The organism is Thermosulfuriphilus sp., from assembly GCF_054026695.1.
In genome coordinates, this window is sequence record NZ_JBPMLP010000053.1 from 1 (window position 1) to 56,722 (window position 56,722).

At 51.3% G+C, this 56,722-nt stretch carries 53 protein-coding genes (1 of these 53 cut by a window edge); 42 read left to right on the top strand and 11 right to left on the bottom strand.

The window, feature by feature from the left end:
• The 20 genes from ACXJJX_RS09245 to ACXJJX_RS09340 all read left to right on the top strand — a co-directional run.
• A partial coding sequence (locus ACXJJX_RS09245) for a glycosyltransferase (RefSeq protein ID WP_456434307.1) occupies window positions 1–1,032 on the top strand: 1,032 nt, incomplete at its 5' end.
• A gap of 129 nt (window positions 1,033–1,161) precedes the next feature.
• Window positions 1,162–2,502 carry an electron transport complex subunit RsxC gene (gene rsxC / locus ACXJJX_RS09250; protein WP_456434308.1) on the top strand — a complete coding sequence of 447 codons (1,341 nt, stop codon included), beginning with the start codon at window positions 1,162–1,164 and terminating at the stop codon, window positions 2,500–2,502.
• A 2-nt stretch (window positions 2,503–2,504) separates the two neighbouring features.
• On the top strand, window positions 2,505–3,500 hold the full coding sequence (locus ACXJJX_RS09255) for an RnfABCDGE type electron transport complex subunit D (protein ID WP_456434309.1): 996 nt from the start codon (window positions 2,505–2,507) through the stop codon (window positions 3,498–3,500).
• On the top strand, window positions 3,500–4,396 hold the full coding sequence (locus ACXJJX_RS09260) for an FMN-binding protein (RefSeq protein WP_456434310.1): 897 nt from the start codon (window positions 3,500–3,502) through the stop codon (window positions 4,394–4,396). Before ACXJJX_RS09255 ends, ACXJJX_RS09260 begins: the two co-directional genes overlap by 1 nt.
• A gap of 9 nt (window positions 4,397–4,405) precedes the next feature.
• Window positions 4,406–5,029, top strand: a complete 624-nt coding sequence (gene rsxE, locus ACXJJX_RS09265; RefSeq protein ID WP_456434311.1) for an electron transport complex subunit RsxE — start codon at window positions 4,406–4,408, stop codon at window positions 5,027–5,029.
• Complete coding sequence (locus tag ACXJJX_RS09270) at window positions 5,026–5,976, top strand: electron transport complex protein RnfA (RefSeq protein ID WP_456434312.1); 951 nt, start codon at window positions 5,026–5,028, stop codon at window positions 5,974–5,976. Before rsxE ends, ACXJJX_RS09270 begins: the two co-directional genes overlap by 4 nt.
• 11 nt (window positions 5,977–5,987) lie before the next feature.
• Window positions 5,988–6,560 carry a nitroreductase family protein gene (locus tag ACXJJX_RS09275; RefSeq protein WP_456434313.1) on the top strand — a complete coding sequence of 191 codons (573 nt, stop codon included), beginning with the start codon at window positions 5,988–5,990 and terminating at the stop codon, window positions 6,558–6,560.
• A gap of 7 nt (window positions 6,561–6,567) precedes the next feature.
• Window positions 6,568–7,413 (top strand): RnfABCDGE type electron transport complex subunit B, encoded by an 846-nt coding sequence (gene rnfB / locus ACXJJX_RS09280; protein WP_456434314.1) that lies wholly within the window; start codon window positions 6,568–6,570, stop codon window positions 7,411–7,413.
• A gap of 12 nt (window positions 7,414–7,425) precedes the next feature.
• Window positions 7,426–8,412, top strand: a complete 987-nt coding sequence (locus tag ACXJJX_RS09285; RefSeq protein WP_456434315.1) for an FAD:protein FMN transferase — start codon at window positions 7,426–7,428, stop codon at window positions 8,410–8,412.
• A 367-nt stretch (window positions 8,413–8,779) separates the two neighbouring features.
• Window positions 8,780–9,145, top strand: coding sequence for an NADH-quinone oxidoreductase subunit A (locus ACXJJX_RS09290; RefSeq protein ID WP_456434316.1), 366 nt, complete (start codon window positions 8,780–8,782; stop codon window positions 9,143–9,145).
• A gap of 2 nt (window positions 9,146–9,147) precedes the next feature.
• Window positions 9,148–9,642 (top strand): NADH-quinone oxidoreductase subunit B, encoded by a 495-nt coding sequence (locus ACXJJX_RS09295; protein WP_456434317.1) that lies wholly within the window; start codon window positions 9,148–9,150, stop codon window positions 9,640–9,642.
• Window positions 9,643–9,646: 4 nt separating this feature from the next.
• Entirely contained in the window at window positions 9,647–10,132 is a 486-nt protein-coding gene (locus ACXJJX_RS09300; protein WP_456434318.1) for an NADH-quinone oxidoreductase subunit C, read from the top strand.
• Between the two features lie 11 nt (window positions 10,133–10,143).
• Complete coding sequence (locus ACXJJX_RS09305) at window positions 10,144–11,283, top strand: NADH-quinone oxidoreductase subunit D (RefSeq protein WP_456434319.1); 1,140 nt, start codon at window positions 10,144–10,146, stop codon at window positions 11,281–11,283.
• Window positions 11,280–12,323, top strand: a complete 1,044-nt coding sequence (nuoH, locus tag ACXJJX_RS09310; protein WP_456434320.1) for an NADH-quinone oxidoreductase subunit NuoH — start codon at window positions 11,280–11,282, stop codon at window positions 12,321–12,323. Before ACXJJX_RS09305 ends, nuoH begins: the two co-directional genes overlap by 4 nt.
• A 13-nt stretch (window positions 12,324–12,336) precedes the next feature.
• Complete coding sequence (locus ACXJJX_RS09315) at window positions 12,337–13,110, top strand: NuoI/complex I 23 kDa subunit family protein (RefSeq protein WP_456434321.1); 774 nt, start codon at window positions 12,337–12,339, stop codon at window positions 13,108–13,110.
• 8 nt (window positions 13,111–13,118) lie between these two features.
• Window positions 13,119–13,610: an NADH-quinone oxidoreductase subunit J family protein gene (locus ACXJJX_RS09320; protein WP_456434322.1), complete on the top strand. Its 492-nt coding sequence runs from the start codon at window positions 13,119–13,121 to the stop codon at window positions 13,608–13,610.
• A 10-nt stretch (window positions 13,611–13,620) separates the two neighbouring features.
• The gene (gene nuoK / locus ACXJJX_RS09325) at window positions 13,621–13,932 is read left to right on the top strand and encodes an NADH-quinone oxidoreductase subunit NuoK (protein ID WP_166031013.1); all 312 of its coding nucleotides are present in this window, start codon (window positions 13,621–13,623) and stop codon (window positions 13,930–13,932) included.
• A 10-nt stretch (window positions 13,933–13,942) separates the two neighbouring features.
• Entirely contained in the window at window positions 13,943–15,943 is a 2,001-nt protein-coding gene (nuoL, locus tag ACXJJX_RS09330; RefSeq protein ID WP_456434323.1) for an NADH-quinone oxidoreductase subunit L, read from the top strand.
• Between the two features lie 15 nt (window positions 15,944–15,958).
• Entirely contained in the window at window positions 15,959–17,533 is a 1,575-nt protein-coding gene (locus ACXJJX_RS09335; protein WP_456434324.1) for an NADH-quinone oxidoreductase subunit M, read from the top strand.
• Window positions 17,534–17,537: 4 nt separating this feature from the next.
• Window positions 17,538–19,082, top strand: coding sequence for an NADH-quinone oxidoreductase subunit N (locus ACXJJX_RS09340; protein ID WP_456434325.1), 1,545 nt, complete (start codon window positions 17,538–17,540; stop codon window positions 19,080–19,082).
• A gap of 81 nt (window positions 19,083–19,163) precedes the next feature.
• On the opposite strand, the gene ACXJJX_RS09345 is transcribed toward ACXJJX_RS09340, so the two are convergent.
• Window positions 19,164–19,730, bottom strand: a complete 567-nt coding sequence (locus ACXJJX_RS09345) for a DUF2628 domain-containing protein (protein WP_456434326.1) — start codon at window positions 19,728–19,730, stop codon at window positions 19,164–19,166.
• A gap of 177 nt (window positions 19,731–19,907) precedes the next feature.
• On the opposite strand from ACXJJX_RS09345, the gene ACXJJX_RS09350 reads away from it, so the two are divergent.
• From ACXJJX_RS09350 to ACXJJX_RS09370, 5 genes are all read left to right on the top strand, one after another.
• Entirely contained in the window at window positions 19,908–20,612 is a 705-nt protein-coding gene (locus ACXJJX_RS09350; RefSeq protein ID WP_456434327.1) for a metal-dependent hydrolase, read from the top strand.
• 2 nt (window positions 20,613–20,614) lie between these two features.
• Window positions 20,615–21,064 carry a D-aminoacyl-tRNA deacylase gene (gene dtd, locus ACXJJX_RS09355; protein WP_456434328.1) on the top strand — a complete coding sequence of 150 codons (450 nt, stop codon included), beginning with the start codon at window positions 20,615–20,617 and terminating at the stop codon, window positions 21,062–21,064.
• A 67-nt stretch (window positions 21,065–21,131) separates the two neighbouring features.
• Complete coding sequence (locus ACXJJX_RS09360) at window positions 21,132–22,076, top strand: ABC transporter ATP-binding protein (protein WP_456434329.1); 945 nt, start codon at window positions 21,132–21,134, stop codon at window positions 22,074–22,076.
• Entirely contained in the window at window positions 22,051–24,462 is a 2,412-nt protein-coding gene (locus ACXJJX_RS09365; RefSeq protein WP_456434330.1) for a Gldg family protein, read from the top strand. Before ACXJJX_RS09360 ends, ACXJJX_RS09365 begins: the two co-directional genes overlap by 26 nt.
• Complete coding sequence (locus tag ACXJJX_RS09370) at window positions 24,449–25,372, top strand: DUF4340 domain-containing protein (protein ID WP_456434331.1); 924 nt, start codon at window positions 24,449–24,451, stop codon at window positions 25,370–25,372. The genes ACXJJX_RS09365 and ACXJJX_RS09370 overlap by 14 nt, the downstream gene beginning before the upstream one ends.
• A gap of 3 nt (window positions 25,373–25,375) precedes the next feature.
• Here ACXJJX_RS09370 and ACXJJX_RS09375 read toward each other — a convergent pair whose 3' ends face one another.
• A complete protein-coding gene (locus tag ACXJJX_RS09375) occupies window positions 25,376–26,290 on the bottom strand; it encodes a TPM domain-containing protein (RefSeq protein ID WP_456434412.1) in 915 nt (304 codons plus the stop codon).
• Between the two features lie 86 nt (window positions 26,291–26,376).
• On the opposite strand from ACXJJX_RS09375, the gene tgt reads away from it, so the two are divergent.
• Genes tgt through rfaE2 form a run of 5 tightly spaced genes read left to right on the top strand, consistent with a single transcriptional unit; the run spans window position 26,377 to window position 30,918 of the window.
• Window positions 26,377–27,483: a tRNA guanosine(34) transglycosylase Tgt gene (gene tgt, locus ACXJJX_RS09380; protein WP_456434332.1), complete on the top strand. Its 1,107-nt coding sequence runs from the start codon at window positions 26,377–26,379 to the stop codon at window positions 27,481–27,483.
• A complete protein-coding gene (gene yajC / locus ACXJJX_RS09385) occupies window positions 27,480–27,806 on the top strand; it encodes a preprotein translocase subunit YajC (RefSeq protein WP_456434333.1) in 327 nt (108 codons plus the stop codon). The genes tgt and yajC overlap by 4 nt, the downstream gene beginning before the upstream one ends.
• 16 nt (window positions 27,807–27,822) lie before the next feature.
• Window positions 27,823–29,031, top strand: coding sequence for an isocitrate dehydrogenase (NADP(+)) (icd, locus tag ACXJJX_RS09390; RefSeq protein ID WP_456434334.1), 1,209 nt, complete (start codon window positions 27,823–27,825; stop codon window positions 29,029–29,031).
• Window positions 28,949–29,704, top strand: coding sequence for a ComFC family protein (locus ACXJJX_RS09395; protein ID WP_456434335.1), 756 nt, complete (start codon window positions 28,949–28,951; stop codon window positions 29,702–29,704). Before icd ends, ACXJJX_RS09395 begins: the two co-directional genes overlap by 83 nt.
• Entirely contained in the window at window positions 29,701–30,918 is a 1,218-nt protein-coding gene (rfaE2, locus tag ACXJJX_RS09400; RefSeq protein ID WP_456434336.1) for a D-glycero-beta-D-manno-heptose 1-phosphate adenylyltransferase, read from the top strand. Before ACXJJX_RS09395 ends, rfaE2 begins: the two co-directional genes overlap by 4 nt.
• Here the strand turns inward: rfaE2 and ACXJJX_RS09405 are convergent.
• From ACXJJX_RS09405 to ACXJJX_RS09420, 4 genes are all read right to left on the bottom strand, one after another.
• Complete coding sequence (locus tag ACXJJX_RS09405; protein ID WP_456434337.1) at window positions 30,912–32,816, bottom strand: diguanylate cyclase; 1,905 nt, start codon at window positions 32,814–32,816, stop codon at window positions 30,912–30,914. The two genes, rfaE2 and ACXJJX_RS09405, sit on opposite strands and share 7 nt — an antisense overlap.
• Window positions 32,817–33,090: 274 nt before the next feature.
• Window positions 33,091–34,995: a methyl-accepting chemotaxis protein gene (locus ACXJJX_RS09410; protein WP_456434338.1), complete on the bottom strand. Its 1,905-nt coding sequence runs from the start codon at window positions 34,993–34,995 to the stop codon at window positions 33,091–33,093.
• A 237-nt stretch (window positions 34,996–35,232) separates the two neighbouring features.
• A complete protein-coding gene (locus tag ACXJJX_RS09415; protein WP_456434339.1) occupies window positions 35,233–37,053 on the bottom strand; it encodes a M48 family metalloprotease in 1,821 nt (606 codons plus the stop codon).
• A 44-nt stretch (window positions 37,054–37,097) separates the two neighbouring features.
• Window positions 37,098–38,036, bottom strand: a complete 939-nt coding sequence (locus ACXJJX_RS09420) for an HDOD domain-containing protein (RefSeq protein ID WP_456434340.1) — start codon at window positions 38,034–38,036, stop codon at window positions 37,098–37,100.
• 127 nt (window positions 38,037–38,163) lie between these two features.
• On the opposite strand from ACXJJX_RS09420, the gene ACXJJX_RS09425 reads away from it, so the two are divergent.
• Genes ACXJJX_RS09425 through ACXJJX_RS09435 form a run of 3 tightly spaced genes read left to right on the top strand, consistent with a single transcriptional unit; the run spans window position 38,164 to window position 40,328 of the window.
• Complete coding sequence (locus ACXJJX_RS09425) at window positions 38,164–39,258, top strand: hypothetical protein (protein WP_456434341.1); 1,095 nt, start codon at window positions 38,164–38,166, stop codon at window positions 39,256–39,258.
• Window position 39,259: 1 nt separating this feature from the next.
• On the top strand, window positions 39,260–40,018 hold the full coding sequence (locus tag ACXJJX_RS09430) for a hypothetical protein (protein ID WP_456434342.1): 759 nt from the start codon (window positions 39,260–39,262) through the stop codon (window positions 40,016–40,018).
• A complete protein-coding gene (locus ACXJJX_RS09435) occupies window positions 39,939–40,328 on the top strand; it encodes a secondary thiamine-phosphate synthase enzyme YjbQ (RefSeq protein WP_456434343.1) in 390 nt (129 codons plus the stop codon). The genes ACXJJX_RS09430 and ACXJJX_RS09435 overlap by 80 nt, the downstream gene beginning before the upstream one ends.
• On the opposite strand, the gene ACXJJX_RS09440 is transcribed toward ACXJJX_RS09435, so the two are convergent.
• Window positions 40,325–40,741: a hypothetical protein gene (locus ACXJJX_RS09440; RefSeq protein ID WP_456434344.1), complete on the bottom strand. Its 417-nt coding sequence runs from the start codon at window positions 40,739–40,741 to the stop codon at window positions 40,325–40,327. The two genes, ACXJJX_RS09435 and ACXJJX_RS09440, sit on opposite strands and share 4 nt — an antisense overlap.
• Window positions 40,742–40,830: 89 nt before the next feature.
• Here ACXJJX_RS09440 and ACXJJX_RS09445 point away from each other — a divergent pair, with 89 nt between their 5' ends.
• The 8 genes from ACXJJX_RS09445 (at window position 40,831) to ACXJJX_RS09480 (ending at window position 49,649) form a co-directional block, all read left to right on the top strand.
• Window positions 40,831–41,421, top strand: coding sequence for a BON domain-containing protein (locus ACXJJX_RS09445; protein WP_456434345.1), 591 nt, complete (start codon window positions 40,831–40,833; stop codon window positions 41,419–41,421).
• Window positions 41,422–41,427: 6 nt separating this feature from the next.
• Window positions 41,428–43,320 (top strand): tRNA uridine-5-carboxymethylaminomethyl(34) synthesis enzyme MnmG, encoded by a 1,893-nt coding sequence (mnmG, locus tag ACXJJX_RS09450; protein WP_456434346.1) that lies wholly within the window; start codon window positions 41,428–41,430, stop codon window positions 43,318–43,320.
• A complete protein-coding gene (locus tag ACXJJX_RS09455; protein ID WP_456434347.1) occupies window positions 43,317–43,667 on the top strand; it encodes a DUF1462 family protein in 351 nt (116 codons plus the stop codon). Before mnmG ends, ACXJJX_RS09455 begins: the two co-directional genes overlap by 4 nt.
• Window positions 43,668–43,761: 94 nt before the next feature.
• A complete protein-coding gene (locus ACXJJX_RS09460; protein WP_456434348.1) occupies window positions 43,762–44,793 on the top strand; it encodes a sigma-70 family RNA polymerase sigma factor in 1,032 nt (343 codons plus the stop codon).
• Window positions 44,759–46,483 carry a tetratricopeptide repeat protein gene (locus ACXJJX_RS09465; protein WP_456434349.1) on the top strand — a complete coding sequence of 575 codons (1,725 nt, stop codon included), beginning with the start codon at window positions 44,759–44,761 and terminating at the stop codon, window positions 46,481–46,483. Before ACXJJX_RS09460 ends, ACXJJX_RS09465 begins: the two co-directional genes overlap by 35 nt.
• On the top strand, window positions 46,464–47,156 hold the full coding sequence (locus tag ACXJJX_RS09470; protein WP_456434350.1) for a hypothetical protein: 693 nt from the start codon (window positions 46,464–46,466) through the stop codon (window positions 47,154–47,156). The genes ACXJJX_RS09465 and ACXJJX_RS09470 overlap by 20 nt, the downstream gene beginning before the upstream one ends.
• Window positions 47,153–47,761 (top strand): flavodoxin family protein, encoded by a 609-nt coding sequence (locus tag ACXJJX_RS09475; RefSeq protein ID WP_456434351.1) that lies wholly within the window; start codon window positions 47,153–47,155, stop codon window positions 47,759–47,761. Before ACXJJX_RS09470 ends, ACXJJX_RS09475 begins: the two co-directional genes overlap by 4 nt.
• Window positions 47,762–48,017: 256 nt before the next feature.
• Entirely contained in the window at window positions 48,018–49,649 is a 1,632-nt protein-coding gene (locus tag ACXJJX_RS09480; protein WP_456434352.1) for a methyl-accepting chemotaxis protein, read from the top strand.
• Here ACXJJX_RS09480 and ACXJJX_RS09485 read toward each other — a convergent pair.
• The 4 genes from ACXJJX_RS09485 to pabB form a co-directional block, all read right to left on the bottom strand.
• Window positions 49,611–51,233 carry a DHA2 family efflux MFS transporter permease subunit gene (locus ACXJJX_RS09485; RefSeq protein WP_456434353.1) on the bottom strand — a complete coding sequence of 541 codons (1,623 nt, stop codon included), beginning with the start codon at window positions 51,231–51,233 and terminating at the stop codon, window positions 49,611–49,613. The two genes, ACXJJX_RS09480 and ACXJJX_RS09485, sit on opposite strands and share 39 nt — an antisense overlap.
• Window positions 51,230–52,381, bottom strand: coding sequence for an HlyD family secretion protein (locus tag ACXJJX_RS09490; RefSeq protein WP_456434354.1), 1,152 nt, complete (start codon window positions 52,379–52,381; stop codon window positions 51,230–51,232). Before ACXJJX_RS09490 ends, ACXJJX_RS09485 begins: the two co-directional genes overlap by 4 nt.
• Before the next feature lie 77 nt (window positions 52,382–52,458).
• Entirely contained in the window at window positions 52,459–53,391 is a 933-nt protein-coding gene (locus ACXJJX_RS09495; protein WP_456434355.1) for an NAD(P)-dependent oxidoreductase, read from the bottom strand.
• A 31-nt stretch (window positions 53,392–53,422) separates the two neighbouring features.
• Complete coding sequence (gene pabB / locus ACXJJX_RS09500; protein WP_456434356.1) at window positions 53,423–55,198, bottom strand: aminodeoxychorismate synthase component I; 1,776 nt, start codon at window positions 55,196–55,198, stop codon at window positions 53,423–53,425.
• A gap of 179 nt (window positions 55,199–55,377) precedes the next feature.
• Between pabB and ACXJJX_RS09505 the strand changes: the two genes are divergently transcribed.
• On the top strand, window positions 55,378–56,722 hold the 5' portion of the coding sequence (locus ACXJJX_RS09505) for a B12-binding domain-containing radical SAM protein (RefSeq protein WP_456434357.1). 404 nt of this gene lie beyond the right edge of the window; 1,345 of the gene's 1,749 nt are visible here — the first part of the coding sequence; it begins with the start codon at window positions 55,378–55,380; the stop codon falls past the right edge of the window.

The window sequence follows — 56,722 nt, forward strand, 5'->3', positions numbered from 1 at the left end:
TCTAAAATTCTTTATTATCAATTAAGATTTGAACATCCTAATCTTGATTTGCCTTATCCTCCACTTAATACTTACCATCAAATTAAAAAAATAGCAGCTTTAACATCCTATGTAGATGTCTTTGTTACTGGGACTACTTTACTTAATCATCTCCCGTACGGTTATTATATAACGATGCCCTTTGATCCAGATATTTATCATTCTTTTGATACCAATCACTCCTCTGATGTTTTTACCATTCTTCATGCTCCTTCTAATTCCTTTGTAAAGGGTACTAGATTTGTTGAAAAAGCTATCAATCAGTTACGTAATCAGTGTAAAAAAGATTTTAAATATATTCTTATTCAAAATTTACCTCATAAGGAAGCTATCTCTTATTATCCGGGTTATGGTTTGGCTATAGATCAAATAAATTATGATTTTGGATTGGTTGCATTAGAGTACATGTATTACGGCCGTCCAGTTGTTTGTTCTTTTAGATATGAAGAATTTCAACCCTTTGATGCTAAGTGTAAAGCTCCTATCATCTCTGTCTACAGTCAGGAAGAATTAGTTGAAGCTCTCGAACAAGGTCTTATGGGAAAATTTTCTTATACTAAAGATGATTTGCGATCTTATGTTTTGGACAATTTTTCTGCCTCTCTTATAGCTTCTCAATATAAAGAAATTTATGAGGCCCTTTTAGAGGGCGAAAATATTCCTCAATTTATTAATAATAAATGGTTTGAGCAATATCAAAGATTTGTTAACAATAAAACTATAGATACAGAAGGCTATTACTCTAAGGTAACTGACTTCCTCTTGGCCAAAAGAGATCTGTCACTTATGGAGTTTGAAATAAAAAATGGTTTTTATCTAACATCAAACACAGAACTTCTGGCCAAGCTCATTCTTGTTAAGGAACTTAAGGGGGATAAAGCTTCGGCCCTTAAACTCCGAGAACAGAACTCCTCCCTGGTCTCTTCCGATGAGTTTCGGGCCCACTACGAACGGGCCCGAAAGATTTATGAAAAAGAATGTCCAGACCCATAATTTTTGAATCAATAATTTCATTTTCAATGAATTTCTGTCTTTTATCGTTCTTGACTTTTATAGAGCACCAGTTCATAAAGGCAAGAGTCTGGTGAGGTTTTGAACGTTTTGAATCATTATTCCAGGGCAATGGCCACTAATAAATACACCTTTGATAAGGGTGGGATTCATCCTCCGGGGCAGAAAGAGCTCTCTCGGGATCTGGCTGTAGAGTCCATGCCCCTGCCGGATGAACTCTGGGTATCTATGGCCCAGCACTTTGGGGCTCCAGCGACCCCTCTCGTAAAACGAAAGGCTAGGGTAGAGGAGGGGGATCTCATCGGGGCGGTTGAAAAAGGCCTTGGGGCTAATGTTCATGCCCCAGCCGCTGGTGAGGTCAAGGCTGTCGCCTCAGTGCCTCACCCCATCCTGGGGAAAGTGCCGGCAGTGGTTATTAGGGTGGACCATTCCGCCCCTCCAAAAACTTACCAGCCTCAACCCTGGGAACATCTTTCTCGGGAAGAAATCCTGGCCCGCATCAAGGAGGCTGGGATTGTCGGAATGGGAGGGGCCGGTTTCCCTACTCATATAAAACTTAACCCCCCGCCTCAGGCCAAGGTGGATACCCTTCTCGTCAATGGTGCCGAATGCGAGAGTTATCTTACTGCCGATCATCGCCTGATGATCGAACATCCTGATGAGGTCATCAATGGTATCAGAATCATTCTTAAGGTTCTGGGGATCACTCGAGCCTATATTGGGGTTGAACTCAACAAACCAGAGGCTATAGAGGCCCTTGATGAGGCCATCCGAAGGCTATCCCCCTCTGAGGTCCAGATCAACCTTGCTCCCCTCGAGGTTAAATACCCTCAGGGGTCAGAAAAACAGCTCATTCAGGCTATCACTGGCCGGAGGGTTCCTGGAGGGGGATTGCCTGCTGATGTGGGCTGTGTCGTCCAGAATGTGGGTACTACTCGGGCCATATATCAGGCGGTGGCCTTGGGGAAAAACCTCTACGAGCGAATTCTTACGGTTTCTGGCCGAGGGATTAAACGTCCGGCCAATCTACTTTGTCGAGTGGGGGTGATGGTGACCGATATTGTCGACTATCTTGGGGGGCTTTCTGAAAATACGGTCAAGTTTATCTTGGGGGGGCCAATGATGGGCTTTGCCATGGCCGACCTTTCAGTTCCTGTGGGGAAGACCACCTCGGGCCTCATCTTTCTTACCCAAGAAGAGGCTGATCTTTCCGATTATGGCCCTTGTATTCGTTGTGGCCGGTGTCTGGCGGCCTGTCCCATGGGACTTTCACCTAACGAAATTTCCATTTACATGGAAAAAGACCGTTTTGAGGAGACAGTGCGTTTTGGGCTTATGGATTGTTTTGAATGTGGTTGTTGTGCTTATAGTTGTCCCTCCAAAAGGCCCCTGGTCCAGTTCATTCGGACAGCGAAGATGAAACTTCGTCAGAAGGCGGCTCAAAAGGGATAATCATGGAGAGAGCCTTTTTCTACGTCTCTATATCGCCTCACATACGGGATCCCGATACAGTACCCAAGATAATGTGGACGGTCTTTGCCGTCCTTACTCCCCAGCTTCTGCTTTCGGCCTGGATTTTTGGCCCTCGGGTTCTCCTGGTGGCCTTGGTGAGTGTGGCCTCTTGTGTGCTAGTTGAGGCCTTAAGTCAGCGTCTCTTGGGTCGTCCGGTGACTGTTAAAGACGGTAGTGCCGCTCTGACAGGTCTTCTTTTGGCCTATGTTCTCCCCCCGGGAGTCCCCTTGAGTCTTCCCATCTGGGGCTCCGTTATGGCCATCTTTGTGGCCAAGCAACTCATGGGGGGGCTGGGATACAATATCTTTAATCCGGCTTTGGTGGCCCGGGCCTTTCTGGCTGCTGGTTTTCCTGTAGCTATGACCACCACTTGGCTTGAGCCCTTTGCCTGGCGGGCCCACGCCGATGCCGTCTCCGCCGCCACTCCTCTTTACGTCCTCAAGCACTATGGGGCCCAGGCCCTATCAGAGAGATTCGGAGGCTTTGAAACCATCTTCAAAAATTTCTTTCTAGGGCTTCAGCCCGGATCTATAGGTGAAACCTCAGCTGCCTTGCTTTTGGCAGGTGGTCTTTTTCTTATCTACCGAAGGATTATTACCTGGCATATCCCGGTGGCCATTTTAGCCACTGTGGCCCTTCTTACCTGGATCTTTGGAGGGGATGGGTTCTTTAAGGGTAACCCCTTGGTCCATCTTCTATCCGGGGGCTTGATCCTTGGGGCCTTCTTTATGGCTACGGATTACGTGACTTCTCCCTCTCTGCCTGTCTCCAAGATAATCTTCGGGATTGGGGTAGGGGCCTTGACTGTTCTCATCCGGCTGCGAGGAGGTTACCCCGAAGGGGTTTGTTATGCCATCTTACTGATGAACTGTTTTGTCCCGGCCCTAGAAGAATGGATAAGGCCGAGGCGCTTTGCACCACCTAAGGTGAAGGTCTGATGCGGGAGTTTTTAAAGATTACCCTTAATCTGTTTGTTATTTCTTTGGTGGCGGCGGGGATCCTCGGCTTTGTCTTCCTAAAGACGGAGGCCGCCCGTAAGGCCAATGAAAAGGCCCGCAAAGAGGAGGCCATGGTCCGGCTTCTGGGCCTTTCCCCGGAGGAGCGCAGACAGACAGCCTTTTATAATATTTACCGCTATCTTCTTGAGTACCCTGAGGGGACGATGATCGGCTACCTTTTTAAGACCCAAGAGGCCCCTGTTCTCATTGTTTTCACTCCTGAGGGAAGGCTAAAGGAGCTTATCTCTCTTAATACCGCCCCTCAGAGTCTAGAAGATGAGGCCGCCAGAGAAGAGGCTCTCCAGAAGAAACTGGGCTCCGGGGTAAAGATAACCTTTACCGACAATTACATCGTGGCCACTCTGGCTGGAAAGAGACTAGGCTATTTTATCGTCGGACGTACCCAGGGGTTTAAAACCTGGATCAAAATGATGATCGCCCTCTCTCCTGACTACACCCTAAAGGGTCTCGAAATCCTTGAACAAGAAGAAGACCCTGGCCTTGGGGGAGAGATCGAAAGGGAATATTTCAAGAACCAGTTTATTGGTAAGACTCTTAAACGTCTCATGAGCCTTAAGGTAATCAAAAAGCCTTTGCCTGAGGACTATCGACGCTGTTTAGAGCGAAGTCGCTGGCCTAAACTTGGCCTTAGTCCAGAAGAGGCCGAAGGTCTCTGCCAAAAATATATTAATGACGATATCTACGCCATTACCGGTGCCACCATCTCTAGTTCTAGGGTAACCGAAGGAGTCAAACGGCTGGTGCGGGCCTTTGTCCGCCGCATGAATCTTCTTGATCAGGTCATCAAGGAAAAGAATCTTAAGGTTTCTTTTTGAGGTGGGAAGATGACAGGCCAGAAAGCCCCGAGTGTTGGTCGGCTGCTCTTCAATGGTCTCTTCAAGGAGAATCCGGTCTTTCGCTTGGCCCTTTCTATGTGTCCGGCTGTCGGAGTGACCAATACGGTCCGCAATGGTTTTCTCTTGGGCCTGGCGGTTCTCTTTGTTCAGGTGGCCTCAAACGTCACTGTTGCCCTTTTCCGGCGTTTTATCCACCCTCGGATTCGCATCCCGGCCTTCATTATTATTATTGCCACCTGGGTGAGCGTGATTGATATGGTCCTGGCGGCTTACATGCCCTCTTTCTATAAGGAGGTGGCCCTTTATGTGAAGCTGATTGTCGTCTTTGCCATTATAATCTCCCGCCTGGAGGTCTTTGCCAGTAAATATCCGATCTGGCCCTCTCTGTGGGATGGTGTAGGTATGGGGCTAGGCTTTATGTTCGGCCTCATGTTGACAGGCTTTGTGCGGGAGCTTTTTGGAGCTGGTACGGTATGGGGCTACGAGATACTTCCCGGCCGGGTTCTTTTCTTTTTAGCCTTACCTCCCGCGGGCTTCTTTACAATTGGTTTTCTGATGGCCCTCTTCAACTGGGTAGAGAAGCAATGTCTTGGCAGGAGGGCATCACGATGAACTTTAGCAGGGCATTGGCGGCTACTTTCTTGGCCTTTTTTATCATTCTCTGGCCCGCGCTCTCCCCTGGGGCCCAGTTTATCAAGAAAGGTGTCTTTAAAGGGGAAAATGCCCTTCTTCTCACCCTTGCTGGGCCGGTGGACAAGGACTGGTCTCCCCAAGGAAACGTTGTTGTCTATGAGCACTCTAGCCCAGACATCCACCTTGAGGTTGCCCGGGTTGAATTCTCAGCAGACAGGAGAACCATCCTCATCAGTCTCAAGGAGCCCATCTCTACAGCCGAGGCTTACGTTGTCAAATTGTACAACCTCTTCTCTCAAGGGGTTGAGATCAAAGAGACAGACTTTGTCGTCCGTAAGGGTTATCTGAGTATCATTCTGGGGATATTTCTGGCTGCCTCGTTGGTCCAGAATTTTGTTTTTACCCGATATCTTGGGCTTTGCATCTTTTTTGGGACCTCAAAGCGCAAGGAGACAGCCATTGGCATGGGGATCTCTTTCACCATCGTCATGGTCCTTTCGGCTATTATGGCCTGGGCCATATACAACTTTGTCCTCAAACCCTATCATCTATATTTTCTGCAGGTTCTGGTCTTTGTAGGGATCATTGCCATCTTTGTCCAGCTTCTGGATACCATCTTAAGGAAGGTCAATCCCTACCTCTTTAAAAAACTTGGAGTCTATTTGGTCCTCATCACCACCAACTGCATTATTCTGGCTGTTCCCCTTATCTTGGCTGACAATGCCTATGATCTCTGGGAAAGCCTTGCTCTGGCCCTGGGGGCCGGTCTAGGCTTTGCCTTGGCCCTTTTCCTCATGGCTACGGTGAGAGAACGCCTTGAGTTGGCCAATGTGCCTGAAGTTTTCCAAGGGCTCCCTATCGCCTTTATTACTGCCGGGCTCTTTGCCTTGGCCTTTCTAGGCTTCTCTGGCCTTAATCTCTTTTAAGGGAGAAGGCGGTGGTACTAGAGCTTATCAAAAAGTGTCGGAGTTATCGGCGTTTTAGGCCAGAGCCCATCTCGAGAGCCACTGTTCTTGGACTTCTAGATGGGGCTAGGCTTTCGGCCTCAGCCGGCAATCTTCAACCCCTGCGCTATGTCTTGATTCTAGAGCCAGAGGCCAGAGAAAGGGTCTTTTCTTGTCTCAAATGGGCCGCCTACCTCAAAGACTGGCCGGGTCCCTCAGAAAGAGAACGTCCGCAGGCTTATATAGTTGTTTTGGGAGATCGACGGATTTCTAAAAAATTCTCCTTTGATGCCGGAGTAGCCGTTCAGAACACTCTCCTTCTGGCTATAGAACAAGGCTTGGGGGGGTGTGTTCTAGGTTCCATAGATCGAAAAGCCCTGGGGGAGTTCCTGAGGCTTGATGAGAATTATGAAATAATTGTAGTCGTCGCCTTGGGCCGGCCGGCAGAAAAGGTGGTCATAGAGGAGGTCGGCCCAGATGGTGATATTAAGTATTGGCGCGACAGTCATGGGGTCCATCATGTACCCAAGCGCCGTCTGGAGGATCTAATCCTCACAATTATCTGAGGGGGCTATGGACCTTAAAGATCTAGTAATCATCGGCTTGGTTACCTTTGGCACCATTGGGCTTCTTTCGGGTATGGCTTTGGCCTTTGCTGCCATTAAGTACGCAGTAGAGATCAATCCCAAGATCGAGGCCGTAAAAGAGATCCTTGCCGGGGCCAACTGTGGGGGGTGTGGCTATCCGGGGTGTGAGGCCTACGCTGAGGCGGTGGTTACTGATCCCAATGTTCCCCCAGATCTCTGTCGTCCCGGAGGGCCAGAGGTGGCCCAAAAGGTGGCCGAGATTGCCGGAAAGACCTTGGGAGCGGTGGAACCCACTGTTTCCTTTAGGCGTTGTCAACGCAATGAGGGTCGAGTAAAGGAGAGGTTTCGTTATCTGGGGATAGAGACTTGCGCTTCAGCCCAACTGGCCCTCTCTGGCCCCTATGCCTGTCTTTACGCCTGTCTGGGGCTTGGGGATTGTGCTCGGGCCTGTCCTTTTTCAGCCATTACCATCCACGATGGGCTTCCAGAGATAGACCTTTCCCGCTGTACCGGGTGTGGAGTTTGCATGCGGTCTTGCCCTAAAGGTATCCTTGAGCTCATTCCCAGAGAGGCCCGGGTGATGGTTTTTTGCGCTAGCAAAGACAAGGGCAAGGAGGTCATGGCCGTCTGTCAGGTGGGTTGCATCTCCTGTGGGCTTTGTGTCAAAAAATGTCCGGCCTCGGCCATTGTCCTGGACAAAGGACGCATAAGCATAGATCACAGGCTCTGCCTGGATTATGGGGCCGCCTGTGCTCAGGTCTGTGTTGAGGCCTGTCCCCGTAAGATCCTGAGGTCTCTTCCTGTTCCGAGGGCTTCAGCCGAGGCGGCCTAGAGGAGGTTTAGTATGAGGCGGCGTGAATTTATCAGAGGCCTTCTAGCAGCTGGTCTTCTGGGGGTTTCCTATCGGGTAGTCAGGGCTGTGGAGGGCGACTTTCCCTGGAGGAGTTCCCAGAGATTGCTTTCCCGCAGTCTTACAGCTATGGGAACCTTTGTCTCTGTAACCGTGGTAGCTGAATCTAACGACCAGGCCGAGGAGGCTATTGGTTACTGCTTTGAGAAGATGGATTCCTTGGTCAAGCTTCTAAGCCGTCACGACCAGACCTCTCCGGTTTATCTTCTGAATACCAAGGGCCACCTTGACTCACCACCGCCTTCTCTCTTTCAGCTTCTTCGTCTCGCTAAAACCTATTCGGGTTTAACCGAGGGGGCCTTTGATGTTACGGTCTTGCCGGTTCTCTCCCTTTATGAGAGAGATTTTTCTCAAGGGCGGGAACCCTCTGAGGGGGAGATAAAAGAGCTTCTGGACTTAGTCGGGGTGGAAAAACTCCATCTTGATCCTTCTGGGATATATTTTTCCCGTCCGGGGATGGCCATTACCCTAGACGGTCTAGCCAAAGGCTATATCGTTGACGCCATGGTCTCTGAGCTCAAGGCCCGGGGAGTGCGACATGGCTTAGTTAATGCTGGTGGAGATATTCGGGCCTTCGGGGGCCGAGAGGAGGGAAGGCCTTGGCGGATAGCGATCAGGGACCCTAAGGCCAAAGATAGGATTCTGGCCGACTTTGGGTTGGCTGATGGGGCCTGCGCTACCTCTGGGGACTACGAAATTTATTTTGACCAGGAGCGCTTTTTCTATCATATTGTTGACCCCCGAAGCGGCTATTCTCCCCGGTTCCTCTCTTCAGCTACGGTGCTAGCTGATTCGGCTGTGGCTGCTGATGCCTTCTCTACGGCTCTTATGGTTCTAGGGCCCGCGGGCATAGATCTTCTTAAGTCTTTAAGACTTCGGGCTTATTTACTAGACAGAGAGGGCCGTAGCTATAGGGTTTAAAGAACAAAGGTTTCAAACCTTGTGAAAGTTGGAATTTTCCGAGGATTTCGCCCCTAAAAGCCTGGAAGCCCATCTTTTTCCCCTCTAATAGCTGTTGACTATTTTTCCCAACTCATGGTGAATTCTTCCCCGGCAAACGAGGAGAAACGCCCCGGTTTTGAATGAATATTCAGTCATAGTGCAAAAATAGAAGATATAGTTAAGAACATAGCAAAATTTTCGGGGAAATTTGGAGATTTTAGACTATAGAACACATTTATGCGCAAAATTATCTATAAATCTTTTTATTCTTGACATTACTTGGCAATTTCTGTAGAAGAGACTGAGCCATGTTGCCGATGCAATTGTTTGGAGAGCAGGGGGTGTAATGGGGGGATTTGAATATATTGCCGCCTACTTGGCCATTGCTGCTGTGGTGGCCGTGGCTATGATCTTTTTTTCCTATCTTTTGGGCCCTAAAAGGTGGGATCCGGACAAGCTGGATACCTATGAATGTGGAGTTCCCCTGCTGGATCCCTCCCGAAAGCGTTATGACGTCAAGTATTATCTGGTGGCCGTGCTCTTTCTTATATTTGACCTGGAAACCGTTCTTATCTATCCATTGGCGGCCAAGTTTAGGGTGTACGCCCAATACGGCTGGGCCATTTTTATAGAGGTCTTCATCTTTGTCTTTATTCTTCTGGTCGGTCTTATCTATGCCCTCAAGAAAGGGGCCATAGAATGGGAGCGTTAGCCATGGGTGTAGAAGGGTATGCTGGAGAGGGCTGGTTTTTAACTAAACTGAACAAGCTGGTCAATTGGGGGCGAAAGAATTCTCTCTGGCCCCTGCCTTTTGGGACTGCCTGTTGTGGCATAGAGCTTATGGCCACCCTGGCTTCCTCTTATGATATGGCCCGGTTTGGAGCTGAAAGGGTCTCTTTTGCCCCCCGTCAGGCCGATCTTCTTATCGTTGCCGGGACAATTACCAAAAAGATGGCCCCAGTGCTTCGCAAAATCTATCTTCAAATGGCCGAGCCCAAATGGGTAATCGCTATGGGGGCCTGTGCCTGTAGTGGTGGAGTCTTTCGGACTTATTCTACCTTGCAAGGCATTGATCTCGTCATCCCGGTAGATGTCTATATTCCCGGGTGTCCCCCACGCCCGGAGGCCCTTCTGCAGGCCCTGATTATGATCCAGAAGAAGATCGAAAAGGAAAAGCCCCTCTCTAGGGCGGCTCAGGCTGGAGGCTAGGTCTATGGAGCTTAAGGCCCGTTTGAAGGATCGATTTGGCGAAGATATCCTGGAGTTTGTTGAATTCCGGGGGGATCTTACGATTGAGATCTCCAGGGAAAAACAATTCGAGATCCTCAAGGCCCTTAAGGAAGATCCGGCCTTTGGCTTTGATATGCTCATTGATGTCATCGGGTTGGATAATTTCCCCCCTCCGGAAGGAGGTCTTCGTTTTGAGGTCCTTTATCTTTTGCTCTCCACCAAGACCAACGAGCGTCTCCGGGTCAAGGTGAGGGTTCCAGAGGATGATCCTCGGCTCCGCTCTGTCACCTCCATATGGAAGGCGGCGGATTGGCCGGAGCGGGAGACCTACGACATGTTTGGGGTGGTTTTCGAGGGCCATCCCAATTTGAAGCGTCTTCTCATGTGGGATGAGTTCCCAGCCTACCCTCTAAGGAAAGACTATGCCTTAGAGGGGGAGGGTGAAGAGCGGGTTCTCAGGTATCGGTAGGAAGGAAGGATATGGCCGTTAGGGAAAAGATCGTCGAGTTCTCGCCAGAACATATTGTCAAAATCAATATTGGTCCTTCTCACCCGGCCATGCACGGAACACTCCGGGTGATTACTAAGATTGATGGGGAGCTGATCATCGATGCTCAGCCAGAGATTGGCTATCTCCACCGGGGCTTGGAGAAGCTTTGTGAAAACCTCAATTACCACCAGATAATTCCCCTTACCGACCGTCTGAACTATGTCTCGGCCATCTGTAACAATGTTGCCTACCAGATGGCTGTGGAAAAGCTCCTTGATGTCGAAGTTCCGGAGAGGGCCCAGTGGTTAAGGGTCCTCTTTATGGAGTTGGCCCGGATTGCTGATCACATTGTTTGTTTGGGGATTCTTGGGGTGGACATCGGGGCCTTTACCCCATTTCTCTACGTCTTTATTGAAAGAGAGAAGATCTACGACATCTTTGAGGCCTACAATGGAGCCCGCTTGACTAATACCTTTGGCCGCATTGGTGGTCTTGATCGGGAGCCTCCAGATAACCTTGAAGAGATGATCCGAGACCTCTTCAAGACCCTACCCCGGGCCATTGATGAGATGGACAAGCTTCTTACTCGCAATCGGATCTGGATGGATCGTACCATAGGGGTCTCTGCCTTTACCCCGGAGCAGGCTATAAGTTGGGGCTTTACTGGGCCGTGTCTCCGGGCCTGTGGAGTGAAGAGGGATCTGCGCAAGGATGAACCCTATCTTACTTATCCGGCCCTTGATTTCGAGATCCCGGTGGGCAGTCACGGGGATATCTATGATCGCTATATTGTCCGTCTGGAAGAGATGCGGCAATCAATCCGCATCATTGAGCAGTGTCTCCAGAAGATGCCTAAAGAAGGCCCTATCAAGGCAACTACTCCCATTAAGCCAGCGGCCAAGACCAAAGTCCCTGAGGGGGATGTTTACTTTGCCCTTGAGTCTCCTAACGGGGAGTTAGGCTTTTTCATCAGGAGCAACGGGACGGAGCGTCCGGCCAGGCTCCACGTCCGGGCGCCGTGTTACATGATCTATCAGGCCTTTCCTGAGCTTACCCGAGGGGGGATGGTGGCCGATTTGATTGCCGTCCTCTCCAGTCTCAACGTGATCGCCGGAGAGCTTGATCGATGAAGGTCGATATCATCATTGCTGCCGTCAAGATGGTCTTTATTTTTGCCTGGACTTTGACCATTGCTGCCCTTATGACTTGGGTGGAAAGAAGGGGCTCTGGGTTGATCCAGAATCGTTTGGGGCCCAACCGGGTAGGTCCTTTTGGTCTTTTCCAGCCTTTGGCCGATGCGATCAAGTTTTTCTTCAAGGAGGATCTCATCCCCCTGGCCGCTGATAAGATCCTCTTCTTGGCGGCTCCTTTTATTTTTGGTCTTACGGCCTTTGCCGCCTATGCTGTAATCCCCTTTGGGGACAAAATTGTCGTGGGGGGCAGGGAGATCTTTCTCCAGGTGGCCGACGTCAATATTGGTTTTCTTTACGTCCTTGGTCTTTCCTCGCTGGCTGTCTATGGTTTGGTGATCGGAGGCTGGGCCTCGAACAACAAGTATTCCACCTTGGGGGCCCTGCGATCAACAGCTCAGATGGTCTCCTATGAGGTTCCTATCGGGCTCTCTCTTCTGGCAGCAGTTATGGTCTATTCTACTTTTTCTCTGCGGGAGATTGCTGAGGCCCAGACGGGAACCATCCTAGGGTTTCTCCCTAAGTGGGGCATCTTTCTCCAGCCTTTGGGTTTTCTGGTCTATCTGGTGGCCGCTTTTGCCGAGGCCAACCGGCTCCCCTTTGATCTTCCAGAGACCGAAAGCGAGATCGTGGCCGGCTATCACACGGAGTATGGTTCTATGAAGCTTGGCCTTTATCTCTTTGGCGAATACGTCAACATGTATGTTCTCTCGGCTATAATTACCACGGTTTATTTGGGTTCCTGGCATCTTCCATGGATAGATCTTTCCCAGTATCTGCCGCCTATTCTCTACGGGATTGTCTCTTTCTTTATCTTTTTTGCCAAAGTGGCCTTTTTTCTTTGGTTATTTGTCTGGGTCCGCTGGACGCTTCCCAGGTTCCGGTGGGATCAGGTTGTGGGGCTGGGTTGGAAGGCTTTGATCCCTCTGGCCCTTTTGAACATCCTGATCACTGCCCTGGTGATACAGCTGACCAGCTAGGAGGCAGGGTTTTATGCCTGAGGAATATCAGCAAGACGGCATCATCAAGGTCCTCGATGTCCCCCGGAGATATCGTTTCCCGGAGAGGATCTATCTGCTGGAGATCCTTAAGGGGATGGCTTTAACCATTGCCCATTTTTGGGAGAACTTTCGGGCTGCTCTCCGGGGGCGGGGACGTCCACGTTATTTTACTGCCAAAGAAGGTGATCCCAGCTATCCCTGGACTTGGCAATATCCAGAAGAGAAAAGATTTGTCCATCCTCGCTGGCGGGGGCTTCATATATTCAAGCTGGATAACAAGGGGATGGAGGCCTGTATTGCCTGCGGGATGTGCGAGAAGGTTTGTCCGGCCAAAGCCATCAAGATCAAAGCTGCCAAAAGCGGGGAAGAGCAGGGTAAAAGGTACTCCGGCCCCCGTTATGCGGCCACTTATGAGATAGACCTTCTGCGGTGCATATTTTGCGGTTTTTGCGAAGAAGTCTGTCCCAAAAAGGCTATTGAGCTCAATCAGGAATACGAACTGGCGGCTTATAGCCGAGCGGAGACTGTCTATAGCAAAGAGAGGCTTCTGGCCAACTTTGAGCGGGCCAAGGCCCGGGGGACGGTAAAGGTTATTCCCAAGGCCCCACCGCCCAAAAAGCCGGCGCCGGCCAAGGCTGGGGCCAAGCCTGGAGCCAAGGCTGCCCCGGCAAAAGGCGGCCAGGCCCAAGGGGCGGCCCCCAAGGAAGGGGCGAAGACTTCTCCACCTCAGGGCCAGGGGACAGCCTCTCAGGATAAGAAGGAGTAGGGGAGACTATGGACTGGACGTTTCTCATCTTTGCTAACTTGGCTATTGTGGCCGCTTTTTTAATGGTGGTGGCCAAGGATCCCATATTTGCGGCCCTTTCCCTCCTGGTGGTTCTGATCAGTTTGGCCGTCCAGTATATCCATCTCCATGCCCCATTGATTGCCATCTTTCAGATAACTATTTATGCCGGGGCCATTCTGGTTCTTATCTCCTACGTGATCATGCTCCTTTCTCCTGCTGATAAATACAAAACGTCCCCTAAGAATCTTTTCTTCAGGGGCCTGGGAGGGGTACTGGGCTTTATCTCTATTGCTGTCCTGGGGTTTACGGCCAAAGGGGCTTCTGATGTCATCGTTCACATCCGAGACCACGAGTTTGGCTCTCCCGGTCTGATCGGACAGATGCTCTTTACTCGGTACCTACTTCACTTTGAGGTGGTTTCTGTCCTTCTGCTGGTAGCCCTGATTGGGGCTATCTATCTGGCCAAAAAACGACTTTAGCGAGGGGAAGATGGAATACACTGCCAGCCTCCATGATTACATTGTTCTTTCTTGTATCCTTTTTGGAATAGGTTGTGTTGGCTTTCTTACCCGCCGAAATGCCCTTTTTCTCTTTATGTTTTTAGAACTTATGCTTAATGATACTAACCTTCTCTTTGTGGCCTTTTCTCATTTTCGGGGGGAGATGGACGGCCAAGTGGTCGTCTTTTTTATCTACGCCTTGGCAGCGGCAGAGGTGGCTGTCGGGTTGGCCATTATGATTTCCCTTTTCCGCCACTTAAAAGATGTTGATCTAGATAAAATCCGTCTCATGAAATGGTGAGGGCTCTGTTATGGAGAAGTATATCTTCCTTATTCCGATATTTCCTCTCTTGGGCTTTCTGATTAATGGGGCCTCGGGTCTTATTGCTGGTCGTTGCCAAAAGGGCGTCTCTAAGACTTTTACCTCATTTTTTGGGGTAGTTTCGGTCTTTCTCTCTTTTCTTACGGCCTGTCTGGTCTTCTGGGATCTTCTTTCTCGTCCGGCCCATGATCGTTTTCTCTATCAGAGTCTTTTTTCCTGGATGGCTGTAAATGGCTTCTCGGTGAATTTTGCCTTCCAGGTTGATCAGCTCTCTGGTCTGATGATGATGATTGTCACCGGAGTGGGCTTTCTTATTCATGTCTATTCGATTGGCTACATGCATCATGATCGGGCCTATTGGCGTTACTTTGCTTATCTCAATATGTTTGTCTTTTTCATGCTTATTCTTGTCTTGGCCGACAACTATCTTCTTATGTTTGTCGGTTGGGAGGGAGTAGGTTTGGCCTCCTATCTTCTTATTGGCTTCTGGTATGAGGGTAAAGAGAACGCCGACGCTGGCAAGAAGGCCTTTGTGGTCAACCGGGTGGGGGACTTTGGCTTCGCCCTGGGAATGTTTCTGATGTTTGTAACTTTTGGCAGTCTCACCTACCAAGATGTCTTTAATAAGGCCTATCATCTCTATGAGGCTGGCCACTTAGCCCTCAACGCCCCGGTATTAGTAGCCATCTGTCTTCTTCTCTTTGTGGGAGCCACCGGTAAAAGCGCCCAGATACCTCTCTACGTGTGGTTGCCAGATGCCATGGCCGGTCCTACTCCAGTCTCGGCTCTCATCCACGCCGCCACCATGGTTACTGCTGGTGTCTATATGGTCGCCCGGACAAATATTCTCTACACCTTAGCCCCTACAGCCCTTGAGGTTGTGGCCTTGATCGCCATGCTTACAGCCGTTTTTGCGGCCACCATCGGAATCCTCCAGAATGATATCAAACGTGTTCTGGCTTATTCTACTGTGAGTCAGCTGGGATACATGTTTATCGGGGTTGGGGTTGCTGCCTATTGGGCGGGAATGTTTCATCTAATGACCCATGCCTTCTTCAAGGCCTGTCTCTTTCTCTGTTCGGGTGCGGTTATCCATGCCCTTCATGAAATCCAGGATATGCGGCTCATGGGTGGTTTGAGAAAGCGGATGCCTGTTACCCATCTGACTATGTTTATCGCCACCTTGGCCATTGCCGGTCTGCCTCCCTTCGCCGGTTTCTTCAGTAAAGATGAGATCCTCTGGAAGGCCTTTAACTTTCCCTTTAATCCCTCTTTGGGGCGGATCATTTGGGCCTTTGGTACCCTGGGGGCCGGGATTACCGCCTTTTATATGTTCCGCCTCATCTTTATGACCTTCTATGGTAAGGAACGTATCCCTGAGGACGTTAAACCCCATGTTCACGAGGCTCCGCCATCTATGCGCTATGTTCTGATTATCCTCGCCCTTCTCTCTATTGTCGGAGGCTGGATCGGGATAGCTCCTCTCATTGGCCAGAAGATTGGAGTCCCCAACTATCTGGAGCATTTTCTTGATCCAGTCTTTGAGCGCTCCTTGGAGATCATTCAGCATGAGGTTGGCTTCCCGTCCAGCATTCACGACCATCACCTGGAATCTATCCTCATGAAGACCTCGGTCTTGGTGGCCATTGGTGGGGCCTTTTTGGCCTGGTTAATCTACATCGCCTTTCCGGCTATCGCTGACTCAGCCAAACAAAGCCTGCCCATTTTGTATAAAATTGTCTACAACAAGTACTATGTTGATGAAATATATGAGTTCATCTTTGTTAGAGGCGGTCTCTGGCTTGGCAACTTCTTTTGGAAGATCTGCGATGCTCTTCTAATAGATGGTTTTGGTGTGAATGGTACTGCTTTTGTTGTTCGTTGGTCTTCTAATAAGGTTAAGTATGTCCAGAATGGTTATGTCCAGACGTATGGTGCTGTAATGATCCTTGGTTTGGTTATCCTATTAACGTACTATATGTTCTATTAGTTTGAGGTGATTTATATGGATGTACCTATTCTTAGTTTGGTAACATACTTGCCGCTGGTTGGTATTCTGCCTATATTATTTATCTCTCAACGTTCAGAGGCCGGTAAAAATTTAATTAGAATTGTTTCTTTGTTGACTAGTATTCTAGTCTTTCTTGTTTCACTTAAGCTTTATTTTGATTTCGATCCCCACATGACCGGCTTTCAATTTGTAGAACGCCATGATTGGATCAAACCTCTTGGTATTCGCTATCTTATGGGGCTTGATGGGATCAGTCTCTGGCTGGTCTTGCTGACTACATTCATCATGCCCATCACTATTCTTTCCACTTGGTCAGCCATAGAAAAACACGTCAAGGAATTTCAGGTCTCCATGCTTCTGCTGGAGACGGCCATGGTAGGAACCTTTTTGGCTCTGGATCTTTTCCTCTTCTATATCTTCTGGGAGCTGATGCTCATCCCCATGTATCTCATCATTGGAGTCTGGGGAGGGGAGAGGAGGATATATGCTGCGGTTAAGTTCTTCCTCTACACCATGTTTGGTTCCCTCCTGATGCTCGTTTGTATTATTGGGTTGGTCTATCTTCATTGGCAACAGACCGGGGAGATTACCTTTACCCTTATGGAACTCTACGGGACCAATATTCCCCGGACTCTGGAGATCCTCTTTTTTGCCGCCTTTGCCCTGGCCTTTGCCATCAAGGTTCCCATGTTTCCCTTCCACACCTGGTTGCCCGATGCCCACGTTGAAGCCCCGACAGCAGGTTCGGTCATTCTGGCCGGCATCCTCCTTAAGATGGGGACTTATGGTTTTATACGTTTTGCCATGCCCCTTTTCCCGGAGGGATCAGCGGCTCTGGCCCCGTTGATTATGGCCTTGGCTGTCATCGGAGTAATCTACGGGGCCCTGGTGGCAATGGTCCAGCCAGATATTAAAAAGCTTGTGGCCTACTCTTCCGTCTCTCATTTGGGTTTTGTAATGCTGGGAATGTATGCCCTTACGCCAGAAGGGGTAGAGGGGGCTCTCCTACAGATGATCAACCACGGGGTATCCACCGGGGCCCTCTTCTTGTTGGTGGGGATTATTTACGAGAGACGACACACCAGGCTTATTGCCGAATATGGCGGTATTGCTCGGGTGATGCCCCTTTATGCCACCATATTCTTGATTGTGGCCCTTTCTTCTATCGGCCTCCCCTTAACTAATGGATTTGTTGGCGAATTTCTCATCCTCCTGGGCACCTTTAAGATTTCTAAGGTTCACGCCGCCTTGGCGGCCACAGGGGTGATCCTTTCGGCCGTCTATATGCTTTGGATGTATCAGCGGGTCTTTTACCAAAAGGTCACCAACCCTAAAAACGAGGGGCTTCCAGATCTCAACTTAAGAGAGTTTTCTTATTTGGCCCCCTTGGTAGTAATGATCTTCTGGATTGGCATCTATCCTAATTTCTTTCTTTCCAAGGTTCATACTTCGGTCAACTCTTTTATAAAAATGGTCAAACTGGAGCCGGCCTGTCGGGCCCCAGAACATCATCTGGTCCGATTAAACATTTCCCAAACAGCTGATTCTATAGAAGAAGTGGTGGAGTAGGGCTATGGAGGCAATTATTCCCAACTTTGATCTTCAGACCTTAATCTGGGTTATGGGGCCACAGCTTGTTGTCTTGATTACGGGCCTGTTGGTCATCCTGATCGATCTCTTCATCAAGAAATTTGAAAACCTCTCCTTAAAGGCCAATATCTTGGGGATAATTTCGGTCACCGGTCTCATTTATGCTGGTGGTCTTACGGCGACCACCAGCTGGTCGGCCCCAAGACACGTCTTTATGGGCATCTTCTCGATGGAGCCCTTTACGGCCCTTTTTTGTCTGATACTCATCCTGGCAGGGGTGATCGCCGTCCTTCTAGGCATTGGCTACACCCAGAACAATCGTCAGGTGAAGGGAGAGTTCTTTGCTTTGATGCTTTTTGCTATCTATGGGAGCCTAGCCATGGTCCAGGCGGTGGATCTGCTGATGATGTTCATTGCCCTTGAAACCATGTCTCTGGCGGTCTATGTCCTGGCGGGCTATTTAAAGGGCAATGCTCGTAGTCAGGAGGCGGCCTTTAAATATTTTCTTCTGGGTTGCTTTGGCTCTTCGTTTATCCTTTTTGGGATGGCCTTTCTCTACGGACTTACTGGTTCTCTCAATCTGGCTGATATAGCTGCAAAGCTGGCCGAAGGCCACTATCAGAATATTATGGCCATGGCCGGTTTGGCTCTGATTTGTGCGGGATTCTTCTTCAAGGTGGCCTTTGCTCCTTTCCACATGTGGACTCCCGACGTCTATGAGGGTAGTCCTTCGGTAGTTACTGGTTACATGGCCACAGCAGTTAAAGCCGCGGCTTTTGCCACCTTTTTGAAGATTCTGACCATCTGTTTCACTCCTCTTTTGTCCACCACTGGCGAGGGGAAGTTTATTGATACAGCCGTCCTGGAAGTCTTTGTTCCTTACTGGAAGACCACCTTGGTGATAGTCTCTTTTCTGACCATGCTTATTGGTAATCTTTTAGGGATCATCCAGCAGAACATCAAACGGATGTTGGCCTATTCTTCTATTGCCCATGCCGGTTATATAGGGCTGGGGATTTTGGCCGGTGATGAGTTGGGCCGGACAGCGGTGATCTTCTACTTGGCCGTCTATACCCTCATGAATCTGGGGGCCTTTGGAATTGTTTTTCTTTTTGATCAGTATGAAGGCCAAGCCCAGGAGCTTCCCGATTATGCCGGTCTGGCCTATAAGTATCCGGTCCTTTCTGCTCTTATGGCCATCTTTATGTTTGCGATGGCAGGAGTGCCACCCATGGCCGGTTTTGCTGGTAAATTCTATCTTTTTGCCGCCGCTATCAAATCCGGCTATCTTCTTCTGGCGGCCGTGGGTATCCTTACCAGCGCTATTGGGGCTTATTACTACCTCCGGGTCATTATTTATCTTTATATGAGAGAGCCGGAGAAAGAGGTTATCAGGGGACAGGTAGCCATTGCCCCCGCGGTAGCCATTGCTGCTACTGCTATAGGGATAATCTACCTGGGGCTTCGGCCGGATACTCTTTATGCCGTGGCCGAGGCCGCCCAAAAGAGCATACTTTATATCTTCTAGTCTCAAACCGTCTCTTCATCCTAAATAGAGAACCTGCTTAAAAGTTTATTGGGCTTGGAAGGAAATCCTCGACAAAAGTCCTCAAATCCAGGGGCCCCGATAACGGTGGTGGTGAAAATCTAGAAGCCAAGGATAGAAGACCTTGACGATTCCCAGGGCGCTAAGAAGGATACCTAGAAGCAGAAGCCCTGCCAAGGCAACCCCCAGCCAGACTACCCAGGAGTTTGTCCCTCCGGTGCGGGCTAGATAGGCAATAAGTTTTTCTCGATCGGGGATATTCATGGCCGCTTCAGCTACTTTTGTCCGTACATGGCGGAAGTAGAGATAATTGGCCAGGACTCCGTAGCCTATGTGGACAATAAGGATCCCGATGGGGCCATGAAAGAAGATCAGAGAGCCCAAGATATTGCTTAAAAAGAAGAACACCAGGGCCCACAGATACATCTTCCGGTAGAGGAACCACCAGAAACCAAAGGCAAAGGCCGGCCAGTGCCAGGTAACTGTAAACTGCCCTCCGGGGATAAGGAAGAACTTTCGGAACTGGGCCAGATAATAATCGGCTCGTGGACCAATATAAGCCCGAAAGAGATTCTCATCTATTGGTTCTGAAGAGGTCCGTTCCCCGGCTACGTAAGTAATCCCCAGCATCAAGACTCCTGAATTTTTAGAAAGTTACACCATATCACAAAGTCGTTAACAAAGTTATATATTTTCTTTTTTCGATCTCAAGGAGTTTTTCGCAAAAAAACAGGACCGGACTTGTAAAAAGGTGGATTCTGTGAGAAAAGCCTGAGAGACCAAATAATTTTTCAGGGAGGAGTCGCCATGCCTACCCGGATAACCTTTCTGGGGCACGCTACCTTTAAGATCGAGACTGCTACCGGTCTTAAGGTGATAATCGATCCCTGGATCAACAATCCTCAGGCCCCGGAAGATAAGGACATTGGGCCCTATGATCTCATCCTTATAACCCATGCCCATGGAGATCACCTGGGAGATGTCCTTGAGATAGGCAAATCTGGTGGTGAGATCGTGGCTATTCACGAAATCCAACAATATCTTCTGGCCAAGGGTCTCTCTAATGTGGTCGGGATGAATATCGGCGGCACCTATCATACCCAAAACTTGTCCATAACCATGGTCACTGCCCTCCACAGCTCCTCTATCCAGGAGGCTGACCGTCTTATCTACGGCGGGGATGCCTGTGGTTTTGTAATCAGGATGGAAAATGGCCTAACTGTATATCATGCCGGTGATACCGGCCTTTTTGGGGATATGCGTCTGATCGGAGAACTTTATCGTCCGGATGTGGCCCTTTTACCTATTGGGGACCATTATGTCATGGGGCCTAAGGAAGCCGCCTATGCAGCCAGTCTCATCAATGCCGAAAAGGTTATTCCCATGCACTATGGGACCTTTCCGGCCCTAACCGGGACGGTAGAGGAATTTCGTAACTTGCTTGAGCGTATGGCTCCAGGAGTAGAGATGATCGAGCTTGTCCCCGGCCAAAGTTTGACCATAAGGAGATAGTTTTGAGGGCGGTTGTCCAGCGGGTTCTTGAGGCTGCGGTGGAGGTCTCGGGGAAGAAGATTGCCCAGATCGGCCGGGGGCTTTTGGTCCTTCTGGGAGCAGGCCGTGGGGATGGGGAAGACGATGTCCGCTATCTGGCTGCCAAGGTGGCCGGATTACGGATCTTTGAAGACCAAAGGGGCCGGATGAATACCTCCGTGCTGGATATTGGTGGAGAGGTCCTAGTGGTGCCCAATTTTACCCTCTATGGCGACTGTCGGCGGGGCCGCCGGCCATCCTTTGAGGCTGCTGCCCCGCCAGAGATGGCTGAGAGCCTCTTTGAGGCCTTTGTCCACTGTCTGCAGGAATTCGGGGCCCCAGTGCTCAAGGGGCGATTCCGAGCGGAGATGAGGGTCTATCTTGTAAATGACGGTCCAGTGACCATCCTCCTTGATTCCCGGAAGACCTTCTAACTGCCAAAGATATTGACATCCCTTATCCTTATTCCTAATTTTGGGCCGGTTGAAGGAGGGGAAGGGGATGATAGAAGCCTCTTCTCTTAGCCGTTTCTATAATGGCTATCCGGCCGTAAGGGAGATAAGCTTTAGGGTGGCTCCAGGGGAGATTCTTGGCCTTTTGGGGCCAAATGGGGCCGGAAAGACCACAGTCTTAAAGATCTTATCTACCCAGATCGTCCCCACCAGTGGCACAGCCCTAGTGGCTGGGGCTGACATCCTCCGGGATCCCCTTAAGGTCAGGGCCTCGGTGGGCTATCTTCCGGAGATTCTCCCCCTCTATAATCAAATGGAGGTCGGAGAGTATCTAACATTTGTGGCTGAGGCCCGGGGCCTTGAGGGGCAGCGCTTCCAGGAGAGAATGGCCTTTGTCCGGGAGGCCCTTTCTCTGGTTGAGGTTTGGCATCATCCCCTGGCCTCACTCTCCAAGGGTTACCGTCAGAGGGTGGGGGTAGCCCAGGCCATCGTTCATGATCCTCCGGTCCTCATCCTCGACGAACCCACCACTGGTCTTGATCCTCTCCAGATCCTAGAGATAAGGAATCTTATTCGGGAGATGGCCCGAGAGAAGGCCATCATCTTTTCCAGTCACATCCTGAGTGAGGTTGAAGCTATCTCTGATCGGATAGCCATTTTGAACGAAGGGCAGATGGTGGCCCAAGGTTCTCTTGATGAGTTGGCCCGGACTGCCGGGGCCTCAAGGGTTGTCCGCCTAGTCTCTAAAACCCAAGCCCGCCAAGCCTTAAGTGGTATAGCTGGACTCAAAGGGATCAAAGAGTCCTTTAGGGGAGATTGTTGGGAGTACCGGATCATTTCCTCTTCGGAAATAGCCCTAGAGGAGATCTTCCAGGTCCTTTCTTCAAAGGGGATAAAGATCCTTGAATTCTGTCAGCAACCAATTGGTCTTGAGGAGATCTTTATTCTGCTCATAGGAGGCCGCTCAAATGGGAGCTATAAAGACCATCGTTAAAAAGGAATTGATTAGTTACTTTAACGCTCCCATCGCTTATGTCTTTGCAGTGGCCTTTTTGTTTATCTCTACCGGGCTCTATATGATGACCTTTTTTACTGCCCGGCTTTGTGATATGCGGGCTTTCTTCTCCACCCTTCCCCTGATCCTGGTGGTCTTTATCCCGGCTCTAACTATGAGGCTTTGGGCCGAGGAGAAAGCCTCTGGTAGCCTATCCCTCCTTCTCTCCCTGCCGGTGGGGGCCTGGGAGCTTGTTTGGGGTAAGTTTCTGGCCGGCCTCCTTTTCTGCCTTCTGACCCTGCTAGGGACCATGACTATCCCCCTGATGCTCTTCTTTTTGGGCTCCCCTGATCCTGGCCCTATTGTTGGGGGTTATCTGGGGGCGATCCTCCTTACGGCCATGCTTCTGGCGATGGGTATGGGAATCTCGGCCCTGTTTGCCGATCAGATTGTGGCTTATATTCTGGCCCTCTTGGCCGGCCTAGTAGTCTATCTTCTGGGTACAGAGCTCGTTGCTGGCTTTATCGATGGTTGGTTTCCCCCTTTGGGTACCTTTCTCCAGAAGTCTTTGGGAATCGTCAATCATTTTGCTGATTTTTCCAAAGGGGTGATCAGCTTAGGGGGGCTCTTCTTCTTTGTTTCTCAGAGCCTCTTCTGGTTACTGCTTAACAAACTGGCGGTGGAGTCCCTTTTCCGTCTGCGTACCCCTGGTACTTTTCCCCTGGCTGCGGCTCTGATGTTTGGAATTCTTATTCTGGCCAACGCCATTGTCTCTGACCTCAGGCTACCTCGGATCGATCTGACTGAGGGACGGCTGTATACCCTCAGCCCGACTACTAAGGAGGTGCTGGCTCGCCTCAGGGTCCCCATTCGCATTACCTATTACGTCTCTCCTAAAGAAAAGCTTCCCACGCCCATGAAAGTCCTTCCTCAAGAGGTCCGAGATATCTTGGCTGAGCTGGCCGCCCTTTCGCCTAAAGTTACCTACGCTATCGTCAACCCTGAGACCGATCCAGAGCTAGCCCGAAAACTGGCCACCAAGGGCATCCGCCCCTTTGCCACCGAGACCATCGAAAAAGACACTGTAAGCCTCAAGAAGATCTATTCCACCATAGCCATTTCTTATCTTGATAAGCGAGAAGAACTTATTGACCAGGTCGTTCCCGCCAGTTTGACTACTTTGGAGTACGATTTGGTCTCTCGGATCTTTCGCTTGACCATGAACAGGCTCCCCTTGATCGCTCTCTATACGCCCCCGGTAGGGGATACCACCTTAGCCGGCCCGGGAGATCGATTCCAGCTCTTAAGAGAGATCCTTGAGGGCCAGGGATATAGGGTCAAGACGACTTATCTCAGCCGGGAGTCTCCCATTCCCAAGGGAGCCGATCTCCTCCTTATCCTCGATCCTGCTGAATTGAACGATCGGGCCCTTTATGAAATTGAGCGTTTTCTCCATTCTGGGCGTCCGGTAATCGTGGCCGCCCAGGGCCTCTCCTACACCTATTTGCCGGACCCATCCGGTATCTTAGTGAGCGCTCGTCCCAAGAAGCTCGCAATCAACAAACTTCTTGAGGCCTACGGGGTCAGGATCAGGGAAGGAATCCTCTGTGACCAGGAGACTGCCCTTTTGTCCCTTCCGTTGAGGAGACCCATGGGGCTTTTCTGGGCGGTGGTTCACGTTCCGGTGGATCTCCCCATCCAGATTCAGGTGCTCCCAGAACAGATGAATCCAAAAGTTCCGGTGACGGCTGGTCTCTCTGGAATCCTCTATCTTTGGGGAAGCGCCCTGGAGATAGAGGATAAAAGGCTAGAGAAAGCCGGCCTCAAGGAGACTGTCCTTTTTAGGTCTTCGCCCAAGGCCTGGGAGATGGAGTCCAGGCCTGGCCCGATGGACTCTAACGACTTTGTCCCCCAGGGGCCGAGGCACAGTTTTCCTTTGGCAGTTCTCCTTGAGGGCCGATTCCCGATCTTCTTTAAGGCTCCCCCACCGTGGCCAGATGAAAAATCTGATGAAGACTTGAAGAAGACGCCTTCTCCCCCGGCCTCTCCAGAGACTTCCCTAACCAGCCGGCTAGTGGTGGTGGGTTGTTCGGAGATGTTCTCTGATCCCGCCCTTGAGGCCCTTTCCAACGCGCCATTTATCCTTAATCTGGTGGAATCTCTCACCTTGGGTGGAAAAATGATCCACATCCGGGCCAAAACCCAGGTCTTACGTTTTGTGGCCGAGACCTCTCCAGCCGAGAGGATCATCTGGCGTCTGATAGTCGTCTTCCTTATCCCCGGGGTGGTGGCCCTTGCTGGGGCCTTTCGGGCCCTTTCCCGCCGCCGCCGCCGGGAACGTTATCTAGCCGAGCTCAGACAGGGGGCAAGCCATGGGCAATCGTAGTCTTTTTCTGCTGGCCCTGATATTTTTGGCCCTTTTGGTGGGTTATGTGCTCCAACAGCGGGCTCAAAGGCCATCAGAGGTAAGCGAGGTCTTTAAACCCCTGGCCCAAGGTCTTGAACTCTCAGAGGTAAAAGAGATTTATCTCTTCCAGGCCCAGGAAGGCCTTCGCCTTAGGAGAGAGGGGGGAGACTGGTGGGTAGAAGACGGTCTTCGGGCTCCGGCCGAAAAGAGCAAGATAGAACATCTCCTAGAACTCCTCAGCCGACTTTCGGGGGAGCTGCGGGCCGAAGGAGAGGAGTTTTTCTCCGACTTTGGTCTAAAAGATCAAGCGGCCCTTCACGTCGCTCTCAAGGGCAGAGATGGCCGTGATTTATTCCATCTCCTCATTGGTCATCGAGGCCCTCAATGGGAGAGCACCTTTGTTCGTCTGGCCGGGCAGAAGAGGATATATCTCGTCCCCGAGGATCTCCTTGGCCTTTTTGAGATTTGGGATCGTCAGCCCAAGGTCCCCTCGGCCAAGGTCTTTGTGGAGCTCAAGGTCATTGATCTCCTGCCGGATAATTTAGATCGTCTGAGCCTTTCTTGGCCGAGAAAGAAGGTCTACTGGGAGATCAGCCGGGACCAGAAAGGGGTCTATATTCTAAGGAGCCGGGACGGAGAAGAAAAAGCAATGACTAAGGAGGTCTTGGAGAAGTTTCTCAAGAGGACTTTTCCCGTCTATGCCACCGATGTCCTTGGAAAAGAAGAGGCCGGGGGCTGCCAGTTTAACGGGCGCCTAGAGGTTCTTGATGATCGTGGAGTTGTGGCCCTTGAAATTGGTCATCTTCCCGGGGGAGATCTCTGTTTGAAGAAAGAGGGGATTGTCTATCGTTTGGGGCCTCAGGCCCTAGAGGGGCTTCTTCGGCCCTAAAGGCTACCAATCCCCAGAGGCTCCACCGCCTCCAAAACCCCCGCCTCCTCCAGAAAATCCTCCGAAATCCCCAGGCCATCCTGAAGAGGGCCCTCCAAATCTATCTGGTCCTATCCAGAAGATGGTCTCCCGGCGGCTATAGGGTGAATAGGTGCGGTCATAGGCGGAGTTTTGAGGAGGGCCCTTAGGGGCTGGCTCCTTTTCTCCCAAGGAAAAAAGGGCTGGGAGGAAGAAGGCCATAACCAGGCCCAAGGGAGCCAAGGCCAGAAGGGCCGGTGAGGCTGGAAGGATGAGGGCCGCCATGGCTGGAAGGGCCAGGGCCCCGACCAAGGCACCAAAGAGCCGGCTCATGCTTGAGACCATGAGGATAACAAAGGTCCCAAAGATAAGGATCGAGGCCCAAGGAAGGCGTTGAGGGGCCTTTGGAGAGTCCTCTTCAGGAAGAAATTCTCCCCGAACAAGTCCGACTATAGCCTGGGCTCCGGCCAAAAAACCGCCATCGAAATCTCCGGCTCTAAATCTGGGGGAGATGACCTGGTCAATTATCCGGCCGGCCATGACGTCGGTCAATACCCCTTCAAGCCCATAGCCAACCTCGATCCGAATCTTCCTCTCCTTTTTAGCCACCAGGAGCAGGATACCGTTGTCTTTTTCGGCCTGACCCAGACGATAGGCCTCGGCGACCTTGAGGGCGTATTCCTCAATAGGAAGGCCATCAAGGCTTTCTACCGTGAGAATGACAAATTGAGTAGAATCCGTCTCCTCCAGCCCTCGAAGTAGGGTTTCAAGGCGTCCCTCAACCTCTGGACTTATCATTTCGGCATAGTCGTTGATATAGCCCTTGATGGAAGGGAGGGCGTCAAGGGCCTGCACCGGGGAAACAGTGGCCACAAGGAGGATCAATATCCCAAGCATCATAGCCAAAATTATAAACCGCCTTAAGACTTGTGTCTCCTTTTTGTCTTGGAAGGCCGGGTTTTTATGGTTACCCTAGGTGGCCGTCTATGGGATGTTTTGAAATCCTGAAGAGGGAAAAAGCCACCCGAGCCAGGCTCGGAAGGCTTAAGACCAGGCGGGGGGAGATTGAGACCCCGGTCTTTATGCCTGTGGGCACCCAGGCTACGGTAAAAAGCCTCACTCCAGAGGAGGTTTGGGGGCTTTCGGCAAAAATCATTCTGGCCAATACCTACCATCTTTTTCTCCGTCCTGGCCATGAACTTATTGCTAGTCTGGGAGGGCTTCATCGGTTTATGAACTGGCCTGGGGCCATTCTTACAGATTCCGGAGGCTTCCAAATCTATAGCCTAGCCAAACTCACCCGGATAGAGCCAGAAGGAGTCTGGTTTAAGAGTCATCTTGATGGCAGTGTCCGTTTTCTCACCCCAGAGCTGGCTATGGAGATCCAGAGGGCCCTTGGTTCTGATATACACATGGTCCTTGATACCTGTATACCCTATCCCTTGAGCCTTAAGGATACAGAGCGTCTCACCAAGCTGACCACTTTGTGGGCTGAGCGTTCCAAGAAGGCGGCCTCAACGGAGAGCCTTGTCTTTGGGATCGTTCAGGGTGGCATGTATGAAGACTTAAGGCAAAAGAGCGCTCGGGAGATCGTCTCCATAGGCTTTGATGGCTATGCTGTGGGAGGCTTGAGTGTCGGGGAGCCCAAGGGTCTGATGCTGGCCATGCTAGAGGCCTCATTGGCCGAGCTTCCTGAGGATCGGCCAGTATATCTTATGGGTGTGGGGACCCCGGAGGACATCATTGAGGCTGTTATTCTGGGAGTAGATATGTTTGACTGTGTTCTGCCTACCCGGAATGCCCGACGCGGAACTCTCTTTACTTCAGAGGGCAAGATTGCTATAAAGCGGGCACGTTTTCGCGATGATCCGCGGCCCCTTGATGAAAGGTGTAGCTGTTATACCTGTCGGAATTTCTCACGTGCCTATTTGCGCCATCTCTTTATGGCTCGGGAGCTTTTGGCCTACCGGCTCAATACCATTCACAATCTTCATTTTTATCTGGAGCTGATGCGAAAGATTCGTCAGGCCATCAAGGAAGATCGCCTAATGGACTTAAGAGAAACGATCCTTAGAAAGGAGGAAAAAACATGATTGGAATCGCTTGGGCAATGGGGGGAGGGGGAGCCCCTCCTCAGGGTGGTGGCAACCCCATCGTGGCCTTCATCCCTCTCATCCTCATCTTTGTCGTTTTTTATTTCTTACTCATCAGGCCTCAACAAAAACGGGCTAAAGAACATCAACGGTTCCTCGATAACCTCAAAAAGGGAGAGACCGTCTTTACGGCCGGGGGGCTGATCGGCACCGTGGCCGGGATCAGTGATCAGGTGGTCACTCTGGAGGTGGCCACTGGGGTCAAGGTCAAAGTCATGAAGGCCTACATTGCTGGTCCAGTGGTGGCTGAGAAGAAAAAGTAATTTTTAAGGAGGAAGTATGCCTGCGGAGAAAATCAGAATTGCGGAAAACGGCCAGTTGATAGTCCCTGAGGAGCCTATTATTCCTTATATAGAAGGGGACGGAATCGGTCCAGACATTACCAAGGCCTCTCTTCTGGTCTGGGATGCCGCAGTTGAGGCGGCCTATGGTGGACGCCGGCGGGTCCACTGGAAGGAGATTCTTGCTGGGGAGAAGGCCTATCAGGAGACAGGATCTTATCTGCCTGATGAGACCATCGAAGCCATCAAGGAACACGTGGTGGCCATAAAAGGGCCCCTGACCACTCCGGTTGGGGGAGGAATTCGGAGCCTTAATGTCACCATTCGTCAGGTTCTGGATCTCTATGCCTGTGTGCGTCCGATCCGCTATATTCCCGGAGTCCCCTCCCCTGTAAGACATCCAGAAAAGGTAGATATGGTCGTCTTTCGGGAAAATACCGAAGATGTCTATGCTGGGATCGAATGGGAGGCTGAAAGCCCGGAGGCCAGGAAAATAATCGATTTTCTCTCCCGAGAGATGGGCAAAAAGGTCCGGCCGGACTCTGGCATTGGAATCAAACCCATCAGCCGGTTTGCTACCAGGCGTCTAGTAAGGAAGGCCATTCAATATGCCCTTGAGAGAGGGAAACCTTCGGTTACCTTGGTCCACAAAGGCAATATCATGAAGTTCACCGAGGGTGCCTTTGCTAAGTGGGGCTATGAACTGGCCAAGGATGAGTTTCCCGGAGAGACCATTGCTGAAGCAGACCTTACAGGTTCACCTCCGGCGGACAAGGTGATCATCAAAGACCGCATTGCCGACGCCATGTTTCAGTGGGCCCTCCTCAGGCCGGAGGACTACAGCGTCTTGGCCATGCCCAATCTAAATGGGGATTATATGTCTGACGCCTTGGCCGCCCAGGTAGGGGGTTTAGGGATGGCGCCGGGAGGCAATATTGGTGATGGTTATGCGGTCTTTGAAGCCACTCACGGTTCGGCTCCGAAGTACGCCGGTCTGGACAAAGTAAATCCAAGCTCACTGATACTCTCTGGGGCCATGATGTTTGAATACCTCGGCTGGCCAGAGGTCTCGGAGGTCATTTTTGAGGCTCTGAAGAGGACTGTGGCCCAGAAGATCGTCACCTATGATCTGGCCCGTCAGATCGAAGGGGCCAAAGAGGTCAAGTGTTCTGAGTTTGCCAAAGCTATTGTGGAAAACATGGCTTAGACCTGTAGAGGGCCTTCTTGACCTGGTCTTTCCCCCACTTTGTCCGGCCTGTGGGCAGGAGGTCAAGGAGGCCTTTTCCTTGTGTAAGGTCTGTGGCTCCCGGATTCGCTATCTGAGGCCTCCTTGGTGTCCAGTTTGTGGTTGTCCTTACTCCCGGGGCCCAGACCATCTCTGCCAGAATTGCCGTCGCCAAAAGTGGTATTTTGACCGGGCCAGATCCTCTTTTGTCTATCAGGGGCCAGTAGCTAAGCTTATTGCCCTTTTTAAATACCGGGGGCAGCTAGCGGCCCTGAGGACCTTACTCTCTCTCGTTGGTCCCCTTGAGGCCTTCGAGGTCGAGGCCGTCATTCCTGTCCCCCTGCCCGAGGAGCGCCTTCGGGAGCGGACCTTCAACCAGGCTTGGTACCTTGCAAGGGCCCTTTTCCCGGGCCTAAACCATCGATATGATCTCCTTGTCCGCCATCGAACGACGGTTCCTCAGGTCAAGCTTCCGCCCAGACAACGGGAGCTTAACGTCCGTGGGGCTTTCTCTTTAAGGGCAGAGGTGGCTGGGATGAGGCTTCTTTTGGTCGATGATGTCTTTACCACAGGGGCCACGGTTAACGAGTGTGCCCGAATTCTTAAAGCCGCCGGGGCGGCCAAGGTCTTCGTCTATACTCTGGCCAGGGCATGAGGATTGGGATAATTCAGCTCATACCACGGCCGGAAGAGCCAGAGGTCAACGTCGAGCGGGCCTTTGAGCTTGCTCAAAGGCCCGGGATCCTGGATCTTCTTGTCCTCCCCGAACTCTTTATCTCCGGCTATAAAGGGGGTCCGATCCTTCAGGCCCATCTGACCCCTTCTGCCCTCAATAAGCTTTCCTCTTTGGCCCAAGAGCTTAAGACTACGGTTGTCTGTGGTCTTCCAGAGAAGAGACCAGAGGGACTTTACAATACTGCCTTTGTTCTTGACGGGGAGGGGCTTAGGGCCAGCTATCAAAAGATCCATCTTTTCCCCGGGCTTGACGACCCATTTTCTCCTGGAGAGAAGGCCTTGGTTTATTCTCTGGGGGCCTGGAGAGTGGGATTGGGGATATGCTTTGACCTTCGTTTCCCAGAGCTTTCCCGACATCTGGTCTCCCGGGGGGCTAATATTCTCCTTTATCTTGCCCAGTGGCCGGAGCAGAGGGCCGAACACCTTTTTCTTCTCTCCCGAGCCCGGGCCCTTGAGAATCAAGTCTATCTGGCCTTGGCCAATGCCACCGGAGAGGGGCTTGCCGGAGGAAGCCGGGTTGTGGCCCCAGATGGCACTTTACTGGCAAGCCTTAATAAAGAGGAGGGGATCCTGGTGGTTGATCTTGATCCGTCCCTTTTGTCAAAAGTCAGAGGTCTTTTTGAGACTGGCCAAGAGAGCCTGGTCTTTAAAAGACCTGAGGCCAAAGTCCTAGAGCTCCCAGCCCTTCTTGAAGAGATCTCCGGACGAAGGCGTCAGGGCCAGAGAATTGTCTTCACCAATGGCTGTTTTGATATTCTTCATGCCGGTCACGCAAGGTATCTCAACCAGGCCCGCCTTTTGGGAGACTGTCTAGTGGTAGGACTGAACAGTGACGCCTCAGTCAGACGACTCAAAGGCCAAGGCCGGCCGATCAACCCGGCCACCGATCGGGCCTTGCTTCTGGCCTCACTTTTCTTTGTCGATTATGTCTGCATCTTCTCTGAAGATACCCCGGAGAAGCTTATCGAGACCATAAGACCGGAGATCCTCGTCAAGGGGGCTGATTGGCCAGAAGAGAAGATCGTCGGGGCCTCTTTGGTTAAGTCCTATGGGGGTAAAGTGGTTCGCCTGCCTCTCCTCAAAGGGCGATCAACATCTAAGATTATCCGGCGGATACGGAGGGATGATCAGTAGGATTCTTCTTGCCACATATCAGCCGTGAAACGGACGACCCGGTTGCGGCCACCTTCTTTGGCCTTGTAAAGGGCTACGTCGGCATACTTGATCACTTCCCAGATTCCTTCAGAGTCTACCGGGAATTCGCTAACCCCAATAGAGATGGTCTTCTGGATCTGCCCTCCGGGGACTTTGAATTTATGCCTTTCTACTAGCTGGCGAAGTTTTTCCGCCACCTTGGCCGCCTCTCCCCGGCGGACGTCGGTGAGAAGGATTAAAAACTCTTCGCCTCCGAAACGAATGGCCAGATCGGCGGCCCGGATGTTTCCTTTTAAGATCTGGGCGGTCTTCTTAAGGACCTCATCCCCAACTTCGTGGCCATAGGTGTCGTTGACCTCCTTGAAGAAATCAAGGTCACACATAAGTACTCCTAATACTGTGCCTCGTCTTAGGGTTCCAGCAACCAGGGTATCAATATATGTCTCCAAAAAACGGCGGTTGTAAAGTTCGGTCAGGGGGTCCTTGAGAGCCATTTCCTTCATCGACTGGGCAAAACGCTTGGCCTCAATCACTGGAAGGGCCTCTCGGATGTAAACTTGGGCTTGGCGTATAGACCAATCATATTTGTGGAGTTCCTTGGAAGCCTTGGTTATAGGGAGCAGAAATTGGACGACACCTACTGTCCGTCCTCCAACAATCATGGGTATACAGATGTGATCGACCTCCTCTTTCCAGAGAAAGAGTTTACAGATCCCCCTATATTCCATAGAGGAGATGATATGTCCGGTCCGTTTAGCCCGGCAACGGTTGGCGTCTCCAAGCTTCTCTGGGTTGAATTCAAGGTCCTCAGGGCAGAGATAGACCGGCTTCATCTTATTATCGCTGTTTGAAACCTGGAATATGGCAAATGTTTTAAGTCCCAGACGGTTCTGGAACACATCAGCCAATCTTTTATAGATGTCTTCTACTGTTTCATCTTCTTCTATGATCTTTTTGAAGGCATTAAATTGGTTTATTTGATTTATTAGTCTATTAAATTCATTAGCTAATAGACCTATTTCATCTTTAGTCTTTACCTCTAGTAATGTTTCTTGGCACTCTTCTTGGCCTTCCGCCAGATTTCTTATTCGTGCAGTGATTTCTTTTATCGGTTTTAAGACCATGTGGATAAACAAATATCCTGTTGCTATAAGAACACCAATTAATAATGTTGCTACAATTATACTTGAAATTTTCCCCTGTTCCATTATGCGCTCTATTTTATCTGAGCGCACTAGGTGTTTGTTGGATGTTAATTTGATGAAGTGAGATATTTCTTTTTCTGTTTTTTCTATATTATCTTTTATTTCTTGTAAAATATCTTCTTCAGGTATCTGTTCAATTTTTTCTTCAATCTCGCTGTTTACTAATTTTTCGAACTCTTTTTCAATCTTTTTTAGGTTTTCTAAGGCTGCTGTTACATGTTTCTGAGCCTTTTCTTCAGATATAGGATAAATTGTAAATTCATCTATGATTCCCGTATTCGAGATATCTTTTATTTTTCCTCCTTTAAGGGCTGTTTCCAGGGTCTGGATGCTTTCTTTTATATTCTGTCTGATATTTATTTCTTGCCGCTTAACAACGATAGGATCATCTGGCGACGATGTAAACTCTATTAAATCTGCTTCGATCTCTTTTAGATGTTTTAAAACTATCTGGCCAACTTTGTATTCAGGTAGATAGATTCTATCCAGCTGATCAAGGCCAGTCTTAATCATTTTGAGCTGGACGACAAAGTATCCAGCCATGACGATATATCCCAAGAAACAGAGCCCAATGATGACTCCAATCTTGATGAAAAGGCTCATGTTAAAAATCCTGTCGAGGAGCCGACAGAAAGGATTCTTTTCTTCGGGGTGGTAATCGTAGCTTTCCACGGAGGTTCTCTTGGTATTGTCTTTATGGATTCTTTTGATTCTCTCTAAAACCTTACACCCCATAGTTTTTCCTTTTTCCCGCTATAGTTCTAAACGAAAAAAAAGAGACTCAACTTTAAAATCGTCCGTCTTGGTATATATCGGTTCTATTTGGGAGAACTTTAAGAAAGATTAAAATTTAGAGTTAAACATTGTTTTTAAGTCTAAGGCTTTCTCGAAGGCCTGTCCAAGGCCTTCGAGAAAGTGCTTGGGGCGGGGCTCTCTGGTCTCTAGGTCAGGATGTTTTCTGGTGGGAGATGTTTTCTCTTAGGACTTTTAGCTGTGAAACCACCTCTTTTACCTTGGGGGAGATCTCTCGGGCCAAGATTTGATAGATCTCTGTGGTTTTGGCCTTGGAGCGCAAGAGTTCCTGGATCTTTATTACCGAGTTGTGGAGCTCTCGGTGGACAGGGACAAGTCGGGAGATAATCTCTCCCCTTTGGCCGCTAGTTTTATATCTCTCCAGCCACCTGCCAAGGGCACATCGGGTGGCGTCAGTTTCTACCTCTGGAGGGACCCCTTTGAGGATGCCCTCAAGGACCTTTTCTCGCCAGGCAAAGTGCTGGAGACTCATGGCCATGATGCGGATAGAATCTGAGGCCTGCTCTTGGGCCTCTGAGATAGCCTTATCTTCAATGTTGAAGAAATCACCAACAGTCTTTATCTCGTCTACTATATCGGAGATGGCCTCTTCAGAAAGAAGAACCTCAGCGGAGAGTTCGGTAAATTCCCGGGCCTTTTGGGCCAAACCTTGGATCTGGTCATTTACCTGGCTTACTCCCTGGATGCCTTCCTGGATATTCTGACTTATTTCGGCTACGGTGGCTGTCTGTTCTTCGGTAGCACTGGCTATGGTGTTTGAGAGATCGTTTATCTGGGCCACGATTTGGGCAATCTCCTCTACGGAAACTACGGCCTGCTTGGTGTCGTCCTGGATGCCTCTGATCATCTCGGTGATCTCTTCAGTGGCCTTGGCTGTCTGGCGAGCGAGTTCTTTGACCTCGCCGGCTACCACAGCAAAACCCTTACCAGCCTCCCCGGCCCTGGCGGCCTCAATGGTGGCATTGAGGGCCAGAAGGTTGGTCTGTTCGGCAATCTGGCTGATCACTCTTATCACCTCACCGATCCTCTCTGATCCCTGGCTGAGTTTTCCTATCACCATCTTTGCTGACTGGGCCTTCTCCTGGGCCTGATTGGTGACAGCGGCTGTTTCTGAAATGCTTTTAGCAATGTCTTGGGTAGCGGTAGTCATCTCTTCTACGGCTTGGGCGACCCCCTTGAGACTTTCGGTAGCCTGCTGGGCGGCGGCAGCCACTTCGGTGGCTACTCTATCAAGCTCCTTAGCGCCCTGGTCCACGGCCTTCCCTACATGGGCAAGTTTTTGACTGGCCGTCAGGAGGGCTACGGTTTGGGTATCAAGGGTCTTTAGGATCTGGCCTACTCCGGCTGTCAGATTGTTAAAGGCCAAGGCCAGACGGGAGAGTTCGTTATGGCCCTCTACCTTTAAGGCCCTTTTGAATTGACCCTCGCTGGCCTCACTAAGACCGACAACTACGGTTTTAAGCCCTTGGTTTATCTGCCTGGTGACTATGAAATAGATGGAGAGACTGAGGATTAGAGCCAAGCTGAAGACAACTAAAATGGTTGTTTCTCCCTTTTGGGCAGCTTGAAGGCCACCTTCAAAATCGTCCCTAGCAGCCCTGAAAAGGACTTCACCAGCTTGGTTGATGGCTGAACGAAGAAGATGCCAAGGGCTATAGAGACCTTCAAGGTCTCGGAGAATTCCCTGCTCCCCAGCCTCAAGACGGCCCTGGTAGGTGGCCAAGGCCGCAATGAAGGCCTTAAGTGGAGGACCAATGATCTCTTTGAGCTCTTCATAAGATGATTCCTCTAACTCCTGCCAGGCCTTAGAGAGCTCTTGGCGCCCCTTGATGATAATTGATTGCAGCTCCCCTGGCCCCAGATCACCATCTTCAGCCTCCTCAAAGGCCTCTATGATCTGGGCCCCAGAAAGGGAAACGGCCCTAAGCTTTTCTAAGGCGAGGACCCTGTTTTGATAGAGGTCTTTGAGATCTTTGGTGGTCTTTTGATTGGTGTGATGGGCAATGAGAAAAGACACTATCAGGGAGAAGATGGCCACTCCAACGCTTATTGCTAGCTTGGCCCTGATAGAAAGATTATTTAATCTGAGAATAGACTCTCCTTTTCTGTAAAAGTTTTTGTTTTCTTGTTCCCTCTCTTTTTATAGGATCGTCTAAAATGTATGGAACTTTAATTAATTAACTTTATTAATTTGCTCTAAATTTAAATTGAGTTTTTTCTAATCTCTTTAATTATTTTGTGATTAATCGAAGTTATAAAACTTAAGTTTAGTTTATTAACTAGATGGTTTTTGTCGGAAGGATTTTTTCTCTTTGGCTTTGAGGAAACGTTTTAGTTGCCTTCGGTAGTGATCTTTGTTTTTACGGGCCTTCTTAAGGGCCATCTTCTCTAGCCTTATGGCCTCATCGATTTGACCGTTTTCAAAGTAGGCCAGGGCCAAGGTGTCCAGAACATAGGCATCTGGAGAGATCTGGGCGGCCTTGAGGGCCAAATCCAGGGCTCGGAAGGGATTGCGGCGGGCCGGATCCTCGATGGTCAGGTAGAGCCAGGCTAGATTGTTGAGGATCTCCGGATCCTCTGGGGCCATCCGAAGGGCCTCTTCGAGGGTCTCTACGGCGGCCCTGGGATCGTTTATCTCCAAGTAGATACTGGCCAGGATCTTATACCACTGGGGTCTTCTTTCCGGATCTTCTTTGATCTTTTTTTCGACCATGGCCACCAGGAGCCGGGCTCGGCCACCGCTTTTGATCTTTTCAAGGGGCAAGGTTTTAAGAGAGGTAAAGACCAGGGCAATGGCCAAAAGATAGATTCCAAAGGCGGTACGCAACTTCCTGCGGTGTTCGTCGGCCAGACGAGGGTTCAGATAACAGGCCTCAAGAAACTCCACCCGTTGCCTGATGCTGTAGTGATGCCAGCTTGGAAGATCCCTGATCCCCCCGGCCAGGTAGCTGATCTTCTCTAGGGCCCTGATAAGCCCATTCGGACTGCCAAGGGCCTTGAAGGCATAAAGATCGGCCTCCCGCTCAAAATTGCGCATAAAAAAGCCCATCACATAGCGAAAATAGATGATCAGGAGGAGAACCACCGGAATCGAGAAACCTAAAAAAAGAAGATCTTCGCCTCGGGTTGGGTGGGCGACTAAGTAATTGAGAATTGGTTTCCAATAGGTGAGGGCGTAAAAGGTCGGCTCAAGGAGAAGATAACCCAGGAGACCATATACGAGGAGGAAAAAGAGATAATAGAAGAGGTGATGTCTTTTTACGTGGCCTACCTCATGGGCCATAACGGCCAGGAGCTCTTCATCATCAAGGACGCTTAGAAGCCCTGGAGTGATAAGGACATAGCGCAAACGGCCGACTAGACCCATGACTCCGGCGGTAAAAAGACGTCCGGAAAAGATAGGCCAGAGAAGGATATCCTGATAGGAAAAGCCCTCTCGGTAAAAGAAGGCCTCTAGGAGCTCTCTTATCGGCCCTGGGGGCAGCGATCGGCAGCCCCATAGATACCGGATGAGGACGGGAATGAACAGGGCCATGATCAGGAGAAAGATCAGGAAAAAAAGCAGTTCATAAAGGGGGCTCTGACTAAGTTCCTTTAAGGGGGCCCAGGGGAGATGGGGCAGGATGTCAGCCACCAGATTGACCAGCACCCAAGGGACAATGGCTGGGAGGAGGAGACGAAATTGGCCAGAGACATAGCCTCGACGAGGTAGCTTTCCATCAAGGCGTCCTTGATAATGTGCTACCTTTCTCCAGAGGACAAAAAGATATAATAGATAAAAGCCAAGCCCGGCCAAGTCGAGAAGGGAGGGTAGGGGAAGGCTTAACATGGCCAAGAGGTGGCCTTTTAAATCCAGGAGATAGACATCTAATCCGTAGAAAATGAGAGCCAGGATGGAGAGGCGTTCCTGATAGACAATGATCTCCGAGGGGGCTCTGGCCCGGCGAAGGAAGAGGTTAGAGATCAGGCCAAAGGCAAAGAGTTTGGCCCCAAAAATCCCCAAAGCCCATAGCGGGGAGAGCATTGGTGGGGCGGCGGGCCAGCTGGCAAAAAGAACCAGGGCCACCAAGAGATAAAGGATAGTTGAGGTGAACATACTGGCAGGTTTTTATAATGCTTTTTGAGGCCTGGGGTAAGGGGTTAACTGACGATGGCGTTATTTAACCAGGATTCAACAATCACCGGACCTAGGGCCTCAAACTGGTCGGCCAGTTCGGAGAAGATCTCCTCCGAGAGACCCAGCCGTTTGAGTACCGGGCCAATGGCTGCCTCCTGGCCGCCGGGAATCCGACCGATCTGGTAACGATGGGCCAAGTGGTCTGCCACTTGGCAGATGGCAGCAATCTCTTTAAAGCCCTTTCTGGTAAAGGGATGATGATGATACCTGATGGCCTCGATCACAAAAGATGGCAGTTTCCAGTACCGGGCCAGCCACCGTCCTACCCAGGTGTGGGGGACATCCAGGGCGGATTCGGCCTCAAGGAGATGACAAGCAGTGTCTTTCTGGATTTTAAGGATGGCCCGAAACTCTTCCGGGAATCTGGTGGCCAAGACAGCCCGTCCCAGATCGTGAAGCAGGCCGCAGACAAAGAAGACCTCATCATCATTTCGTCCCAAAGCCCCGGCTATTATCCGGGCCCCGAGGCCCACGGCTATAGAATGAAGCCAGAAGTCGTTGAGGCTAAAGTCTTCAAATTCCTCTGGCGTCTTAAAGATACTGACGAGCATAATAGAGAGGGCAATGTTACGGACCTCATCGAGCCCTAAGGCGATGATGGCCCTTTTGACCGTGGTAATTGGAACTCGGTGGCCATAGAAGGCCGAATTGGCCACTGAGAGGACTTTGCTGGTGAGGGCCTGATCGTAGCGGATGATATCTTCAAGCTCCTCAACACTGACCTCTACGTTTCCCAGGCTCTCAATAAGCCGCAAGATTGTCGCCGGGACAGTGGGAAGATCCTCTATCTGAAGGATTCGGTTTCTCAGGTCCTGATAAGGGGCCAAGTCCTGGATCTTGGTCTTGATCTGGCTACCGGCCCTCCGGTATTGGCCCATGGTGGAGGTAAGCTTGGGTCCCATCGATCCCGTCCTTAAAGTGGCTACTTTTCTGATCGGTTTATCCTCTGAAAAGCTAAAGTCCAGCCAGCCTTGACCTCTTTTTCATTGTGGCTACTTTGTTTCCAAATCGGGGATTAAAGGGGGGGCTATGGCTAAGTGGATCTATGGCCCTGTTGAGGGGCCGGCAGACATAAGACGTATTAACTGCCTTATCCGGGACGAGATGCTTGAGGTCTCCTCAGTGGAGCAACTCACCGAGCTCAAGAGACGCTCTGATTATCTCTGTACCCTCACCTACAGCCCTTTCTGGGTCCAAAAGTTTGGCCCCCGTCTGGAGGAGCTTCGTAGGGCAGCCCTTGAGGAAAACGCTGCCAGTAGCCGGGCAGCTAATTTTGTTGCCCGGTTCCAAGGCTGGGAAAAGGAATATCATCCCTTTGGTCAGGCCGCCTCCCTTGAAGCCGAACTCGAGGGTCTCGATGATGCCTTGATCAAGGAGATCGAGGCATCCAGCCCGGTGGAGATAATCCGTCTGGCTGAGGCCATCGAGTTCCGACGGGAGTTCTGTTCTCTAAGAAAGGCCATGCTTTATGTGGATTCAGCTGAAGAACTGGAGAAGCTCAAAGCCTACGCTGATTTCCTGGTCACCCTGACCTATCTTAAGGAGATGGAGGCCAGGATCGGTCAGGAGCTTGAGCAGTTTCGGGAGGCCATCTATAAGGAACATACCCGCACGGTAAAACTGGCCAACATTATTGCGGCAGTGGCTGGCTTTGGCCTCCTTTTTGAGGAGTTCAACGAGGACCACCTAGTCCAGGAGGAAGACATCGAGGCCTACGTCTCTCGGACCATCGAGGAGGAAAAAAGGGCCGAGATCTATATCCCATCCGAGGCTCGCTACCGGCAGGGAAGGGTGATCTGGCTGGAGTACATAAGCCCCCATGAATACAAGGGAGGCCGAAGATACCCTCGGCGAAGGGTTAAAAGGATCTATCTGCCTGGGGACGCTCACGATCTCCGGCTTGAAGGCCCGGGATGGTTTACCACTAGGTTCGGTCGTAAAGTCTTCGGAGTCAAGCTTACCTATAAGACGACCCTTTCTCCGACGACCATCCACCGGGCCGGGCGAATCATCAGGTTGCCGGAGCGGGAAATCGAGCGGACTAAGATCATAAGCCTTGATGAAGGAGCCACCGAGATCAAGCTCCTGGATCATCGGCCAGAAGGGGCCTATCCTGTGGCCTGAGATGGAGAGACTTTTTCTTCTGGGGACTATACACCGCCTTGCCCAGGGAAAAGAAAGACTCCTTGAGCTCCTTGAAGACCTTTTGCCTCGGGCAGTCTCTCTAGAGATGAGCCGTTTTTCCTATAGATTCCGCCGGGCCAGAGAGGGGCTCTGGCTCCGGCGCCTTGAAGAGCTTTCTCCTTTACTTACCCCTAAGGCCCGAAAGGGTCTCAGATCGATCCTTGAGCTTCCCTACGAATTAAAGGCCGCTCAAGAGTTTGCCCTAAAGTTCCAGGTTCCTCTTTACCTGGTGGATCTCAGCCTTCCGGCCCGGGAATATCTCCTAGAGATCGATCGCTTATTGAAAAAAGGAGCCATAGAGCTTTTGGAAGAACTTGGTCAAAGTCTTGAGGCCGAGGCCAGGGAACTAGCCATCCTGGCTTCCCGGGCCCTTAAAGCCCCTGAGCGCTTTTTCTTTCACTTTACGTGGCGCTGGGGCCCATTAGAGGCCTTACGGGGAGAGATCATGGCCAGACGTCTTCGGCGCCGCCTCCGTTGGAAAGCCCCCCTTGTTCATATTGGAGGCTTTGAGCATCTCCTGCCCTACCCCGGCCGCCTTATCAAACACCTTGAAGATCTAAGCCCCAGGGTGATATTCATCTGGCAAGAGATGGCTCAAGGCCCGAGGAGGGAGGATAAGGATGGTCAGATCTATCTCCGTGAAATCAAACCGGAAGACCGAACTAATCGACATCACCGAGGTCATAAATCGGGAGCTTGATATCGATGAGGGCATCTGTCTCATCTATTGCCCCCACACCACGGGAGGGATTATTGTCAACGAGGGGGCCGACCCGGCGGTGGCCGAAGATGTAACCTCGGTCCTAAACGAGGTCGTTCCCTGGCATTTCCCCTATCGTCACCTTGAAGGCAATTCCCCGGCCCATGTCAAGGCCAGCCTTACCGGGCCTTCGGTCCTCCTGATAGTGGAAGGCGGACAGCTCAAACTAGGGACTTGGCAGAGAGTCTTTTTCTGTGAATATGATGGTCCCCGGAGCCGAAAGGTCTGGATCAAGACCCTGAAGGCCTAAGAATAATCGCCACGGCGGATCTTGGCTGCCTCAACGCTGGCCAGAATAGCTACCTCTTCTATGAGACTGCGGACCGGCCCTGGCTGGAGATCTTTGACTAGCTGGGCAAGTTCCCAGCTTTGGTCCTCAAGACCCTGGGCCGGGGCCTGGCCAGATATGGGCCTTTGGTCAAGAAGGCGGGCGATATTATCAAGAATATCAAGGACCTCTTCGGCCCGCCGTAGCCCTTCAACCTCCTCTGGCGCCAGGGAGATCAGAGGGGCAATAGTCGCCGGCGGGATACTTAAGCTTGGTTGCCCCTCAGAGAGCTTCTTTCCCAGGATCTCTTCAAAAGAAGGCCCGGTTTGCCCCTTAGTTGAGGCCCCTTTGGTTGGTTCAAGGCCCTTAGGAAAAAGGGTCTTTTCTATCTTCATTGCTTCTCTCCTTCAGGATTATTCAAAAGAGTTTACAACAGGCTAGGTTGAGTTACCATAATTAAACTCTCTTTAGAGAGGTCCTAAAAATGATATCGACTACAGGCCTAAAGATCTATATTTTCCTTCCCCTTCTGGGGATACTTCTTCTCCTTAACTCCTGTGGGCCGGTAATCGTAGGTACAGGGGCGGCTGGAGCCTATAAGGTGGCCACTGACGAACGAAGTCTTGGCCGACAAGTAGATGATGCTACGATTACCGCCCGTATCAAGGCTGCCCTGGCCCAGGATCCCCAGACCAAGGCCAGAAAGATCGACGTTGATACAGTTGATGGTACGGTGACCTTGACAGGTCTTGTCTCCAGCCAAGCCGAGGCCAAAAGGGCAATCGAGATCGCCAGATCCACCCCCGGGGTGCGTGGGGTGAGAAATAATCTTCAAATCGGCAAGCGCAGTCTCGGACGCCTCCTGGACGACAAGACCCTGGGGGCCAAGATCAAGGCCAAACTTCTGGTAGAGCCGGGGGTGCGTTCTCTTTCTATTGACGTAGACGTGGTCAACGGGGTGGTCACCTTAACCGGGGTGGTCAAGGACAAAGATCAGATGGATCGCATCTTGGCCATTGCCAAGGGCACCGAAGGGGTCCGGGCCGTGGTCAACAACCTGAGGCTCAAGAGGTAACTTACCGTGTCAGTCTATCCTAAAAAGTACGATGTTATTGTTGTTGGGGCAGGTCATGCGGGGGTTGAGGCCGCCCTAGCGGCGGCCAAGATGGGCTGTGAGACCCTTGTCCTGACCATCAACCTTGACAACATTGGGGCCATGAGCTGCAATCCGGCCATCGGCGGTCTGGCCAAGGGGCATCTGGTTAAGGAGATCGATGCCCTGGGAGGGGCCATGGCCAAAAACATCGATGAGACTGGGATCCAGTTCCGGAGACTCAATACCAGTAAGGGGCCGGCGGTTCGGGCCACCCGGGCTCAGGCCGACCGTCTCCGCTACAAGCTCCGGATCCGCCGGGTCCTTGAGGATCAAGAGCGTCTGGATATAAAGCAGGCCAAGGTAGCCCGTCTGCTGGTAAGGGACAGGCGCATCTTTGGGGTGGAGAGCTCGGTGGGGGAGGTCTTTGAGGCCAAGGCAGTAGTCATTACCACCGGTACCTTCCTCCAGGGCCTCATCCATATTGGCCTTAAACATTTTCCGGCCGGTCGCATGGGAGATCCTCCCTCCAACCGGCTCTCGGAAACCCTTAAGGCCCTGGGTTTTGAGGTTGGACGCCTTAAGACAGGTACTACCCCCCGTCTTGATGCCCGAACCATTGACTTCAGGCGTCTTGAGGTCCAATACGGTGACGATCCTCCGCCTCTTTTCTCTTTTGCCAATCAGGGCAAACGACCCCTTTTGCCCCAGCTTCCTTGCTACATAACCTATACTAATCCTCGAACCCATGAGGTCATCCGTTCTGCCACTCACCGCTCCCCCCTATTTACTGGAGTCATCCAGGGGGTTGGGGCCCGATATTGTCCCTCTATTGAGGATAAGGTTTTTCGCTTTCCGGAGAAACAACGTCATCAGATCTTCTTGGAGCCCGAAGGGATCGATTCTATAGAGATCTATCCCAATGGTATTTCCACTAGTCTTCCGGTAGATGTCCAACTTATGATGGTCAGAAGTATTGAGGGCCTTGAGAAGGCCGAGATCCTAAGGCCAGGATACGCCATCGAATACGACTATGTTGATCCTATCCAGCTCAAGCCCTCCCTTGAGACCAAACTGGTAGCCGGGCTCTTTCTGGCTGGGCAGATAAACGGGACCTCGGGCTATGAGGAGGCTGCGGCCCAGGGAATCGTGGCCGGGATCAATGCTGCCAGATACGTGAAGGAAGAGGAGCCGGTGATTATCGATCGCTCTCAGGGATATATCGGAGTCCTCATTGATGATCTTGTCACCAAGGGCACTAAAGAACCCTACCGGATGTTTACCTCAAGGGCCGAGTACAGATTACTCCTCCGGGAAGACAATGCCGATCTTCGACTTACCGAGCTGGGCTGGAGCTTGGGGTTGGTGGCCGAGGAAGATTACCGCCGTTTTCGGGCCAAGAAGGATCTTTTAGAAAAGACACTTTCCCGCCTTAGGTTTGAGAAGGCTCATCCGGGCCGGATAAACCAGATGTTGGAGCACCTAGGTAGCTCTCCTCTTAAGGAGCCAGTAAGCCTCTTTGATCTCCTGCGGCGACCAGAGGTAGGTCTTGAGGCCCTGGCCCGAATCTATTCCTTTTTGGCCGAATTGCCTGCCCCGGTGGCCGAGGCCGTGGAAATAGAGACCAAGTATGCCGGGTATGTGGCCCGGCAGCGGGAGGAGATCGAGCGTTTCAGACGTTGGGAGGCCATGAGACTGCCGGAAGATCTCGACTACTGGCAGATTCCGGGTCTGTCTACTGAGGTAAGGGAGAAGCTCTCCAAAGTCAGACCTGCCAATCTAGGGCAGGCCTCCCGGATCTCGGGGGTCACTCCGGCGGCCATCTCGGCCATCCAGATATATCTTAAAAAGCATGGCTTGCGGGGGCTCAGAGCGGCATGAGTCAGGTGTCGGTATTGGTCTTTGATCGTCCTTGTCTGGTGGCTGAATGCACTGGGGCGGCCTGTATGCCCGGCCCGGCGGCCCGCTGCAGCATGGGAAAGGAAGTTGCTGAGCAGTTTGCCCTCTTGAAGGAAGAGGTTGCCAAAAGGTTTGGCAATCGGGCAGAGGTCATCTATATTGACGTAAATCATGACGAACAGGCCCGAAGGCACGAGGCAGCCATGGCCGTGCTTTCCCGGATGCTTGAACCTCCGGTAGTGGTTGTCGATGGTCAGATCTTGGCCTCAGGAGAGATTCCGGTTGGCAGGATAATCCAGCACCTTGAGGATCTGGTGGGAGTAAATTAGTTTGTTTCCTTTTAGAAAACCTGATATTGAAAAGGATCAAACACCTCTTAGGTCAAGCTCTCCCAGCAAAAAAACAATGGACTGAAGGAGTCTCATGGTCAAAGCTGCCAAATTAAAGTCAGCCAAGGACCCGTCCCCGAAGAAGAAACGTCGTGGCCGCAAGAAAAAGGCCAAGGAGCAAGAAGAGATCAAGGCCTTGCCTCAGCCAGTCACTGAGACTGTTCCGGTTTTGGTCTCCTCTTCGGAAGAGGACCTAGCTCCGGTTACCACAGATCCTCTCCAGCGTTATCTGGCTGAGATCAGTCGCTATCCTCTTCTTAGCCGGGAGGAAGAGGAGCAACTAACCAAAGAGTATTACCACAGTCGGGATCCACGTCTGGCTTACAAGCTGGTCACCTCCAATCTCCGTCTGGTGGTTAAAATAGCCTTGGATTTTCAAAAATTCTGGATGCAGAATTTTCTTGATCTCATCCAAGAGGGCAACATTGGCCTTATGCAGGCTGTCAAGAAGTTTGATCCTTATCGGGGGGTCAAGTTCTCCTACTATGCCTCCTTTTGGATCAAGGCCTATATCCTTAAGTTCATTATGGATAACTGGCGCTTGGTAAAGATTGGTACCACCCAGGCTCAACGGAAACTTTTCTACAATTTGAAGAAGGAAAAAGATCGTCTGGATGCTCTCGGCTTTGAGCCGTCTTCAAAGCTCATCTCTGAGAGGCTCAAGGTCAAAGAAAAGGATGTCATCGAGATGGAGCAACGTATGGGGGCCTGGGAGGTCTCCCTTGATGCCCCTGTAAGGGAGGATTCGGATGAGAAATATCAGGATTTCCTCCCCAGCAACGATCCTCCAGTGGAGGATCAAGTGGCCCGAGATGAGGTCGGCGAAAGACTCCGTCAGGTGCTGGCGGAGTTTGGCCGCGGGCTCAAGGACAAGGAGAAGGTCATCTTTGAGGAACGACTTTTAGCCGAAGATCCCCTGACCCTTCAGCAGATAGGTTCCCGCTTTGGGATATCCAGAGAGCGGGTCCGTCAAATTGAAGAAAGGCTACTTAAGAAGCTCAAAAAATTCCTACAGGAGAGATTACCAGACATTGAGAACTATCCTCTGGCCCTGGAAGCGTCTTAGCTTGGCCCTGATAGGTCTGTTTTCTCTGGTCTCCCCGGCCCTGGCCTATCCTGATTTAAGCCCCCGGGCAGAGGCCTATTATCAGTTTTTGCGGGGAGAGTATGCGGCCAGTGTCGGCCATATTGATGAGGCCATTGATTCCTTTGAACGCTTGATCCGTCTTGATCCCGAGGCCGTCTTGCCCCTTGAAGAGCTAGCCCGGATCTATGCTACTCAGAACAAACTCAAGCAGGCCCTGAAATATGCTGAGAAGGCCTCCAAGAAGGATCCCCAAAATGTATCTATTCTTATTATTCTGGGCCGTCTTTATGCCTCGCAGGGGCGGTATGAGAGGGCCGTGGCCACTCTGGAGAAGGCCCTTGAGGTTGCTCCCGACCAGACCGAGGCCTTGATGCTGATCTCGAGCATCTATGCTGAAAATAGGCGCTACAAAGAGGCTATTGAGACCCTGAAGCGTTTTCTGAAGGTAAAAGAGGACTCCTTTATGGGGCATTATTATCTGGCCCGAATCTATCGTCAGATGAAGGACTATGATCAAGCTATCAAGGAATACCGGCGGACCATAGAACTTAATCCGCGCTTTGAGGGCGTCTGGTTGGAGCTAGCCCACCTCTACGAGCTAATTGGCCGGCCCGATCAGGCCCTGGCCACCTATCAGGAGTGCCTAAGGAGTAGCCCCCCCTGCCATGAGGCCCTGTCCCGGATACTTGATCTTCTCGTGCGTCAGGGGAAGGCCAAAGAGGCCCAGGAGTTGCTTAAGAGATGGGATCTAAAACAAATGGATGATTCTCTGGTGGCCAGCCTTATACGGGGGGCCCTGATCCTCCTTGAGGCCAACGAGGTTGATAGGTCTATCGCCATCCTTGAGGATTTGCAGAGAAAACTTCCTGATGATCCTCGGATTCATTTCTATCTCGGGCTGGCCTACGAGACCAAAGGGGACCTTAAAAAAGCCATCTCCCAATACGCTACGATCTCTGAAGACTCAAACTTTTACTCCGAGGCCCTGAACCGGCAGGCCCTCTGCCTGAGCCGGTTGGGCAAAGAGGACGAGGCCGTCTTTCTTCTTGAGGGAGCCATCAAGAGATTTCCTGACAAGGTCCAGTTCCGCAGGACCTTGGCTTCGATTTATGAGAGTCAGGGGCGTTTTGACAAGGCTGAAGAAGCGATTCGGGAGGCTCTTAAGCTTGTTCCCGAAGATACCTCTCTTCTCCTTGAACTGGCTTATATTCTCGAGCGAGCCTCTCGGAGAGAGGAAGCCCTTAAGGTAGCCCTCAAAGTCTTGGAGAAGGAGCCAGAGAATCCAGCAGCTCTTAACTTTGTTGGCTACACCTGGGCCGATATGGGGATAAAGCTTGATGAGGCCGAGGAGATGATCAAAAAAGCCCTTAAGGCCCGGCCTAATGATGGCTACATCATCGATAGCCTCGGTTGGGTTTATTACCGAAAGGGACAATACAAAAAGGCCTTCCAGGAGCTTAAAAAGGCCGTTTCTCTCACTCCGGATGATCCCATCATCAACGAACATCTGGCCGACGTCTGTGTAAAACTTGGTTACTACCAGCGGGCTCTCAAATATTACGAGAAGGCTCGATCCCTTTACCAAAAAGACAAGGATCACAAGCGTCTTAAAAAAAAGATCAAAAAGACCCGTGAACGTCTGGAGATGCTTGAAGACCTGGAGCCTTAGCCTGGGTCTCTTTCTGACCCTTTGGGCCTGTAGCCCTTTGAAGACCATCCCCCGGGGTCAGTGGCCAGAGATCATTCCCCCACCACCAGAAGGCCTTAGGGGCTCTTTTTCCTTTCAGCTCTCTATTGCCCACAAAAACCTTGCCGGCCAGGCCATAATAAGTGCTCAAGATGATTGTCTGCGGCTTGATATCCCCTCTCCCCTGGGTCTTCCGATCATGGTGGCCTATCTGACCGGCGGTCAACTCTTGCTCGCTCTTCCTTTAGAGGCCCGGGCCATAAAAGGTTCCCTGGAAGGTCTTTTCCCTTTGAGGCTTCTGCAGTATCCCCAAGGCCTTCTCTGGGGGCGTTTTGATCCCCGTTGGGGCCGGATTCGATTGGTCAGAAAAAAGGCCGACAGTTTTTTTCTCGTTCTTGATTCCGAAGGATCAACCATTCGTCTGGCCATGGATGCCAGGGGGAGGCTTCTCTGGCTCAAAGTCTATGGGGCCAAAGAGATCTTCAGGTCTGGTATCTCCTATGAGGGAGGGGCAATCAGGCTCGATTATCCAGCCCTTTCCTTATCTTTAGTCCTCACAAGACATTCTCTGGAGAGATCTTTTCTTGACTGCCATGACCTATCATTTAAGATTCCTCCTAATTTTAGGATTTCTCTTTTGAAGGAGATTTTATGAAAACCTTGTTTTTTATGGGAAGCCCCCGGTCAGGAGGAAATACGGATATTCTTTCTCGGGCTTGGCTTGAAGCCTTTGAGGAGGCAGGGGGGCAGGTGGACTTTGTCCCCTTGGTCAGGAGGCGGATCAGCCCCTGTCTTGAATGTGGTGGTTGTGATGAGACCGGAGAGTGCATCCTTGATGATGACATGCGGGAGATCTACCCCCTTATGGCCGAGGCCGAACTGATCATCGTCGCCTCGCCTATCTTTTTCTATAATATCACCGCCTATACCCAGGCCCTGGTAGAGAGGAGTCAGGCCTTCTGGGTGGCCAAGTACCGTCTTGGTCGGCGCCCTTCCCCGAAGACCCGTCTGGGAATCTTTTTCTCCCTGGGGGCTACCAAGGGGAGAAGGCTCTTTGAGGGTCCTCAGCGGACGATCCGTTACTTCTTTGATGCCATAGACGCCCATTACCTAGGGGGGCTTTTTTATCGGGGAATCGAGGCCCAGGGGGCCATCAGAGAACACCCCTTGGCCCTCTCTCAGGTAAAAGATCTGGCCCGGGCCATTGCCTCCGGTGTCCCTCCGGAAGACTGGCCCCTCGTCAAGGATCCCTGCCCTTAATAAAAACGCCTAAACAAATTCTTTAATTCAATTTAATTAAGACTGGGAATTCCTATTGTACTCTTAATCAGTTTAACTAGTTTTGACAAAAGTGTGTAAAGTTCTCTTTAACCTTTATATTTCTCTTCTCTGAACCGATATATGAGCTTGATGGCAGTTGTTATTTGTTGACTTTAATCTGAAAGATTAAACTACTAACTAATTAATATCTATATAATTGGGTGAAAAGAATCACAAAATAAAGGAGGCTTGTTTTATGAGTAGTAGTTTGTCGTTTTTTCAAAGAATTTTAGAAAAGTTTAAGATTAAATACACTATTTTTGCCTTGGTCGTCTATTTTTCCCTGATGATTGTCTTGGTGGGGATCTTAGCCGTCAAGGCTACTAGGACCATGGGGCGAACAGTGACTACTATAGTCGAGGGGAACATTCCTCTAACAGCCCTTATGACCAGTATCGAGACCTTACTGGCCAACCAGAAGGTCCAGACAGGGCTTAGCCGGGCCGACAACACCGGAGCAACTTTCTTTGAGAATTCCCGCAAGATAAAAGAACTCATTGGGGAAACCGAGGCCCTTCTTGAAAGATACGATCGCCTTTCGGATTACGAAGACAGCCTTATCGTCCAGGCCAAGGGGCTTATCAATGATTTCAAGGGGGTCTATGCCACCTATGATCAACGGGCCGAAGGCTACTTTAGGGCCTTGGGCTCCGGGGGCCAAGGCCCGGGCCTTGACACCCGGAGGCAGTCCTTGGTGGATTCTGCCGGGAGGCTTGACTCTCTGGCCCTTGAGTTCAAAAAGATCGTCAAAAAACTCAATGAAGACGGGGCGGCCTTTGCTCAGGCCAAGGCTGACGAGCTCTTAAAGGAGTTGGCCTTTTCCTTGGGGGCCATTCTTCTGGTCGGGCTCTTGATTGGTCTGGCGGTCTTTTTGGGCATCAGTGGCAAGTTGGCCGAGGTTACTGGTCGGGTTCGAGAGGTAGCCACCGGCGAGGCCGACCTCACCAAGAGGATTCCTGTCCGCGGCCAGACCGAGCTTGATGAGCTGGCCCGGCTGGTAAATCGCTTTATCGAACGCATCCAGATCCTGATTAAAGAGGCCCGTGTCTCTGGCGAAAAGGTCGCCGAGGAAGTCTCTCAGTTGAGCAGCCTAGCTCAACAGCTGGCCAGCACAGCCGTGGAGGGACAGGCCCAGTCCGAGGAGGTCTCCAGGGCGGCTCGGGCCGTGGGAGAACAAGTCCAGAGTGTGGCTGCGGCCATGGAGGAGATGACGGCCACCATCTCAGAGATATCCCGCCATACCAGCTCGGCCAGCCAGAAGGCTCAGGATGCCCGGGAGGAATCGGCCCAGGCTCTGACTGCCGTGGAGGGGTTAAATAGCGCCTCGCGCCAGATTGGCGAGATCAGCAAACTTATCGGTGATATCGCCCAGCAGACCAATCTCCTGGCTCTCAATGCCACCATCGAGGCCGCCCGGGCCGGGGAGGCCGGCAAAGGCTTTGCCGTGGTGGCCGGCGAGGTCAAAGACCTGGCCCAGCAGACCGAAAAGCTGGTCAAACAGATCGAAGCCGCCGTAAATGATCTCCTGGCCAGGGTGGAAGAGGTCTCTTCGGCCACTTCCCGAAACGCCGAGGTCATTGATTCGGTTACCGAGCTGGCCAACAATGTGGCTGCGGCCGTAGAGGAGCAGACAGCGGTGGTCAATGAGGTCAGCCGTAATGCCCAGGCCGTGGCTAGCCATTCTTCGGATCTGGTCAATCAGAGTGAGGGGATCACCGAGGCCAGCTCCCAGACGGCCCAGGGTTCAGAGATGGCCCAACGGACGGCCAAACAGCTCGAAGAACAGGCCCTAAGGCTCAAAGAGCTCCTGGGGGCCTTTGTTGTCTAGGCCAGGGGCGTTGTGGGGCCGCCCAAAAAGGCGGCCCTGGTCTTTGGCCTTTAAAATCAGAAGGAGAACCAGAAAGGCACTTCCTAGAAGGGCAAAGTAGAAGCTGTGTCTGAAGGTGTCCTGGAAGGCATGGCTTAGGCTCTGAATCCCCTGGGCATAGTAAAGAAGGGCCTTGGCCTTTTGGGCAGCCAGGTCCTCGGGGAAGAAGACTCTCAGACGTTCGGTGCTCGATTCAAGGAATCTGGTTACGTGATAGGTGTTTTGAAGAGCGCTTATCTCCTCGTAATGAAAAGCCCAGCGTTTTTTGAGGGTATTGGTGGCGATTGCTGTTCCAAAGGAGCCCCCAACAAAACGAAGATAGTGCATCAGACTGACCCCCAGGCTGGTCTTGTCACCCAGATTTCTTAAGGCCTGGGCTGTAAGGGGGGCAAAAAAGGTCCCCAGTGAGATCCCGAAGGGGATGGTCAGAAGGGCGGCCTTGGTGGCCGGGGTGTAATAATTAAGTGAGGGGATGAGGAAATAAGCCGTGAAAAGATAGATTACCAAGCATAGGCTTAAGACCTTTTCCGGGCCGATTCGGTCACTCAAAAATCCTGATATAGGTGAAAAAATTCCAATGAAGATGGCAAAGGCGAGCATATGAAGGCCGGTCTGAAAGGTGGAGAGATATTTTAGATTTTCGTAATAAAGCGGCAGCAGGTAGAAGATTTGATACATAGAAAAACCAAGGACGAAGAAATAAAAGCCCATAGAAAGACCATATTCCCGCCGGGCAAAGATGGAAAAATCGATCAAAGGCCTAGGGGAGAGAAGTTCGGAGATGAGATAAAGTATCCCGGCAATAAGGGCCACAAAGCCAAGATAGACGATAAGATCGGCCTGGAACCATCCCAATTGTTGCCCCTTTGAGAGGAGGACGAGAAGGGAGACGGTAAAGGTGGCCAGGAAAAGATAACTTATGAAATTAAACTCCAGCCTTCCCTTTCTGGCCAAGACCCTAGGCAAGAGGGCGGCTGCGGCCAGAAAGTTAAGGGTGCCCACCGGGAGATTGACATAAAATACCCATCGCCAAGATAGGTGTTCGGTGATCCAGCCACCTAGGGTTGGCCCCAGGGCCGGGGCAAAGCTTACTCCCAGGCTGAAGATCCCCATGGCCAGTCCCCGCCGCGGTGGTGGATAGATGCTCAGGAGTATCGTCTGAGCCGAGGCCATGATAAAGGCCTCTCCCAGACCCTGGGCCACACGGGAGGTAATCATTTCCGCCAGGCCCGTGGCTTGGCCACAGAGGGCACTTGAGACGGTAAAAGTGATCAGGCCAACGAGGAAGAGCCTTTTAAGCCCCCAGATTCGGGCCAGAGACTCTATGAGGAGGAGCCCCACGGCCGCCGCCGTCATATAGGCCGTAATTACCCACTGGATGCCATAGAGATCAGTGGCCAAAGGGGCCATCATCTTGGGGATGACGACATCAACGATGGTGGTGTCCAGAATGGCCATGAAGGCCCCGATCATGACGATAAAGGTCAAAATGGCCCTTCGGATCGGGGAGATCGTCTCGTAGATGGGGCGAAGCTCGGGTTTCATGGCTGACGTCTGATTTCCACCTCGCCTCCAAGTCCTATTTTGAGGAGTTCCACTGGCCCCTCGGTAATCTTGATCTTTATAGGGATTCTCTGGGCCACCTTGGTAAACTCTCCGGCAGAGATGTCCCGGGGGACAAGGGCAAACTTGGCCGCCGAGGTGGGAAGGATCTCGCTGACAATTCCCCTGAAAATCTCTCCTGGATAGGCGTCAATGGTGATTTTTGCCGGACACCCTTCTTTTACTCCCCTGAGCTTGTTTTCCTCAAGTAACACGAGGATGTAGATATCTGAGGGGTCCACCAAGGCGTAGACCGGGGCCCCGGGGCGGACAACATCTCCAAGACTCCGATACTTCTTGGCTATCCGGCCAGAAATAGGGCTTTTAAGCTGGCAGTAGGCTACCAGACGCCGGACCTCAGCCAGCCGGGCCTCGGTGGCGACAATCCTCTCCTTCAGGCTGGCCAGATCCCGTTGTCCCTCTTTGATCCTTAGTTCCTGGGCCTCGGCCAAACGGATCTCCTTACGGGCCGCCGAAAGTGCGGCATAAAGGGATCTTTTTTGGGCCAAAAGGGCCTCCTTTTCGGCCTCTTTTTCGGCCAGCTTAGTTTCAATGGCCTCAAGTCGTCTTTTGGAGACCACCTGGGCCTGATAAAGACTGCTGAAACGGTCTCTGTCCCGTCGGAGCTGATCGATGGTGGACGAGATCCCTTTGATCTTGGCCTCAAGGGAAGACAATTCCTCCTTAAGACCGCGGGCCTTGTCTTGGGCGATGGCCTTCTTCAGACGGACCTCCTGGTCCAGACGTCGGAGGGAGATCTCTCTTCGGGCCTCTTCTTCCTTGAGGGCCTTAAGTTCGGCCAAGATCCTTTCCGTCTGGAGTCTGTAATCTCGGGCCTCAATCTCGGCCAGAACCTCTCCGGCCTTCACCCAGTCCCCTTCGTTTTTGTTAAGCTTCACTATTCGGCCGCTGACCCTATCGAATCCCAGATTAATAAGACCCTCTGTCTCGACAAAGACCGCGTTGCTGATGGCGTAATTTAAACGGTGCCGGATGAGGAGGACTGCCCAGACAAAGACCACCACCAGGGCGGCCAAAAGAAAAATCAAGGCCAGTCGGCGACCGTCTTTAAGCCTCTTAGCATGGATCATCTGGTTCTCCACCTCTGGGCTGGAACGATCTTAGAACTAGCGCAAAACAGCTCCGGGTGTAAACCAGAAAACAACGGTCACCTTCTGTCCTGATCATTTAAGGCCCCTAGCAGAACCTTGACGGCGGCAAAATCATCCTCGGCCAAGCCCCTTCCGGCTGCCTGACGATAAAGCTGAAAGACAGTGTGTCCAGAGGGAACCGGTGCCCCGGCCTCATCTGCTGTCTTCAGGATGTAGCGGAGGTCCTTGAGCATATGTTTAAGGGGAAACTGGGCCGGGAAGAAACCTCTTTTAAACATCTCCTCTTTAAGTCTGTAGAGCCCGCAGGCCAGGGGTCCGGAGAGGATCGTCTCCAGGATGCTCTCGGTCTTAAGACCGCAGGCCTCTCCCAGGTTGATGGCCTCGGCTAGGCCTTCCATCATTACCGCCAGAAGGAGATTGACAACCATCTTCATGGCCGATCCCTGACCTGCTGGGCCGCAGTAGATGACCTTTTTCCCCAAAGAGAGAAATAGCGTCTGGAGACGCTCAATTTCCTCCTCTGGACCTCCGGCCAAGATAATCAAGGCCCCCTCTTCAGCCGGCTTCCGGGAGCCAGAGACCGGGGCGTCGATGAAGATGGCTCCGTGGTCCTGGATGCGGCGGTCAAGCTCCCGGCTGTAGGCCGGAAATACAGTGCTCATGTTGATGATGACCTTGCCGTCAAGGTCGGCCGCAAAGATCCCCTCAGGGCCGCTGAGCAGTTCCTCTATGGCCTCCGGCCCAGTGACCATGAGGATGATCACCTCTGATTCCCGGGCCAGATCTCTGGGGCTTCGGGCTAACCTGGCCCCGGCCTTGACGAGGGACATTGCCTTTGAGGCCGTGCGGTTGTAGACGAGGAGCTCAAATCCCCCTTTTAAAAGATTGCCTGCCATGGGTGTCCCCATGATTCCCAAACCAATAAAGCCGATCTTTGTCTTCTTCATAGTTGACCTCCTTGCCGATTGCTCAAAAAAGCCAGAGGGCACAAATTTATTGAAGGCCTGATCAATCCCCGGCCTATTTGATCGTCTTGACAAATCCTGCGGGGATAAGCCCTCTTACAGAGTTACCCAGAAAGATCCTTGAGGCCCGGCGGAGATCTTCTGGATAAAGGACCTTCTCTCGGCACAACCCTTTCTCTAGAAGCTCTGCCCTCAAAGTGCCCGGGAGAAGTCCAGAGGTAAGGGGTGGGGTATAGAGGGTGCCCTTAAACTCAATGAAGATATTGCTGATGGTCCCCTCAGTAAGCTCTCCCCTTTCGTTTAGAAAGACTATTTCCTCAAGCCCCAGGCAGGAGGCCTCATCCCGCCATCTGTCGTAAAGGGACCGGTGGGTGGTTTTATGGTAAAGAAACGGATCTCTGGAATTGACCCTTTCTTCAGCCAGCCCAAAGCGCCAGAAAACTTGGCTGCTCCCTTTAAGGGGGGTGCATTCGAGCCGATAGTTACCATCTTCGGCGAGCAGGATTCGAACCCGGTGTTTGCCTCTGGGCCTGGAGCGAGCCAGGACCTTCAGGTCTTCAAGGAGCCTTCTTTCCTCAAAGAGGAAGTCAAAATAGGCCGCTGAGGCTCGAAGCCTCTTAAGGTGCCTTTTGAGGAGGAAGATCCTCCCCTCTTCAAGGAGCATGGTTTCGATGAGGAAAAAGTCGGGCAGATCCTCAACCAGAAATCTCCCCTTAAGGAGACACTCCTGATACTCACTAAGGGCCTCGGAGTCATAGACAATCCCGCTTCCAATCCCCATCTCTCCTCGGCCGTCCCTGAGAAAGACGGTCCTTATGGCCACGTTGAAACAGGCCTCTCCCCTCGGAGAAAAGAAACCAATGGCCCCGGTGTAGAGCCCCCGGGGCTCTTTTTCAAGCTCGGCAATGATCTCCATGGTCCTAATCTTGGGGGCCCCGGTTACTGAGCCGCAAGGAAAAAGGGCCCTGAGAATTCCGGCCACTCCGCCTCCTTCCCCAAGCTCACCCAAAACCGTAGAGGTCATCTGGTGGACAGTACGATAACGTTCCACCTCAAAGAGCCGGGGGACATAGACGCTTGCCCGCTGGCATATTCGCGAGAGGTCATTGCGGATAAGATCAACGATCATCACGTTTTCGGCCCGGTTCTTAGGGTCTTTTCTGAGGTTCCGGGAGATGGCTTCATCTTCATCCAGGGTCCTTCCCCGGGGGGCCGTTCCCTTCATGGGCCGGGACCAGATCCTTTTGTCCTGGCAGCGAAAAAAAAGCTCTGGGGAAAGAGAGAGGATATGGCCCTGGCCGTCAAAGATCAAAGCGGCGTAAGAGACAGGTTGATGACGCCTAAGTCTCATATAGAGACTAAAGGGTGATCCCCAATAACTAAACTTGAGCTTAAAGGTGAAGTTTACTTGATAAGTATCTCCAGAAGCGACAAATTCTTTAATTTGATTAATAGCTAATATATAGTCCTCTAAAGAAATGTTGGCCTCAGGTTCTGAAATCTCAAAGCTCTCTTCGCTCCCCAAGCTCTCTTCGCTCCCCCAAAAGGGGATCTCTCCTGGGGGGAGAATCTCTGGGGCTTCAAAGGCTCCAAACCAGCCCAAAGGTCCCTTGAGGCCGGTGGCCAGTGGGCCTAGCCTTGGTTCAAGGAGGTAGCCAAACTCATAGTTGAGGTAGCCGGCCACCCAGAGGCCTTCGGCCAGGGCCTCCTCCAGGGCTTTGAGGTCTCGGTCAGAAAAGATCTGGATCTCCCTCACCGGGGCTTTAAAGAGGAGGCTGCGTCGGTTTTCGGAGTCCTTTTTTATGGTGTCCAGGAAGACAAAGGGTTTCACGTCAGGCCTATTATCATGAAGCCTAGCTAAGGGGAAGGGATCTGGCCCCGGAAACCACTGGTCCTCCAAGATCCTCCCTGATAATGGACGAGCTTCTTACTTGACAGCCCTGGCGGAGCTGATATCTTCTTCGCTCTTAACGATTGTTGTTTAAATATTTGTTCTTTTTGTAACTTTTTATGAAAATTCTTCTTATCTATCCTTATTGCCTTGAAGAGCGTCCCCGGGATGATGACGTCCGACCGGTGCCCATTGGTGTTTACTATATTGCCGCTTTTCTCAGAGAAAAGGGCTATCAGGTCGAGGTTCTAAACTGGTACAACATCAACAAGACCCCGGCCAAAATTCGGCAGATCCTCAAAGATCAAAACCCCGATGTGATCGGTTTTTCCATCTTTAACGCCAACCGTTGGGGGGCGATTGACATTGCTCGGGTGGCTAAGGAACTGAATCCTGAGGTGAAGACGGTCTTGGGAGGAGTGGGGGCCAGCTTTCTTTGGGAGCATTTCCTGACCCATTTTAAGGAGATCGACTATGTCGTCATTGGTGAAGGGGAATACACCTTCTTCAGGCTCATCAAGGCCCTTGAAGGAGACCGAGAAGGCCTTGAGGGGCGTCTGATAACCATCAAGGGGTTGGCCTTTCGGGGAAGGGATGGCCTGATTAAGACCGGGGATCCTGATCCCATAGAAGATATTGATTCTCTACCCAACCCAGCCCGCTATTTTACCTTCCAGCATGTAGTCTCGGCCCGGGGCTGCCCCTATAACTGCACCTTCTGCGGTTCTCCCCGCTTTTGGGGCCGAAGGGTGCGTTTCCATTCTCCGGGATACTTTGTTGACCAGTTGGAACTCCTTTATCGGAAAGGGGTTAAATTTTTTTATGTTTCCGATGACACCTTTACCTTTAAGAAGGATCGGGTGATTGAGATCTGCCGGGAGATCTTGCGTCGTCGTCTTCCGATCACTTGGCAGGCCATCTCCCGGGTTGACTGTATAGACGAAGATATTCTCTATTGGATGCGCCTGGCGGGCTGTATCCAGATAAGCTTTGGGGTGGAAAGTGGCTCCGAGAAGGTCCGCCGCTTCTTCAATAAAAAGCTGGCCACCGAGGCCATAAAGAAGGCCTTTGCCCTTACTAGGAGCTATGGCATTCTTCCTCGGGCCTATTTTATCTACGGCTCTCCGGGGGAGAGCCAGAAGACCATTCAGGAAAGCATAGACCTTATGCTGGAGATAAAGCCCCTAGGAGCGGTCTTTTATATCCTGGATATCTATCCGGGAACGGCCCTTTATGAGGATTTTAAAAGACGTACCGGGGCCACTGATGACATCTGGCTTAAGCGGATAGAAGATATCATGTATCATGAGACCGATCCCCAACTTTCGGCCGAAAAGGTCCTGGCTTTAGGACGGAGGCTTAAGAAGGAATACTACCGTCACCTGCCTCGTTTTGTCGAAGATATCTCTTTGGTTGATAAAAAGGAGCTTTATCCCTATCATGCTGACTTTCTCTCCCGCTTGG

What these genes read in the sequence shown, in the direction of transcription:
- nuoK (WP_166031013.1), top strand. Translation starts at nt 13,621, where the DNA reads ATGGAATACACTGCCAGCCTCCATGATTACATTGTTCTTTCTTGTATC.
- ACXJJX_RS09425 (WP_456434341.1), top strand. Translation starts at nt 38,164, where the DNA reads ATGGCTAAGTGGATCTATGGCCCTGTTGAGGGGCCGGCAGACATAAGA.
- ACXJJX_RS09415 (WP_456434339.1), bottom strand. Translation starts at nt 37,053, where the DNA reads ATGTTCACCTCAACTATCCTTTATCTCTTGGTGGCCCTGGTTCTTTTT.
- ACXJJX_RS09460 (WP_456434348.1), top strand. Translation starts at nt 43,762, where the DNA reads ATGGTCAAAGCTGCCAAATTAAAGTCAGCCAAGGACCCGTCCCCGAAG.
- ACXJJX_RS09440 (WP_456434344.1), bottom strand. Translation starts at nt 40,741, where the DNA reads ATGAAGATAGAAAAGACCCTTTTTCCTAAGGGCCTTGAACCAACCAAA.
- ACXJJX_RS09345 (WP_456434326.1), bottom strand. Translation starts at nt 19,730, where the DNA reads ATGCTGGGGATTACTTACGTAGCCGGGGAACGGACCTCTTCAGAACCA.
- ACXJJX_RS09340 (WP_456434325.1), top strand. Translation starts at nt 17,538, where the DNA reads ATGGAGGCAATTATTCCCAACTTTGATCTTCAGACCTTAATCTGGGTT.
- nuoH (WP_456434320.1), top strand. Translation starts at nt 11,280, where the DNA reads ATGAAGGTCGATATCATCATTGCTGCCGTCAAGATGGTCTTTATTTTT.
- rsxC (WP_456434308.1), top strand. Translation starts at nt 1,162, where the DNA reads ATGGCCACTAATAAATACACCTTTGATAAGGGTGGGATTCATCCTCCG.
- ACXJJX_RS09305 (WP_456434319.1), top strand. Translation starts at nt 10,144, where the DNA reads ATGGCCGTTAGGGAAAAGATCGTCGAGTTCTCGCCAGAACATATTGTC.
- ACXJJX_RS09395 (WP_456434335.1), top strand. Translation starts at nt 28,949, where the DNA reads ATGATCTGGCCCGTCAGATCGAAGGGGCCAAAGAGGTCAAGTGTTCTG.
- ACXJJX_RS09365 (WP_456434330.1), top strand. Translation starts at nt 22,051, where the DNA reads ATGGGAGCTATAAAGACCATCGTTAAAAAGGAATTGATTAGTTACTTT.
- icd (WP_456434334.1), top strand. Translation starts at nt 27,823, where the DNA reads ATGCCTGCGGAGAAAATCAGAATTGCGGAAAACGGCCAGTTGATAGTC.
- ACXJJX_RS09295 (WP_456434317.1), top strand. Translation starts at nt 9,148, where the DNA reads ATGGGTGTAGAAGGGTATGCTGGAGAGGGCTGGTTTTTAACTAAACTG.
- ACXJJX_RS09285 (WP_456434315.1), top strand. Translation starts at nt 7,426, where the DNA reads ATGAGGCGGCGTGAATTTATCAGAGGCCTTCTAGCAGCTGGTCTTCTG.
- ACXJJX_RS09375 (WP_456434412.1), bottom strand. Translation starts at nt 26,290, where the DNA reads ATGATGCTTGGGATATTGATCCTCCTTGTGGCCACTGTTTCCCCGGTG.
- ACXJJX_RS09370 (WP_456434331.1), top strand. Translation starts at nt 24,449, where the DNA reads ATGGGCAATCGTAGTCTTTTTCTGCTGGCCCTGATATTTTTGGCCCTT.
- ACXJJX_RS09290 (WP_456434316.1), top strand. Translation starts at nt 8,780, where the DNA reads ATGGGGGGATTTGAATATATTGCCGCCTACTTGGCCATTGCTGCTGTG.
- ACXJJX_RS09435 (WP_456434343.1), top strand. Translation starts at nt 39,939, where the DNA reads ATGGTCAGATCTATCTCCGTGAAATCAAACCGGAAGACCGAACTAATC.
- rsxE (WP_456434311.1), top strand. Translation starts at nt 4,406, where the DNA reads ATGACAGGCCAGAAAGCCCCGAGTGTTGGTCGGCTGCTCTTCAATGGT.
- ACXJJX_RS09270 (WP_456434312.1), top strand. Translation starts at nt 5,026, where the DNA reads ATGAACTTTAGCAGGGCATTGGCGGCTACTTTCTTGGCCTTTTTTATC.
- ACXJJX_RS09430 (WP_456434342.1), top strand. Translation starts at nt 39,260, where the DNA reads ATGGAGAGACTTTTTCTTCTGGGGACTATACACCGCCTTGCCCAGGGA.
- ACXJJX_RS09490 (WP_456434354.1), bottom strand. Translation starts at nt 52,381, where the DNA reads ATGATCCATGCTAAGAGGCTTAAAGACGGTCGCCGACTGGCCTTGATT.
- nuoL (WP_456434323.1), top strand. Translation starts at nt 13,943, where the DNA reads ATGGAGAAGTATATCTTCCTTATTCCGATATTTCCTCTCTTGGGCTTT.
- ACXJJX_RS09255 (WP_456434309.1), top strand. Translation starts at nt 2,505, where the DNA reads ATGGAGAGAGCCTTTTTCTACGTCTCTATATCGCCTCACATACGGGAT.
- ACXJJX_RS09315 (WP_456434321.1), top strand. Translation starts at nt 12,337, where the DNA reads ATGCCTGAGGAATATCAGCAAGACGGCATCATCAAGGTCCTCGATGTC.
- ACXJJX_RS09300 (WP_456434318.1), top strand. Translation starts at nt 9,647, where the DNA reads ATGGAGCTTAAGGCCCGTTTGAAGGATCGATTTGGCGAAGATATCCTG.
- yajC (WP_456434333.1), top strand. Translation starts at nt 27,480, where the DNA reads ATGATTGGAATCGCTTGGGCAATGGGGGGAGGGGGAGCCCCTCCTCAG.
- ACXJJX_RS09455 (WP_456434347.1), top strand. Translation starts at nt 43,317, where the DNA reads ATGAGTCAGGTGTCGGTATTGGTCTTTGATCGTCCTTGTCTGGTGGCT.
- rnfB (WP_456434314.1), top strand. Translation starts at nt 6,568, where the DNA reads ATGGACCTTAAAGATCTAGTAATCATCGGCTTGGTTACCTTTGGCACC.
- ACXJJX_RS09350 (WP_456434327.1), top strand. Translation starts at nt 19,908, where the DNA reads ATGCCTACCCGGATAACCTTTCTGGGGCACGCTACCTTTAAGATCGAG.
- tgt (WP_456434332.1), top strand. Translation starts at nt 26,377, where the DNA reads ATGGGATGTTTTGAAATCCTGAAGAGGGAAAAAGCCACCCGAGCCAGG.
- ACXJJX_RS09260 (WP_456434310.1), top strand. Translation starts at nt 3,500, where the DNA reads ATGCGGGAGTTTTTAAAGATTACCCTTAATCTGTTTGTTATTTCTTTG.
- ACXJJX_RS09480 (WP_456434352.1), top strand. Translation starts at nt 48,018, where the DNA reads ATGAGTAGTAGTTTGTCGTTTTTTCAAAGAATTTTAGAAAAGTTTAAG.
- ACXJJX_RS09335 (WP_456434324.1), top strand. Translation starts at nt 15,959, where the DNA reads ATGGATGTACCTATTCTTAGTTTGGTAACATACTTGCCGCTGGTTGGT.
- ACXJJX_RS09360 (WP_456434329.1), top strand. Translation starts at nt 21,132, where the DNA reads ATGATAGAAGCCTCTTCTCTTAGCCGTTTCTATAATGGCTATCCGGCC.
- rfaE2 (WP_456434336.1), top strand. Translation starts at nt 29,701, where the DNA reads ATGAGGATTGGGATAATTCAGCTCATACCACGGCCGGAAGAGCCAGAG.
- ACXJJX_RS09475 (WP_456434351.1), top strand. Translation starts at nt 47,153, where the DNA reads ATGAAAACCTTGTTTTTTATGGGAAGCCCCCGGTCAGGAGGAAATACG.
- ACXJJX_RS09445 (WP_456434345.1), top strand. Translation starts at nt 40,831, where the DNA reads ATGATATCGACTACAGGCCTAAAGATCTATATTTTCCTTCCCCTTCTG.
- ACXJJX_RS09320 (WP_456434322.1), top strand. Translation starts at nt 13,119, where the DNA reads ATGGACTGGACGTTTCTCATCTTTGCTAACTTGGCTATTGTGGCCGCT.
- ACXJJX_RS09485 (WP_456434353.1), bottom strand. Translation starts at nt 51,233, where the DNA reads ATGAAACCCGAGCTTCGCCCCATCTACGAGACGATCTCCCCGATCCGA.
- ACXJJX_RS09420 (WP_456434340.1), bottom strand. Translation starts at nt 38,036, where the DNA reads ATGGGACCCAAGCTTACCTCCACCATGGGCCAATACCGGAGGGCCGGT.